The sequence below is a fragment of the Streptomyces sp. NPDC096132 genome, from assembly GCF_044763345.1.
GTDB lineage: Bacteria > Actinomycetota > Actinomycetes > Streptomycetales > Streptomycetaceae > Streptomyces.
Genome location: NZ_JBIWGA010000017.1, coordinates 57,672 through 112,178, shown reverse-complemented (window position 1 = coordinate 112,178; position 54,507 = coordinate 57,672). Strand labels below are relative to the sequence as shown.

The 54,507-nt window shown below is 71.2% G+C and carries 42 protein-coding genes and 2 pseudogenes (1 of these 44 cut by a window edge); 34 read left to right on the top strand and 10 right to left on the bottom strand.

Annotated features, from left to right (window positions below; translation table 11 throughout):
* Positions 1-204: 204 nt before the first annotated feature.
* Entirely contained in the window at positions 205-762 is a 558-nt protein-coding gene (locus ACIRF9_RS34160) for an NADAR family protein (RefSeq protein ID WP_403830193.1), read from the bottom strand.
* 211 nt (positions 763-973) lie between these two features.
* Between ACIRF9_RS34160 and ACIRF9_RS34155 the strand changes: the two genes are divergently transcribed.
* The 7 genes from ACIRF9_RS34155 to ACIRF9_RS34125 all read left to right on the top strand — a co-directional run bounded on the left by ACIRF9_RS34155 (position 974) and on the right by ACIRF9_RS34125 (position 8,745).
* Positions 974-2,518 carry a gamma-aminobutyraldehyde dehydrogenase gene (locus tag ACIRF9_RS34155; protein ID WP_403830191.1) on the top strand — a complete coding sequence of 515 codons (1,545 nt, stop codon included), beginning with the start codon at positions 974-976 and terminating at the stop codon, positions 2,516-2,518.
* A gap of 55 nt (positions 2,519-2,573) precedes the next feature.
* Complete coding sequence (locus ACIRF9_RS34150) at positions 2,574-3,821, top strand: spermidine/putrescine ABC transporter substrate-binding protein (protein ID WP_403830189.1); 1,248 nt, start codon at positions 2,574-2,576, stop codon at positions 3,819-3,821.
* Between the two features lie 5 nt (positions 3,822-3,826).
* Positions 3,827-4,978, top strand: a complete 1,152-nt coding sequence (locus ACIRF9_RS34145; protein ID WP_403830187.1) for an ABC transporter ATP-binding protein — start codon at positions 3,827-3,829, stop codon at positions 4,976-4,978.
* A 1-nt stretch (position 4,979) separates the two neighbouring features.
* Positions 4,980-5,909, top strand: coding sequence for an ABC transporter permease (locus ACIRF9_RS34140; RefSeq protein ID WP_403830185.1), 930 nt, complete (start codon positions 4,980-4,982; stop codon positions 5,907-5,909).
* Between the two features lies 1 nt (position 5,910).
* Positions 5,911-6,711, top strand: a complete 801-nt coding sequence (locus ACIRF9_RS34135; protein ID WP_403830182.1) for an ABC transporter permease — start codon at positions 5,911-5,913, stop codon at positions 6,709-6,711.
* Between the two features lie 34 nt (positions 6,712-6,745).
* The gene (locus tag ACIRF9_RS34130; RefSeq protein ID WP_403830179.1) at positions 6,746-8,182 is read left to right on the top strand and encodes an NAD(P)/FAD-dependent oxidoreductase; all 1,437 of its coding nucleotides are present in this window, start codon (positions 6,746-6,748) and stop codon (positions 8,180-8,182) included.
* Between the two features lie 122 nt (positions 8,183-8,304).
* On the top strand, positions 8,305-8,745 hold the full coding sequence (locus ACIRF9_RS34125; protein ID WP_403830177.1) for a hypothetical protein: 441 nt from the start codon (positions 8,305-8,307) through the stop codon (positions 8,743-8,745).
* A gap of 95 nt (positions 8,746-8,840) precedes the next feature.
* Here ACIRF9_RS34125 and ACIRF9_RS34120 read toward each other — a convergent pair whose 3' ends face one another.
* Entirely contained in the window at positions 8,841-10,448 is a 1,608-nt protein-coding gene (locus tag ACIRF9_RS34120; protein WP_403830174.1) for a PucR family transcriptional regulator, read from the bottom strand.
* Positions 10,449-10,541: 93 nt separating this feature from the next.
* Entirely contained in the window at positions 10,542-12,881 is a 2,340-nt protein-coding gene (locus ACIRF9_RS34115) for an ATP/GTP-binding protein (RefSeq protein ID WP_403830172.1), read from the bottom strand.
* Between the two features lie 241 nt (positions 12,882-13,122).
* On the opposite strand from ACIRF9_RS34115, the gene gabT reads away from it, so the two are divergent.
* The 5 genes and pseudogenes from gabT (at position 13,123) to ACIRF9_RS34090 (ending at position 19,176) form a co-directional block, all read left to right on the top strand.
* Positions 13,123-14,457, top strand: coding sequence for a 4-aminobutyrate--2-oxoglutarate transaminase (gene gabT / locus ACIRF9_RS34110; protein WP_403830170.1), 1,335 nt, complete (start codon positions 13,123-13,125; stop codon positions 14,455-14,457).
* 145 nt (positions 14,458-14,602) lie between these two features.
* A pseudogene (locus ACIRF9_RS34105) lies at positions 14,603-14,821 on the top strand (phosphoesterase); the annotation flags it as partial.
* Between the two features lie 224 nt (positions 14,822-15,045).
* The gene (locus ACIRF9_RS34100) at positions 15,046-16,698 is read left to right on the top strand and encodes a glycosyltransferase family 2 protein (RefSeq protein ID WP_403830168.1); all 1,653 of its coding nucleotides are present in this window, start codon (positions 15,046-15,048) and stop codon (positions 16,696-16,698) included.
* Between the two features lie 151 nt (positions 16,699-16,849).
* A complete protein-coding gene (locus ACIRF9_RS34095; RefSeq protein WP_403830165.1) occupies positions 16,850-17,608 on the top strand; it encodes a phosphatase PAP2 family protein in 759 nt (252 codons plus the stop codon).
* A gap of 122 nt (positions 17,609-17,730) precedes the next feature.
* Positions 17,731-19,176 carry an aldehyde dehydrogenase family protein gene (locus ACIRF9_RS34090; protein WP_403830162.1) on the top strand — a complete coding sequence of 482 codons (1,446 nt, stop codon included), beginning with the start codon at positions 17,731-17,733 and terminating at the stop codon, positions 19,174-19,176.
* A 97-nt stretch (positions 19,177-19,273) separates the two neighbouring features.
* Here the strand turns inward: ACIRF9_RS34090 and ACIRF9_RS34085 are convergent, their stop codons facing one another.
* The gene (locus ACIRF9_RS34085) at positions 19,274-22,111 is read right to left on the bottom strand and encodes a glycoside hydrolase family 3 C-terminal domain-containing protein (RefSeq protein ID WP_403830159.1); all 2,838 of its coding nucleotides are present in this window, start codon (positions 22,109-22,111) and stop codon (positions 19,274-19,276) included.
* Between the two features lie 327 nt (positions 22,112-22,438).
* On the opposite strand from ACIRF9_RS34085, the gene ACIRF9_RS34080 reads away from it, so the two are divergent.
* The 7 genes from ACIRF9_RS34080 to ACIRF9_RS34050 all read left to right on the top strand — a co-directional run bounded on the left by ACIRF9_RS34080 (position 22,439) and on the right by ACIRF9_RS34050 (position 33,531).
* Positions 22,439-24,139: an extracellular solute-binding protein gene (locus ACIRF9_RS34080; RefSeq protein ID WP_403830156.1), complete on the top strand. Its 1,701-nt coding sequence runs from the start codon at positions 22,439-22,441 to the stop codon at positions 24,137-24,139.
* Between the two features lie 27 nt (positions 24,140-24,166).
* The gene (locus ACIRF9_RS34075; RefSeq protein WP_403830153.1) at positions 24,167-25,204 is read left to right on the top strand and encodes an ABC transporter permease; all 1,038 of its coding nucleotides are present in this window, start codon (positions 24,167-24,169) and stop codon (positions 25,202-25,204) included.
* A complete protein-coding gene (locus ACIRF9_RS34070; RefSeq protein WP_403830150.1) occupies positions 25,201-26,124 on the top strand; it encodes a carbohydrate ABC transporter permease in 924 nt (307 codons plus the stop codon). Before ACIRF9_RS34075 ends, ACIRF9_RS34070 begins: the two co-directional genes overlap by 4 nt.
* A gap of 290 nt (positions 26,125-26,414) precedes the next feature.
* Entirely contained in the window at positions 26,415-28,613 is a 2,199-nt protein-coding gene (locus ACIRF9_RS34065; protein ID WP_403830147.1) for a 1,4-beta-glucanase, read from the top strand.
* Complete coding sequence (locus tag ACIRF9_RS34060; RefSeq protein ID WP_403830144.1) at positions 28,613-30,592, top strand: beta-galactosidase; 1,980 nt, start codon at positions 28,613-28,615, stop codon at positions 30,590-30,592. Before ACIRF9_RS34065 ends, ACIRF9_RS34060 begins: the two co-directional genes overlap by 1 nt.
* Positions 30,589-32,781: a glycosyl hydrolase family 95 catalytic domain-containing protein gene (locus ACIRF9_RS34055; RefSeq protein ID WP_403830141.1), complete on the top strand. Its 2,193-nt coding sequence runs from the start codon at positions 30,589-30,591 to the stop codon at positions 32,779-32,781. The genes ACIRF9_RS34060 and ACIRF9_RS34055 overlap by 4 nt, the downstream gene beginning before the upstream one ends.
* 36 nt (positions 32,782-32,817) lie before the next feature.
* On the top strand, positions 32,818-33,531 hold the full coding sequence (locus ACIRF9_RS34050; RefSeq protein WP_403830138.1) for a hypothetical protein: 714 nt from the start codon (positions 32,818-32,820) through the stop codon (positions 33,529-33,531).
* A 28-nt stretch (positions 33,532-33,559) separates the two neighbouring features.
* Here the strand turns inward: ACIRF9_RS34050 and ACIRF9_RS34045 are convergent, their stop codons facing one another.
* The 3 genes from ACIRF9_RS34045 to ACIRF9_RS34035 form a co-directional block, all read right to left on the bottom strand.
* Entirely contained in the window at positions 33,560-34,741 is a 1,182-nt protein-coding gene (locus ACIRF9_RS34045) for a sulfotransferase family protein (RefSeq protein ID WP_403830135.1), read from the bottom strand.
* 97 nt (positions 34,742-34,838) lie between these two features.
* Complete coding sequence (locus tag ACIRF9_RS34040) at positions 34,839-36,887, bottom strand: TIM-barrel domain-containing protein (protein WP_403830132.1); 2,049 nt, start codon at positions 36,885-36,887, stop codon at positions 34,839-34,841.
* Between the two features lie 91 nt (positions 36,888-36,978).
* Positions 36,979-37,992, bottom strand: coding sequence for a LacI family DNA-binding transcriptional regulator (locus ACIRF9_RS34035; protein ID WP_403830129.1), 1,014 nt, complete (start codon positions 37,990-37,992; stop codon positions 36,979-36,981).
* Positions 37,993-38,261: 269 nt separating this feature from the next.
* Here ACIRF9_RS34035 and ACIRF9_RS34030 point away from each other — a divergent pair, with 269 nt between their 5' ends.
* From ACIRF9_RS34030 to ACIRF9_RS33995, 8 genes are all read left to right on the top strand, one after another.
* On the top strand, positions 38,262-39,071 hold the full coding sequence (locus ACIRF9_RS34030) for an endo-1,4-beta-glucanase (protein ID WP_403830126.1): 810 nt from the start codon (positions 38,262-38,264) through the stop codon (positions 39,069-39,071).
* A gap of 122 nt (positions 39,072-39,193) precedes the next feature.
* A complete protein-coding gene (locus ACIRF9_RS34025) occupies positions 39,194-41,167 on the top strand; it encodes an acyl-CoA dehydrogenase family protein (protein WP_403830124.1) in 1,974 nt (657 codons plus the stop codon).
* Between the two features lie 83 nt (positions 41,168-41,250).
* Positions 41,251-42,507, top strand: coding sequence for a 1-deoxy-D-xylulose-5-phosphate reductoisomerase (gene dxr / locus ACIRF9_RS34020; protein ID WP_403830121.1), 1,257 nt, complete (start codon positions 41,251-41,253; stop codon positions 42,505-42,507).
* Positions 42,504-43,808, top strand: a complete 1,305-nt coding sequence (locus ACIRF9_RS34015) for a M50 family metallopeptidase (RefSeq protein ID WP_403830118.1) — start codon at positions 42,504-42,506, stop codon at positions 43,806-43,808. Before dxr ends, ACIRF9_RS34015 begins: the two co-directional genes overlap by 4 nt.
* A gap of 201 nt (positions 43,809-44,009) precedes the next feature.
* Positions 44,010-45,167 carry a flavodoxin-dependent (E)-4-hydroxy-3-methylbut-2-enyl-diphosphate synthase gene (gene ispG / locus ACIRF9_RS34010; protein WP_403830115.1) on the top strand — a complete coding sequence of 386 codons (1,158 nt, stop codon included), beginning with the start codon at positions 44,010-44,012 and terminating at the stop codon, positions 45,165-45,167.
* A gap of 211 nt (positions 45,168-45,378) precedes the next feature.
* Positions 45,379-46,227 carry a GNAT family N-acetyltransferase gene (locus tag ACIRF9_RS34005; protein WP_403830112.1) on the top strand — a complete coding sequence of 283 codons (849 nt, stop codon included), beginning with the start codon at positions 45,379-45,381 and terminating at the stop codon, positions 46,225-46,227.
* Positions 46,228-46,248: 21 nt separating this feature from the next.
* Entirely contained in the window at positions 46,249-46,782 is a 534-nt protein-coding gene (locus ACIRF9_RS34000) for a GNAT family N-acetyltransferase (RefSeq protein WP_403830109.1), read from the top strand.
* Positions 46,783-46,855: 73 nt separating this feature from the next.
* Positions 46,856-48,559, top strand: a complete 1,704-nt coding sequence (locus tag ACIRF9_RS33995) for a proline--tRNA ligase (protein ID WP_403830107.1) — start codon at positions 46,856-46,858, stop codon at positions 48,557-48,559.
* Positions 48,560-48,605: 46 nt separating this feature from the next.
* Here the strand turns inward: ACIRF9_RS33995 and ACIRF9_RS33990 are convergent, their stop codons facing one another.
* Positions 48,606-49,019 (bottom strand): hypothetical protein, encoded by a 414-nt coding sequence (locus ACIRF9_RS33990; RefSeq protein ID WP_403830104.1) that lies wholly within the window; start codon positions 49,017-49,019, stop codon positions 48,606-48,608.
* Positions 49,020-49,034: 15 nt separating this feature from the next.
* On the opposite strand from ACIRF9_RS33990, the pseudogene ACIRF9_RS33985 reads away from it, so the two are divergent.
* The 4 genes and pseudogenes from ACIRF9_RS33985 to ACIRF9_RS33970 form a co-directional block, all read left to right on the top strand.
* A pseudogene (locus tag ACIRF9_RS33985) lies at positions 49,035-49,859 on the top strand (FAD:protein FMN transferase); the annotation flags it as partial.
* Positions 49,860-50,052: 193 nt separating this feature from the next.
* Entirely contained in the window at positions 50,053-50,634 is a 582-nt protein-coding gene (locus ACIRF9_RS33980) for a ferric reductase-like transmembrane domain-containing protein (protein WP_403830435.1), read from the top strand.
* Positions 50,631-51,854, top strand: coding sequence for an NADH-ubiquinone oxidoreductase-F iron-sulfur binding region domain-containing protein (locus ACIRF9_RS33975; RefSeq protein ID WP_403830433.1), 1,224 nt, complete (start codon positions 50,631-50,633; stop codon positions 51,852-51,854). The genes ACIRF9_RS33980 and ACIRF9_RS33975 overlap by 4 nt, the downstream gene beginning before the upstream one ends.
* On the top strand, positions 51,851-52,066 hold the full coding sequence (locus ACIRF9_RS33970) for a ferredoxin (RefSeq protein WP_403830102.1): 216 nt from the start codon (positions 51,851-51,853) through the stop codon (positions 52,064-52,066). The genes ACIRF9_RS33975 and ACIRF9_RS33970 overlap by 4 nt, the downstream gene beginning before the upstream one ends.
* A gap of 7 nt (positions 52,067-52,073) precedes the next feature.
* Here ACIRF9_RS33970 and ACIRF9_RS33965 read toward each other — a convergent pair whose 3' ends face one another.
* The gene (locus ACIRF9_RS33965; RefSeq protein WP_403830099.1) at positions 52,074-52,301 is read right to left on the bottom strand and encodes a hypothetical protein; all 228 of its coding nucleotides are present in this window, start codon (positions 52,299-52,301) and stop codon (positions 52,074-52,076) included.
* A gap of 148 nt (positions 52,302-52,449) precedes the next feature.
* A complete protein-coding gene (locus tag ACIRF9_RS33960; protein WP_403830097.1) occupies positions 52,450-52,872 on the bottom strand; it encodes a helix-turn-helix domain-containing protein in 423 nt (140 codons plus the stop codon).
* Between the two features lie 285 nt (positions 52,873-53,157).
* Between ACIRF9_RS33960 and ACIRF9_RS33955 the strand changes: the two genes are divergently transcribed.
* The 3 genes in view from ACIRF9_RS33955 to ACIRF9_RS33945 are tightly spaced (at most 28 nt apart) and all read left to right on the top strand, a layout consistent with a single transcriptional unit that may run on beyond the window.
* Positions 53,158-53,748, top strand: a complete 591-nt coding sequence (locus tag ACIRF9_RS33955; RefSeq protein ID WP_403830095.1) for an RNA polymerase sigma factor — start codon at positions 53,158-53,160, stop codon at positions 53,746-53,748.
* The gene (locus tag ACIRF9_RS33950; protein ID WP_403830092.1) at positions 53,745-54,461 is read left to right on the top strand and encodes a BN159_2729 family protein; all 717 of its coding nucleotides are present in this window, start codon (positions 53,745-53,747) and stop codon (positions 54,459-54,461) included. Before ACIRF9_RS33955 ends, ACIRF9_RS33950 begins: the two co-directional genes overlap by 4 nt.
* Positions 54,462-54,489: 28 nt before the next feature.
* Positions 54,490-54,507: the beginning of a hypothetical protein gene (locus ACIRF9_RS33945; RefSeq protein WP_403830089.1), read on the top strand. It continues 576 nt past the right edge of the window; 18 of the gene's 594 nt are visible here — the first part of the coding sequence; the start codon lies at positions 54,490-54,492; its stop codon lies off the right edge, out of view.

The following is a 54,507-nucleotide window of genomic DNA, read 5'->3' as shown; positions in this document are numbered from 1 at the left end:
GGCCTCGCTCGCCGGGTCGACGGTCCAGCGAGGCGATGTACCGGGCGTGGCCGGCTTCCGCGGCCCTCCGTCCGGCCGCTGCTGCCCCCGTCCGGCCGCCGCGGTCCGATTCCCGGACTCAGCCCCCCGCAGCGACCCCCGCGCCTTCATCAGCCCGAACCCCAGCAGTTTCGGCCCCCACCCCCGGCCCGGTCCCCGGAGGACTCAGTCCCCCCGCAGCCGCCCCCGCGCCTCCATCAGGGCGAAGCCCAGTAGGTTCGGGCCCCGCCAGCGCTCCGGGTCCATGGCGGCCTCGTCGTCTGCCGCGAGGCCGATGCCCCAGACGCGGTCGACGGGGCTTGCCTCGACGAGGACGCGGTTGCCCGTGCCGAGAAGGAAGGCGGTCAGTTCCGGGGTCGCGGCGAACTTGTGGACGCTGCCCTCGACGACGATCCGGAACCGCTCCCGCTGCCACACGGTCTCGTCGAAGCCGCGCACCAGTCGCCCGGCCTTCTTGGCCTGGGAGGGATGAGCGGCGGCCAGCGCCCGCCGCTCCGCCTCCGTGTCGCCGAACAGCCGTGCCTTCTCCGCCATCATCCAGTGCTCGGCCGTCGCATAGGTGACGCCGTCCACCACGAACGGTGACGGCCACCACTGACTCAGACAGCTCGCGCCCAAACGGCCGTCCGGCCTCGGCCGGTGTCCCCAGAAGTGCAGATACCTGATCCTCGCCCCCGCCCGGACCTCTCTGACCAGGGCCTCCCGACCATCGATCTTCTCCATGCACGCCAGCATGGCAGCCACCACTGACACTGCGTCCCGCCTTTTCCGCCCCGACTCGACACCTGGTCGACAGATTCCGTCGCGTAACCAAAAGGCAACAACGGAATCACTTGTTGGAGTGCCGTTGCTCTGTCAGGATCGGCACTCAAATCAAGCTGGAGCTACGCCACCCGCCCCCGCACCACGCGGGGCGAAGGCGGAGGAGAGCGACATGCAGAACCCGGGCACCGCCACCCCGGACACCGCCGACAGGTTCCCCGCACACGAACGCTTCGCGGCCGGCGCCCAGTACATCGCGGGCCGTCTCACCCACGGCACCTCGGGCCGCACCCACGCCGTGGTCGACCCGGCCACCGGCGAGGAGGTCCTCACCTACGAGCTGGCCTCCACGAGCGACGTCGACGCGGCCGTCGCCGCCGCCCGCGCCGCCTACCCGGGCTGGTCCGGGTCCACCCCCGCCGAGCGCTCCGACGCCCTGCACCGCTTCGCCGCCGTCCTCGCCGACCGCGCGGAGGACTTCGCCCGCGCGGAGTCCCTCCAGTGCGGCAAACCGCTGAAGCTGACCCGTGAGTTCGACGTCCCGGGGACGATCGACAACACCGCCTTCTTCGCCGGCGCCGCCCGCCATCTCCAGGGGCAGTCGGCCGGTGAGTACTCCGGCGACCACACCTCGTACGTCCGCCGCGAGCCCATCGGCGTCGTCGGCTCCATCGCTCCCTGGAACTACCCCCTCCAGATGGCCGCCTGGAAGATCCTCCCGGCGATCGCCGCGGGCAACACCATCGTCCTGAAGCCCGCCGAGCTCACCCCGCTCACCTCCCTCCTCTTCGCCCAGGCGGCGACGGAGGCCGGCATCCCCGACGGTGTGATCAACATCGTCACGGGGACGGGCCGGGAGGCCGGTGAGCATCTCGTGGGCCACCCCGATGTCGCCATGACCTCGTTCACCGGCTCCACCGCCGTGGGCAGGAGGGTCGCCGAGATCGCCACCGCGACCGTCAAGCGCCTCCACCTGGAGCTCGGCGGCAAGGCGCCCTTCGTGGTCTTCGAGGACGCCGACCTGGAGGCCGCCGTGAACGGCGCCGTGGCGGGCGCGCTCATCAACACCGGCCAGGACTGCACGGCCGCCACCCGCGCGTACGTGCAGCGGTCCCTGTACGAGGCGTTCGTCGAGCGGACCGCCGCCCTCATGGAGACCGTCCGGGTCGGGGATCCGTTCGCCCCGGGCACCGACCTCGGCCCGCTCATCTCGCACGTCCAGCGCGACCGCGTCGCCGGCTTCGTCGACCGGGCGCGTGCCCACGCGCGCGTGGTGACCGGCGGCGAGGCGCCCCAGGGCGAGCTCAAGGACGGCGCGTACTACCTCCCCACCCTGATCGCGGACGTGACGCAGGACAGCGAGGTCGTCCAGTCCGAGATCTTCGGACCGGTCCTGGTCGTGCTGCCCTTCGACGGCGACGACGAGGGCATCCGGCTCGCCAACGACACCCCGTACGGGCTCGCGGCCTCCGCGTGGACCCGGGACGTCTTCCGGGCGAACCGGGCGACCCGCGAGATCAAGGCGGGATGCGTGTGGATCAACGACCACATCCCGATCATCAGCGAGATGCCGCACGGCGGTTACAAGGCCTCCGGCTTCGGCAAGGACATGTCAGCGTACTCGTTCGAGGAGTACACCCAGATCAAACACGTTATGTTCGATAACACCGCGGTTGTCCGGAAGCCCTGGCACCGCACCATCTTCGGGGACTCATAAGCGACGACGATCGGCCGCCGACCACGGCCGGACCTCCCGAAAGGGCACCACGCGCATGGAGCAGTACGAGCCCGACCGCCTGAGCCCGGCCCAAGTGGCCGCCATACGGCGCAGTTTCCGGAGCGGCAGGGCGGCCATGACCCGCCGGTCGCTGCTGCGCGCCTCCGCCGGCGGCGCGCTCACCCTCGGCGGCCTCGGAGCGCTGAGCGCCTGCGGGATCCCCGCGGCCGGTCAGGCCAAGGGCGGCACGTCCGCCGAGGACCACTCGGCCAAGGAGAAGACCGTCAACTTCTCCAACTGGACCGAGTACATGGACGTCGACGAGAGCGGTAAGCGCCACCCCACCCTCGACGCCTTCGCCGAGCGCACCGGCATCAAGGTGAAGTACACCGAGGACATCAACGACAACAACGAGTTCTTCGCCAAGATCAAGCCGCAGCTCGCGGCGGGCCAGGACACCGGCCGCGACCTCATCGTCCTCACCGACTGGATGGCCGCCCGTCTGATCCGCCTCGGGTGGGTCCAGAAACTGGACGCCTCCAACCTGCCGCACGCCTACGCCAACCTGTCGGAGCAGTTCCGCAGCCCCGACTGGGACCCCGGGCGGGCCTACTCGTACCCCTGGCAGGGCATCTCCACCGTCATCGCCTACAACAAGAAGGCGCTCGACGGCGTCGAGGTGAAGTCGGTCTCCGACCTGCTCGACAACCCCAAGCTCAAGGGCCGGGTCGGCTTCCTCACCGAGATGCGCGACAGCATCGGCATGACCCTGCTGGACATGGGCAAGGACCCGGCGAACTTCACCGACGACGACTACGACGCGGCCATCGCCCGCCTCCAGAAGGGCGTCGACAGCGGCCAGATCCGCCGCTTCACCGGCAACGACTACACCTCCGACATCACCAGCGGCGACTTCGCGGCCTGTATCGCCTGGGCCGGTGACGTCGTCCAGCTGAAGGCGGACAGCCCCGACGTCGACTTCGTCATCCCGGACAGCGGCTACATGACGTCCAGCGACAACATGCTGATCCCCAACAAGGCACGTCACAAGACGAACGCCGAACGGCTCATGGACTACTACTACGAGCCGGGGCCGGCCGCCGAGCTCGCCGCGTACATCAACTACGTCTGTCCCGTCGACGGGGTGCAGGCCGAGCTTGCGAAGATCGACAAGGATGCGGCGACGAACCCGCTGATCATCCCCGACAAGGCCATGCAGGCGAAGTCCCACGCCTTCCGCTCGCTGAGCACGAAGGAAGAGACGGCCTACGAGGCGAAGTTCGCGAAGCTCACTGGGGCGTGACATCGATGAAGACCACCGACAACGGCAGCGGCGACGTCCGCCTCTCCGGCATCAGCAAGACCTACGGCTCCTTCACCGCCGTGCACCCGCTCGACCTGACCGTCCCGCAGGGCTCGTTCTTCGCCCTGCTCGGCGCCTCCGGCTGCGGCAAGACCACCACCCTGCGCATGATCGCCGGACTGGAGGAACCTTCCTCCGGAACCGTCCACCTCGGCGACCAGGACGTCACGGTCCTCCCGCCGTACCGGCGTCCGGTGAACACCGTCTTCCAGTCCTACGCCCTGTTCCCGCACCTCGACATCTTCGAGAACGTCGCCTTCGGTCTGCGCCGACGGGGCGTCAAGAGCGTGAAGAAGCAGGTCGAGGACATGCTGGAGCTCGTCCAGCTCGGTGAGCAGGCCCGCAAGAAACCGCACCAGCTCTCCGGCGGACAGCAGCAGCGCGTCGCCGTCGCCCGCGCCCTCATCAACCACCCCAAGGTGCTCCTCCTCGACGAGCCCCTCGGCGCCCTCGACCTCAAGCTGCGCCGCCAGATGCAGCTGGAGCTCAAGCGCATCCAGACCGAGGTCGGCATCACCTTCGTACACGTCACGCACGACCAGGAGGAGGCCATGACCATGGCCGACACGGTCGCCGTGATGAACGCGGGCCGCGTCGAGCAGCTCGGCTCCCCGACCGACCTGTACGAGAACCCGCAGACCACGTTCGTCGCGAACTTCCTCGGCACCTCCAACCTGATCGAGGCCGAGGTCGACACCAAGAGCGGCGACGACATCGTGCTGAAGGCGGGCGACGGCAAGCTGGTCCTCCCCGAGGCCCGCTGCTCCGCGCCGACCACGGCCGGCGGCAGGGTGCTGGTCGGCGTCCGCCCGGAGAAGATCTCCCTCACCCACGCCGACGACGCGGGCGAGATCCCCGAGGGCCGCAACCGCATCACCGGGAAGATCGCCAACTCCTCGTTCATCGGCGTCTCCACCCAGTACGTGATCGACAGTCAGGTCTGCCCCGAGTTCGAGGTCTACGCCCAGAACATCGACCGCGACTCCCGGCTGGTCCCCGGCGCCGACGTCGTCCTGCACTGGGCCCCCGCCCACACCTTCGGACTCGACGCGGCCCAGGACATCGACGCCGGCATCGACGAACAGGCGGCGGTCTGACATGGCGACGCTCACCGAGGCGCCCCCGCCGCTCTCCCCGGAGGCTCCCGCGAAGAAGCCGCCGCGCAAGCGGGGCCGCTGGACGCCGTACTGGCTGCTGCTGCCCGGCATTCTCTGGCTGCTCGTGTTCTTCGCGCTGCCGATGATCTACCAGGCCTCCACGTCCGTGCAGACGGGCTCACTGGAGGAGGGCTACAAGGTCACCTGGCACCTCGCCACCTACTGGGACGCGCTGAGCGAGTACTGGCCGCAGTTCCTGCGCTCGGTCCTCTACGCGGCCTCCGCGACGATCCTCTGCCTGATCCTGGGCTACCCGCTGGCCTACCTGATCGCCTTCCGCGCGGGACGCTGGCGGAACCTGATCATGATCCTGGTGATCGCGCCGTTCTTCACCAGCTTCCTGATCCGCACCCTCGCCTGGAAGACGATCCTCTCGGACAGCGGCCCGGTCGTCGGGGTCCTCAACACCCTGCACGTCCTGGACGTCACCACCTGGCTCGGCTGGACCTCCGGCGACCGGGTCCTCGCCACCCCGCTCGCGGTCGTGTGCGGTCTGACGTACAACTTCCTGCCGTTCATGATCCTGCCGCTCTACACCTCGCTGGAGCGCATCGACGTACGGCTCCACGAGGCGGCCGGCGACCTGTACGCCAAGCCGATCACCACCTTCCGCAAAGTCACCTTCCCGCTGTCGATGCCCGGTGTCGTCTCCGGCACCCTGCTGACCTTCATCCCGGCGGCCGGCGACTACGTCAACGCGGAACTGCTCGGCTCGACCGACACCCGCATGATCGGAAACGTGATCCAGACGCAGTTCCTGCGCGTCCTGGACTATCCGACGGCGGCGGCCCTGTCGTTCATCCTCATGGCGGCGATTCTCCTCATGGTCACCTTCTACATCCGCCGGGCGGGGACGGAGGAGCTGGTCTGACATGTCAGTCGTCAATTGGTTCAAGCGCAATCTCGTCGTCATCGCGGGCCTGCTGACCCTCGGTTATCTGCTGCTGCCCAACGTCGTCGTCACGGTGTTCTCCTTCAACAAACCGAAGGGCCGCTTCAACTACGAGTGGCAGCAGTTCTCCACGGACGCCTGGAAGGACCCCTGCGGGGTCGCCGGCATGTGCGACTCGCTGTCGCTCAGCCTCCAGATCGCGATCTGGGCGACGATCGGCGCGACCCTGCTCGGCACGGCGATCGCCTTCGCGCTGGTCCGCTACCGCTTCCGCGCTCGGGGCGCCGTCAACTCGCTGATCTTCCTGCCGATGGCGATGCCCGAGGTCGTCATGGCCGCCTCGCTGCTCACCCTCTTCCTCAACCTGGGTGCACAGCTCGGCTTCTGGACGATCCTGATCGCCCACATCATGTTCTGCCTCAGCTTCGTCGTGGTCGCCGTCAAGGCGCGCGTCCTGTCCATGGACCCCCGCCTGGAACAGGCCGCCCAGGACCTCTACGCCGGACCGGCGCAGACGTTCCTGCGCGTCACCCTGCCCATCGCGGCCCCCGGAATCGCCGCGGGCGCGCTGCTCGCCTTCGCGCTCTCCTTCGACGATTTCATCATCACCAATTTCAACGCGGGCTCGACCGTCACCTTCCCCATGTTCGTCTGGGGTTCGGCACAGCGCGGAACGCCCGTCCAGATCAACGTCATCGGTACGGCCATGTTCCTCGTCGCCGTACTGCTCGTCCTGGCCTCGATGGTCATCGGAAACCGCCGTCGCAAGCAAAAGGCGTAAGCCTTTCGGAAACCCTCCGTGGGGAGTTGAAATCATGGCCCCAAGCGCCATGAGCCGTGGCACAGAAGACAACAACTGGACAAAGGCACTGTCCGAAGCCCAGCCGGTCCCGTACTGGCTGGAAGACCCCGGCAAGCCCCACCCCGAGCCCGCCCTCACCGGCGCCGAGACCTGCGACCTGCTGGTCGTCGGCGGCGGGTACAGCGGACTGTGGACCGCGCTCGTCGCCAAGGAGCGCGACCCGCGGCGGGACGTGGTGCTGCTGGAGGGCCGCGAGGTGGGCTGGGCCGCCTCGGGCCGCAACGGAGGCTTCTGCGCGGCCTCCCTCACCCACGGGCTGCCCAACGGGCTGGCCCGCTGGCCGGACGAGATCCACACACTGCAGGAGCTGGGCGCGCGCAACCTCGACGAGATCGAGGCGGCGATCGCCCGGCACGGCATCGACTGCGACTTCGAACGCACCGGCGAGATCGACGTCGCGACCGAGACGTACCAGGCGTGGGAACTGCGCGACTGGTACGAGGAACTCGACCGCAAGGGCCTCGCCGAGGGCATCGACTTCCTCGACGCCGACGCGGTCCGCGAACAGGTCGCCTCGCCCACCTTCGAGGCGGGCCTGTACGACCGGCGGGGCGTGGCCATGCTCCACCCCGCCAAGCTCGCCTGGGGCCTCAAGAAGGCGTGCGTCCGGCTCGGCGTCCGCGTCTACGAGCACACGCCCGCGCTGGACCTGAAGGCCTACGGCGCCGGGATGACCGTACGCACCCCGTACGGGAGGGTCCGGGCCCGGCAGGTCGCCCTCGGCACGAACATCTTCCCGAACCTGGTCAAGCGGGTACGGGCGTACACCGTCCCGGTCTACGACTACGCGCTGATGACCGAACCGCTCACCGCCGAGCAGCTCGGTTCGATCGGCTGGAAGAACCGGCAGGGCCTCGGGGACTCCGCCAACCAGTTCCACTACTTCCGGCTGTCCGCCGACAACCGGATCCTGTGGGGCGGGTACGACGCGATCTACCCGTACGGCGGCCGCGTCCGCGCCGAGTACGACGACCGGCCGCAGACGTACGCCAAGCTCGCCGGGCACTTCTTCACCTGCTTCCCGCAGCTGGAGGGGGTCCGCTTCACCCACGCCTGGGGCGGGGCGATCGACACCTGCTCGCGCTTCTCGGCGTTCTTCGGCACCGCCCACCAGGGGAAGGTCGCCTACGCGGCCGGATACACGGGCCTGGGCGTCGGGGCCACCCGGTTCGGCGCCGAGGTGATGCTGGACCTCCTGGCGGGGGAGCGGACCGAGCGCACCGCGCTGGAGATGGTCCGCAGGAAGCCGCTGCCCTTCCCGCCCGAGCCGTTCGCCTGGACCGGGATCGCGCTCACCAAGTGGTCGCTGGCACGGGCGGACGCGCACGGCGGCCGGCGCAACCTGTGGCTGCGGGCCATGGACCGGCTGGGGCTGGGCTTCGACAGCTGACCGCTGTCGGCGGCCTGTGACCCGGTTCACTCCAACGGGTGGGCACAACCCGCGTAATGGCAGGCCAGGGCCTCCCTCTCCCTCGTGACGCGACCGCGTCGACGAGAGAGGGAGGTCTTCTCATGGCTGGGGCGAAGACGGCGGCCGAGTGGCTGGCATCCGTCGCACCGGATCCCGAGGCCTGCCGCTGGGAGTGGGAACGTGGCCCCCTGGGGGTCGCGCTGCTGCCGGCGGGCAGGGCCTGGGACGTACTCATCCTGCCGGGCCGGCTCGGCTATCCCACGCTCGACGTGCTCACCCGCATCCTCGACCAGCCGGGGCCCGTGCTGGTCGACTTCGGTGACGACCGCATGGGCTTCTTCGTGCCACCGGGCACGGCGGCCCGCTGGATCGGCACCGGCATCCGCACGGCCGGCGCCGGCACCTGGATCGTCGTCCCCCACCCGGGCCGCTCCACCGGTGCCGTCCGCTGGCTGGTCCCACCGGACGGCACCGGCACCCTGACCGACCCGTCCCTCCTGGAACTGGCGATGCATGAGGCTGCCGCCGGTTTGGCCGACTAGGCGCAGTGCCGGGACCCGTCGTCAGTCGGCTGCGGCGCCATCGTGGCTGGTCGCGCAGTTCCCCGCGCCCCTTACCGGTGCTGCACAGCCGCTTCTCATTCCGGCGCCGTCGCCTTCAGCGCCAGCCACAGCTCCATCCGCACGTCGGGATCATCAAGAGAGCGACCGAGGATTTCCTCGACCCTCCGCATCCGATAGCGCAGCGTATGGCGGTGGACTCCGAGGTCGGCCGCGGCCGCGTCCCACTGGCCGTGGCGGGAGAGCCAGGCGCGCAGCGAGGCGACCAGGTCGCCGCGGCCCGTCGCGTCGTGCTCGTGCAGCGCCCGCAGCAGACCGTCCGCGAACGCCTTCACCGCGTCGTCCGCGAGCAGGGGGAGGACCGAGCCGGCCGCGACCTGCTCGTGCTCGACGAAGACCCTGCCCCTGCGCCGGGCCACCGACAGCGCCTGCTCGGCCTGCCGGTACGCCGCTGCCGCCGCGATCGGACCGGCCGGTGCCGACAGGCCGACGACCAGCTCCTCGTCCTCGCGCCCCTCACCGTTCGCGCGCGCCCCCTCCAGCGCCGCCGTGTACCGGGTGACCGCCGCGACCGCGGCGCCCCCGTCCGCCGCCAGCACCACGAGCCGCTCGCCCTCGGGCACCACGAGGACCGCCTCGCCGGAGCGGGCGGCGGCGGACTCCACCACTTCGGTGAGGCCGCCGAGGGGGTCGCCGTCCGGCTCGGTGCCGGCCGACGGCCGTTCCGCGACGATCACCCGGAACGGGGCGTCCAGCAGCTCGCCGTACAGGTCGCCGGCGACGGCGCGGGCGTGGTCCGGTTCGCCCGCCAGGAGCATCCGCAGGACGGCCGTGCCGATGCGCTGCTCCGCCGCGTGCAGGGAGCGGGAGCGTTCCGTCGTGAGGGTGAGCAGGGCGATCGCCGAGTGGACCGCGTACCGCTCCGCCGTGCCCAGGGCGGCCGCCGTGCCGACGGCGAGCGCGGCGCGCGGGCGGCGGCCGGTGCCCAGGGTGTGCAGCTCGATCCGGTCGGCGTTCTCGGCCGCCTCGCCGTTCTCGGCCGGACCCGCCCCGCCGACCACCGCCGACGCGGGCGCCGGCCGCTCGCGCAGCCGCTCCACGTCCGCCGTGAGCCGCGCCGCCCGCCGGCCCGCCCACTCCGGCGCGGTCGCGACCACGGCGCCCGAGGCGTCGTACAGCGCCGCCCAGCCGTCGACCTGCGAGGCGAGCGAGGCCAGCAGCCCCTCCGGGCCGTCCGAGAGCGCCTGCTTCGTCAGCTCCCGCTGGGCCGCGAACCCGGCCGTCACCGCCCGGTACTGCTCGGCCGCGATCGCCGCCGACACCGCCTTGCTGATCGCGAGGAACGGCGTACGGCGCGGTACCTCGAGCAGCGGCAGGCCCTCCTGCTCCGCCGCGTCGACCAGCGCCTTCGGGACGTCGTCGTAGTTGACCCCGACCGCGAAGCCGAGCCCGACCACCCCGGCCCCGACCAGGCGCTTCACATAGCGCCGCATGGCCTCGGGGTCCTCCGCGTCCAGCTTCAGCGCGGTGATCAGCAGCAGTTCCCCGCCCTCCATGTACGGCACGGGGTCCGCGAGCTCGCTGACGTGCGCCCAGCGCACCGGCACGTCCAGGCGGTCCTCGCCCGCCCGCACGGTCAGCTTGAGCGCGGAGTGGTGGACGAGCGAGGCGAGCGTGGGAGGCATGGGGCCTTCAGTCGGGGAGAATGATCCTTTGGCCGCCGCGTATGAACGGCCTGTGCCGATTCTGCCTCACTGGCGAGGTGCCCGTACGCCCCTTCAGCCCCTCAGGTCGACCAGGAGCGGCGGCGCGTGCTCGCCCCCGACGCTCGTCAGGGACAGGACCGCGTGACCCGGCGGCACCTCGTGCGCCAGCTGTGACGCCGACCACCGTTCCCGCTCCACCTGCTTCACGGTCACCGCGTCGGTGGTCACCGCCTTGCCGGTGACCAGCTTGCGCAGCGCGTGGATGGCGCGGGTCATCGGCTGGTCGGCGAACACGGTGTGCTGGGCGACCTCCGTGGTCTCCACCCACTCGGTGCCCCAGGCCTGCGCGAACCGGCTGCCGTCCCAGGTGGTGATCCCGGAGAACGCCATCCGGCAGCCCACCGCCCCGTACAGCGGCCCGTGCAGCGCCTCCGGCACGTCGCCGACGGTCCGCAGGGCGAGGACCACGCCCGCGTTCTGCGAGCGCAGCCGCTGGATCCGGCGCACGGACCCGGCGGTCACCGCCCCCGTCGCGTCGTCCAGGACCAGGCAGACGAAGTGCCCGCGCCGGCCCTCCCGTACGACCGCGTGGAACTGGGCGAGGACCAGCCGGGTGATCAGCCGTCCCGCCTCCTCGTGGCCCCGCTCGGGAAGGTCGACGCGGACCCGCAGCGGATGGTGGGCGACGGCGCGGAGCGAGAACCCGCGGTGCGCCTCCCCGCCGCCGCCGAAGAACTCGGCGAACACCGGCCGGTTCAGCAGGGCGAGCCGGTCGGCGAGGGCGCGGCCCGGGTCGCCGGGCGTACCGGTCTGCCGGATCCGCGCCTCCAGCTCACGGCGCATCACCTCGTCCCCGGCCACCGCCTCCCGCAGCGCGGCCAGCGCACCCGGCTCGCCCTCGAGCAGCTCGCGCAGCTCGGCGAGCCCCGGGAAGCGGCCGTGCGCGGCCCGGTAGGGGCCGAGCAGCTGGGCGAGCGCGGTCGCCGCGCTCTGGCCGTTCACCGTGTCCAGGTCGCCGACCAGTGCCTCGGCGAGGATCGCGGCCGCCTCGTCGGGGTCGTCGGACTCGGCGTACGGGTCCAGATCGTGCACCGAGGACGGGTCGCCGATCCTGACGATCACGTCGAAGGAGGAGTCGGCGCCGAGCGGGGCGCCGCCGGGGGAGGACACCGCCACGACCGCGCAGCCGCCGGTCAGCGCCTGCAGGGCCAGCGCCTCCGTCAGCGGCTCGACCAGCGTGCGGGTCTTGCCCGAGCCGGACGGGCCGACCGCGAGCAGCGAGGTACCCAGCACGTCCGGGCCGAGCGCGGCGCCCGCGTCGTGGTACGTCACCGGGGTGCGCTCGGCGGCCACCCAGCGGCCGATGCGCACCTGTCCGGCGAGCAGGTCGTGGCGCGCGGCACGCCGGGGCAGGTCGCGGGCGCCGGAGGGGTGGGTCCAGGCCGCCCCGCCCTGCCGCAGCACGGTCTCCCGGAAGTCGGGCAGCCCCAGCGACCAGGCCCGGCGCACCCGCGCGCAGTCCACGTCGTTCATCCGCCCGGCGGCCACCTCGCCGGTGAGCAGCTCGGCGGCCTCGCCCTGCCCGGCGTCCCGCAGCTCGGGCCACTGGGCGGGGGGCCGCGCGACGGCGGGGGCGGGCGCCTTCCCGTCCCCCCGGGCGGCGAGTCGTTCCTTCAGATACGGCCACCAGCCGCCGGCCAGGGCGAACGGCCACACCACGAGCAGCGTGACGACCGCGTACAGGGTGTCCGTGAACAGGACGGAGGCGAACAGCTCGTAACTCCCGCTGATCAGGACGATCAGGGAGAACAGCGGGTCGACGACCGGCAGCGCGTCCCAGCCGACCCCGAAGGCGCCGGGGAACACGAAGCTGAGGGCGGCCAGCGCGCACAGCAGGGCGAGCAGGGCACGGACGGGCTGCGGACGGCGGCCCACGAAGTGCCGCAGCGCCTGCGGCCAGCCGCCCAGCCGGCCCATGGAGAACAGGAGAACCGCGAAGAAGACACCGTCGTAGACCACCCGGGCCTCGGCGCCCTCATTGGTCTTCGGCGAGGCGATCGTGCCGCCCCACCACCAGTCGCCCGGGGTGAACAGCCGCAGCAGCGTGAACTGGTACGGCAGGCTGCCCCGCCGCCACAGCGACCACAGCACCAGCGCCACCACCAGCGGCACGAGCATGCCGATCACCGTCACCGGCGCCAGCCGCTCCGTCGGCCGGGCGGCCTTGGGCAGCCGGTACCCGAAGCGCCAGATGCCGGGCTTCGCCGCCGGCCGGGGCTCGTCGAGCCAGCTCCCCACGGCCGACGCGGGCGGCGGGGCCGCGGGTCGCGGCGGCACCGCCGGCGGCCCCGCCGGGCGCGGCACAGGATTCGCATGCGTGCCCCGCGCGTCCCGCGTCCCGTCGCTGTCCATCGCCCTTGCCCCCTGACCAGCCGTTCCGTCCACCGTCAGCGGCCAATCTAACGCCCCCGCAAGGGGAGTTCACCGCTTACGCGGCCGGGCCTGCGCGGATCACCGGCCGGCCGTCACTGTCCACGGCGGACAACCGGCCCCGCCGACAACGCCCACATGGAGCATGCCGACCCCCCGTTCCCCGTCCTAGCCTGCGAGAAAGGAAACAAAGGAAACAGAAGAAAACCCCCAGGAGCCCGTCATGACCGCCCTTCCGCAGGAGCGCCGGATCGTCACCGCCATCCCCGGCCCGAAGTCGCAGGAGCTGCAGGCCCGCCGCGTCGCCGCGGTCGCGCAGGGCGTGGGCTCCGTGCTGCCGGTGTTCACCGCGCGCGCGGGCGGCGGCATCATCGAGGACGTCGACGGCAACCGTCTGATCGACTTCGGCTCCGGCATCGCCGTGACCAGCGTCGGCGCCTCCGCCGAGGCCGTCGTACGCCGCGCCTCCGCCCAGCTCGCCGACTTCACCCACACCTGTTTCATGGTCACCCCGTACGAGGGCTACGTGGAGGTCGCCGAGGCCCTCGCCGAGCTCACCCCGGGGGACCACGCCAAGAAGTCCGCGCTGTTCAACTCCGGCGCCGAGGCCGTCGAGAACGCCGTCAAGATCGCCCGCGCCTACACCAAGCGCCAGGCGGTCGTCGTCTTCGACCACGGCTATCACGGCCGTACGAACCTGACGATGGCGCTGACCGCGAAGAACATGCCGTACAAGCACGGCTTCGGCCCCTTCGCGCCCGAGGTCTACCGCGTGCCCGTCGCGTACGGCTACCGCTGGCCGACCGGCCCGGAGAACGCCGGCCCCGAGGCCGCCGCGCAGGCCATCGACCAGATCACCAAGCAGGTCGGCCCGGACAACGTGGCCGCGATCATCATCGAGCCGGTGCTCGGCGAGGGCGGCTTCATCGAGCCGGCCAAGGGCTTCCTGCCGGCGATCAGCAAGTTCGCCGCCGACAACGGCATCGTCTTCGTCGCCGACGAGATCCAGTCGGGCTTCTGCCGCACCGGCCAGTGGTTCGCCTGCGAGGACGAGGGCATCGTCCCGGACCTGATCACCACCGCCAAGGGCATCGCGGGCGGTCTGCCGCTGGCCGCCGTCACCGGCCGCGCCGAGATCATGGACGCCGCGCACGCGGGCGGCCTGGGCGGCACCTACGGCGGCAACCCGGTCGCCTGCGCGGGCGCGCTCGGCTCGATCGAGACGATGAAGGAGCTCGACCTCAACGCCAGGGCGAAGAACATCGAGGCGATCATGAAGGCCCGCCTCACCGCCATGGCCGACAAGTTCGACATCATCGGTGACGTGCGCGGACGCGGCGCGATGATCGCCATCGAGCTGGTCAAGGACCGTACGACCAAGGAGCCCAACCCGGAGGCGACCGCCGCGCTCGCCAAGGCCTGCAACCAGGAGGGCCTGCTGGTCCTGACCTGTGGTACCTACGGCAACGTGCTGCGCTTCCTGCCGCCGCTGGTCATCGGCGAGGACCTGCTGAACGAGGGCCTCGACATCATCGAGCAGGCCTTCGCGCGCATCTGACGGCCGACGTCACGCGCATCTGAGCCCAGGCCCCGCACAGCTGATTCCCACGGACGGCAGACGGTGTGAAGAAGGTGTGCGGGGTGGATGGCGGGACGGGATTCCGCCTGTTGCACCGGGTGCCACTGCCGTACGTTCTACCCAGATGAGAGATACACCCGCTCACAGGGGACTGTGGGCGAACCCCAGGCCGGGGCCTCCCCAGCTTCGACCTGGTCGTGCCCTCGCGCACACAACCGGAGCCTCCGGCTCCGGATCTCCTCACCGATCGGACAGTCGCCCGCCCCAAACCCCCCGGGGCGGCCGGCGTTCCGATCCGGACGGCCACCCCGGAACCTCCCCCCCTGTTCCGGGGTGGCCGACCTCCTTCTCTTCCTCGTCGTAGGTGTAGACCACGGCACGGGACCCCGGACTGCGTCCGGGGTCTTCGTTCTTTCAAGGAGCGCGGCCCCGCCGACGCGCCCCGCACACAACATGACGGGAAATCAACTGTTAACGCGTAGAGGACAGTTGAACCCTTTGCGAAACCAGTAAACGAAGGGTAAAACTAGGGCCTACTTGTCATGAACGGTTCCCGGGGGGGAATTGGTGTCGGAACCTGTCATCACCGTTGTCATAGGCGCTTACAACGCCATGCCCTATCTGACCCGCTGCCTGCAGTCGGTGGTCGAGCAGTCACTGGGGGAATACACACTCGAGTGCCTGGCCGTCGACGACGGGTCGACCGACGGCACCGGCAAGGAGCTGGACCGTTTCGCCGCCGCGTATCCCGACCTCGTACGCGTCGTCCACCAGCCGAACTCCGGCGGCCCGAGCGGCCCGCGCAACGTCGCGATCGGACTGGCCCGGGGGCGTTACGTCTTCTTCCTGGACGCCGACGACTACCTCGGCCCGCACGCCCTGCGCCGCATGGTCGAGATGGCCGAGCGCAACGGCTCCGACGTGGTGCTGGGCAAGTACGTCGGCGTGGACTGCGACGTGCCCCGCTCCATGTTCGAGGCCAACCAGGAGGTCGTCGACCTCGGGACCTCCCGCGTCTGGTACGCCCTGACCCCGCACAAGCTGTTCCGGCGCTCGTTCCTCGACGAGCGCGGGCTGCGCTTCGACGAGGACATCCGCATCGGCGAGGACCGTCTCTTCGTCACCAAGGCGTATCTTCAGGCCTCCGTGGTCTCGGTGGTCGCCGACGAGGACTGCTACTTCAAGGTCAAGCGCGACGACAACGGCAACATCACCAGCAGCTACAGCGACCTCGCGAAACGCTTCGAGACCGCCCGGCGGATCATGGCCGCGATCAGCGCGTACAGCGAACCCGGCCCGGTGCGCGACGCCGCGCTGCTGCGGACCTTCCGGGGCGGCCTGCTGGACTCCTTCTCCTGGCGGTTCCCGCTGCTGGAGGAGAGCGAGCAGCTCAAGGCCATGGGGATCGTCAAGGAACACGTGGACGCGTTATACACCCCGGAACTCGACGCCCTGATGACCGTCCCGCACCGCCTCTTCGCCCACTGCGCACGGCACGGCCTGCGGCGGGAGCTGATCGAGATCATCGAGTTCCTGAAGGAGGAGCGGGCCGGGCACGCCTCGCACGACATCGTCGTGGACGACGGGCGCGCCCACGCGGCCTACCCGTACTTCCGTGACGAGCGGGCCGGCATTCCCGACTCCTGCTACGACGTCACCGGCGACCTGCGCCAGGACGACCGGCTGGACGCCGTGCAGTGGCAGCGCAAGGGGCGCCGTGGCGTCCTCCGGCTGCGCGGCCACGGTTTCATCGAGAAGGTGCCCACCCGTGAGCCGGCCACCGAACTGGTGCTGCGGGCACGTGGTGACGGCCGTGAGGTGCGCATCCCCGTACGGCCCGCACCGGCCCCCGCGCTCGACGCCGCCCACGGCACGGCGGGCTTCACCGTCGACGTCGACATCACCAGGGCCCTGGACGGCGGCCCGCTGACCAAGGGGGTGTGGGACGTCTACCTCACCGTCCGCACCCAGGGCCTGAGCACCCGCCGCCGCTACGGCGCCCGCAAGGCCGACGACCTCGCCCCGGCCGTCGGCGGCAGCAGCGCCGGCCTGGCGGTCAAGCCGTACTACACCGCGTACGGCAACCTCAGCCTGGACATCACCTCGGCGAAGGCCAAACGCAAGCCGAAGAACCTCAAGCGACGCATACGCAGAAAACTCAGCGGCCTGACCCGCCGCCACCTGAGAAGCATGGCGCGCCTTCGCCGGGCACGCCCCTGATCGCCGCAGGCGATCAAGGGGCGCGGGGCCGTGCCGATGTGCGGCTCCGCCGCGTGGGCGCGACCAGCCACAACACACCCGCACCCGTACGACGTACCCCGCTCCCGCAGCGTGCCGCACGCCATGCCCCGTGCCTGAGAGGCTGTAGGGCATGTCGACCAGCCCCGACCAGCAGACCGAGGGCGTGCCCACCGCGACGCCCCCAGCGGCCCCGGCGGGCGCGGGGACCGGGGCGGAGCCCCGCGCCCCCCGCCCCGGCCTGCCGGCGATCCTCCTCGGCCTCCCCGCCCTCCTCTTCGCACTGATCACCTGGCAGGTCGCCGTCGACGGCCCCCTGCTGGGCCCGGACGACCGTCTCAGCCGGGCCCTGATCCACCCCGACCGCTTCTCGGAGCTGCTCTCCGACCTGGGAGACGTGCAGATCGCGGTGCCGGTGCTGGTGCTGGTGACGGTGTACGTGGCCCTGCAGGGGCAGGCCTCGGGGCAGCGGCGCTGGTGGCTGCCGCCCGTGGCGTCCGTCGTCCTGATGACACTGGTGCCGCTGATCGTCGTACCCCTGAAAGAGTGGACCGCCCGGCCCGGCACCCCCGCCGTGCCGCCCGCCACCGGCTACTACCCCTCCGGGCACACGGCGACGGCGGCCGTCGCCTACGGCTCGGCGGCGATGATCCTGCTGCCGTGGCTGCTGACGGCCCTCGCCCGGCGGCTGGCCGTCGCCACGGCCGGTCTGCTCGTCCTCGCCGTGTCCTACGGGCTGGTCCGGCGCGGCTACCACTGGCCGCTGGACGTGGGGGCCAGCTGGTGTCTGTGCACGGTGCTGCTCGGCGCGCTGTGGCTGTTCCTGCGCGCGTCGACCCGCCCTCCCGCCGACCGCGCCACCACACGGGACGCCCACCGCGCCAAACCGTAGTACGCCGACCGTCCACCAGTACGACTCGGACAAGCGCTCCCGCGCCCCACCACCCCTACCGTGGACCACGAAAAGCCACAGCACAGCACACCCCCCAACGCGGAAGGGCCGGGAACGCCACTATGACTTCCACCCACGCCTTCTGGCTCGCCGGCCGCCAGGCCACCGGCGAGGACAGCTTCGACGTCACCTCCCCGTGGGACGGGCGACTCGTCGGCAAGGTCAGCGTGCCGACGGACGCGCAGGTCGAGGAGGCCGTGGCCGCCGCGTACGCCGTGCGTGAGGAGTTCGCCGCCACCCCGGCCCACGTCCGTGCCGCCGCCCTCGACCACGTCAGCAAGCGGCTCGTCGAGCGCACCGAGGAGATCGCCCAGCTGATCTCCGCCGAGAACGGCAAGCCGATCAAGTGGGCCCGGGGCGAGGTCGGCCGGGCCGTCTCGGTGTTCCGGTTCGCGGCCGAGGAGGCCCGGCGCTTCAACGGCGGCGAGGCCCAGCGGCTCGACACCGACCTCGGCGGCCAGGGCCGGCTGGCGCTCACCCGCCGCTTCCCGAAGGGCGTCGTGCTGGGCATCGCGCCGTTCAACTTCCCGCTGAACCTGTGCGCCCACAAGGTCGCCCCGGCGATCGCGGCCGGCGCGCCGATCATCCTCAAGCCGGCGCCCGCGACCCCGCTGTCCGGGCTGATCATCGGCGACCTGCTCGCCGAGACGGACCTGCCGGCCGGCTCCTGGTCGATCCTGCCGGTCTCCAACGACCGCATGCCCGCCCTCGTCCAGGACGAGCGGCTGCCGGTCATCTCCTTCACCGGCTCCGAGAAGGTCGGCTACGCGATCATGGACTCGGTGCCGCGCAAGCACTGCACCCTGGAGCTGGGCGGCAACGGCGCGGCCGTCGTCCTCGGCGACTTCGCGAGCGACGCCGACCTGGACTGGGCCGCCACCCGTATCGCCACCTTCTCCAACTACCAGGGCGGCCAGTCCTGCATCTCGGTGCAGCGGGTCATCGCCGACGCCTCCGTGTACGACCGGCTGCTGCCGCGTATCGTCGCCGCCGTCGAGGCCCAGGTCACCGGCGACCCGTCCCACGACACCACCGACGTCGGCCCGCTGGTCAGCGAGGACGCGGCCAAGCGCGTCGAGACCTGGGTGGACGAGGCCGTCGCCGCGGGCGCCTCGCTGCTCGCCGGTGGCAAGCGCGACGGTGCCTCCTACGCGCCGACCGTCCTCACCGACGTACCGTCCGACACCAAGATCGCCTGCGAGGAGGTCTTCGGACCGGTCCTCACCGTGCGGAAGGTCGACGGCGAGGCCGAGGCCTTCGCGGCCGTCAACTCCTCCAAGTACGGCCTCCAGGCGGGTGTGTTCACCCATGACCTCCAGGTCGCCTTCCGCGCCCACCGCGCGCTGGAGGTCGGCGGTGTCGTCATCGGTGACGTGCCCTCCTACCGCGCCGACCAGATGCCGTACGGCGGCGCCAAGCAGTCGGGGGTGGGCCGCGAGGGCGTGAAGTTCGCGATGGACGACTACACCTACGAGCGGGTGCTGGTCCTCACGGGCCTCGCACTGTAGTAAACGGGAACCATTTTCATATAGGCTTCCCGAAGGGGTCCGGCACCGATGCCTTCCGGTGCCGGACCCCTTCTTCGTGCCGACTGTCCCCGGACCCTCAACCGGAGAAGCCGACGTGCGCCAGCCGCAGCGGGCCGCGCAGTCTGAGGTGCAGGTCCTGTACGCCGTCGGCGGCGAAGGGAGCCTCGACGGTGACGTAGTCGTACGGCCCCGGCGTGGGCGTCCCCACGGTCAGCGCGGCATGGGCCGCACCGCCGCCCAGCGACACCTCGACCGTGCCCGAACCGGCCACCGTCACCCGTACGCCCGTCGTGCCGGCGCCGAAGTCGCAGGCCCGGTAGACCAGCTCGCCGGAGCCTTTGGCGACGGGTGTCACCGCGTCGCCCGACACCTTGGTGCGGTCGACGATCTCCGTACCGCTCTGCTCGTCGAAGTCGGCGGCGGCCAGCCCGCGGGCGCGGACCGGGCGGGCCATGGCCGGCTCGCCGTCCAGCACGACGGTCCCGCGCAGCCGGATGTCCTCGCTCGACCCGCCGACCAGCAGCTCGTACGGCCCCGGCTCCAGCCGCCAGTCGCCCCGCGCCACGTCCCAGAACGCGAAGGCGGACAGCGGCACCTCGAAGACGAGCTCCGTCCGCGCACCGGGGGCGAGACTCACCCGGCGGTGCTCCAGCAGCTCGCGGCGCGGCCGGGTGACCGACGGGTCCACGGCGCGCGTGTACAGCTGGGCGACCTCGTCGGCCGTCATGTCGCCGGTGTTGGTGACCGTGAACGCGATCCGCGCCCGGCCGTCCTCGACCTCCACCGCCAGGTCGGCGTAGGAGAAGGACGCGTACGACAGGCCGTGGCCGAAGGGGAAGAGGGGGCGGCCCTCGAAGTACAGGTACGTCTGGCGGGCGCCGATCACGTCGTAGTCGAGCAGATCGGGCAGGTCGGCGTCGTCGGCGTACCAGGTCTGGGGGAGACGGCCGGCCGGGGAGACGTCACCGGCCAGCACCCGGGCCAGGGCGGTGCCGGCGGCCTGGCCGCCGTGGGCCGTCCACAGCACCGCGCCCAGCCGGCCGGGTTCGAACGCGTACGGGTACGCCGACACGACCGCCAGCACCGTGCGCCGGCCCGAGGCCCTGGCCGCCTCCAGGATCCGCTCCTGGTGGGCCGGGAGGCGCAGTGTCGTACGGTCCTCGGTCTCGCGCCCGTTGATGTGCGGGTCGTTGCCCGCCACGACCACGACCACGTCGGCCCCGGCGGCGACGCGGGCCACCGCGTCCTCGCCACGCTCGACGACGACGACCTCGAAGACCTCGGCGTCCTCCTCGGCAACCCGGACGCCGTCGGCGGCGACACAGACGTGGCGACCCGTTCCCAGGTGCCGTAGGAGGTGACCGTTGCCGTGGGGTTCCAGGCGGAACGTCTCCTGGACGACCCAGCCGCCCGGCTGGTCGGCGGAGGCGCGCAGGTGTCCGTCCTCGGCGACCGAGAGATAGCGGCCGTCGGGAGCGCGCAGGGTCAGGACACCCTCGCCCCAGTCCACCAGCGCCAGTTCCGTGCCGGCGGTGTCCGCGGTCAGCGGCGGGAGGTCGGTGCGGCCCGCGAGCAGCGCCGGGTCCAGCGCTCCCTCGGCGCCGCGGACCTCGTCGGACGCCTCGGGGGCCGCCGGGACCCTCAGGAACGTCCCCGCCGAGGTCTTCAGGAGGATCCGGTCGACGCCCTCGGCGAACTCCACGCGCTCGGCGCCGAACCGCTCGTACAGACCCTCCAGGGGAGTGGAGCGGTGGATCAGGGTGCCGCTGTACCAGTCGAGCTTGCACTCGTCGGCGAGCAGGCCGACGACCGCGATCCTGGTGTCCGCGGCCAGCGGCAGCACACCGTCGTTGCGCAGCAGCACGATCGCCTGCTCGGCGGCCTCCCCGGCCAGGGCGCGGTGGGCCGGGGTGTCGAACTCGCCGGTGCCCGCGTACGGGTCGTAGTGCGGGTCGAACTCGCCCAGGCGGAAGCGGACCGAGAGCTGCCGGCGGACGGCGGCATCGATGTCGGCCTCGGTCAGCAGACCCTGTTCGAGGGCACCGCGCACCCGCGCGGTGATCTTCGAACCGTCCGTGCCGTGGTCGGTGAAGCTGTCGACGCCGGCCTGGAGCGCGGCGGCCGTCGCCTCCTCGTGGGTGTCGAAGTAGTGCTCGGAGTCGACCAGGTTCGAGGGCGCGCCCGCGTCCGAGCAGACCAGCAGCTCCTCGTCGGTCCAGGCGCGCAACTGCTCGCGCAGATACGGCGAGACATGGTTGGGGCGGCCGTTGACCAGGTTGTACGCCGGCATCACCCCGGCCACCGCGCCCGCCTCGACCGTCTCCCTGAAGGCCCGCAGGTCGTACTCGTGCAGTACACGCGGGCGCACCGACGAGGACGTGACGTCCCGGCCGGTCTCGTTGTTGTGGGCCAGCCAGTGCTTGAGGACCGGGGCCGTGCGCCAGTACGTGGGATGTTCACCGCGCAGGCCGTGCGTGTACGCGGTCGCGATGGCCGAGGTCAGCTTCGGGTCCTCGGAGTAGCCCTCCTCGTTGCGGCCCCACAGGGGGTGGCGCAGCAGGTTGACCGTGGGCGACCAGACGTTGAGGCCCACGCGCTCGTCGCGGGCGCGCATCGCCCGGACCTCCTTGGACACGGCCTCGCCGACCCGCCGTACGAGATCCGTGTTCCAGGTCGCGCCCAGCCCCACGGCCTGCGGGAACACCGTCGCCGGACCCATCCACGCCACACCGTGCAGGGCCTCCTGGCCGGTGCGGAACGCGGCGATGCCGAGCCGTTCGACGGCCGGGGCGAACTGGTGCAGGAAGGAGACCTTCTCGTCCGGGGTGAGCCGCGCCAGCAGATCGTCGATGCGCTTCGCGAACGGCAGATGCGGATCACGGAAAGGCGGCGTGGGCGGCGTGAGTGCGGTCACGTGGGGATCCCTTTGCGATGGAGCGGCGAGGCGCTTTCGAAGCGCTTCGATGCTCATTCGACGCAGGGCTGGGTGTCAAGGGGAGCTCACGCTTATTTCAAGCGGGGCATACGAACAGGTCACCCCGGATACCTCGGAGGAATCTTGGGAGCGACCCTTGTGCACCCCCGGGTGTTCACTTAACCTCGCAGCAACATCGAAGCGCTTCGACTGAAAATCTCCGTGACAGGGGTCGGAGGATCCGCTTCAGCTCAGCCAGTTCCACTCGAGACACCGCAGCCGACGGCCCCCGCCGGGTGTCCTGGTGCGCCATGAAGGGTTGACGCAATGACGCCGAACGCCGCTTCCGCTTCCGGTTCCTCCGGCCCGAGCCGGAGAAGCTTCCTCTCCTCCACGGCGGTCGCCACCGCAGCGGTGGCGGGAGGGATGCCGCTGCTGTCCGCCTGCGGCGGCACGGACAGCGGCTCGCGCGACGGCACCACCTCGGGCAAGGACGCCAAGAAGATCCTCCCGGCGTACGTCGCCTCCAACGTGGTGACGCCCGACATCCCGGCCAAGAACGGCTCCGCGGTCGGCTTCACCAGCAAGCTCGACCTGGCCGGCCTGAAGACCTCGGTGCCGAAGAAGCTCGGCAAGGGCGGCGAGGTGACCATCATGTCGCCGTTCTGGGGCTCCCCGCCCAAGGCCGACAACGCCTACTACAAGGGGATGAACGACGTCATCGGCGTCGACGTCGTCTGGCAGAACCAGGACGGCAACACCTACGAGCAGAAGCTCGGCGCGGTCCTCGCCTCCAGCGACGTACCGGACGTGGTCGTCGTCCCCGGCTGGAACATGAACGGCCGGATACCCAGCGCGATCATCAGCAAGTTCGCCGACCTGGGCCCCTACCTCTCCGGTGACGCGGTCAAGGAGTTCCCGAACCTCGCCGCGATCCCCACCGACGCCTGGCAGCGCTCCATCTTCGGCGGCAAGCTGCGCGGCCTGCCGATGCCCGCGCCGTACGTCACCAGCATCGTGCCCCTCTACCGCAAGGACATCTTCGACAAGGAGGGGTACGAAGTCCCCACCACCGCCGACGAGTTCCACGCCCTGGCCAAGGAGATCACCAACGCCAAGGCCAAGCGGTGGGCCTGCCTCGACATGAAGTGGACGGCCTGGAACCTCTTCGGGGTGTTCTCCGGTGAGGAGAAGTCGCTCGGCTGGAACGTCGTCGACGGCAAGCTGATCAACCGCATCGAGACCCAGGAGTACCTCGAGGCGATCGAGTGGACGCGCAAGCTGTTCGCCGACGAACTCGTCCACCCCGACGCCAAGCTGGGCAAGAGCAGCGCCACCGACCCGGGACCGAAGTTCGCGGCCGGCGAGTTCCTCATCTACAACCAGGACATCTCGCAGTGGTACAGCCGCACCGCCGAACAGGCCACCCAGAACCCGGACTTCAAGATCTGGGGCATGGACCTCTTCGCCCACGACGGCGGCACCCCCACCTTCTGGGCCAAGAACCCGGCCGGCATCTTCGCCTTCATCAACAAGAAGGCGTCCGAGTCGGTCGTCCGTGACGTCCTGGCCGTCGCCAACGTCACCGCCGCGCCGTACGGCACCAAGGAATTCATGATGACCAACTACGGCGTGGAGGGCACCCACTACACCCTCAAGGACGGCGTCCCGGTCAAGACCGACCAGGGCAATATCGACGTCCTGAACGCCTATGTGATGATCGCCAGCCCCGCCGCGACCCTCGCCCACCCCGACTTCCCCGAGGTCACCAAGGGACAGGTCGAATGGCAGCAGAAGGTCGGCGCCCACACCAAGAAGTCCTCCTTCTACGGCATGCAGATCACCGAGCCCACCCGCTGGGCCAACCTCTACAGCGACTTCGAGCAGCTCGAGGACGACATCATCCGCGGCCGCAAGAAGATCGGCGACATGCAGCAGGCCGTCTCCGACTGGAAGAGCAAGGGCGGCGACAAGCTGCGCGACTGGTACCAGAAGATTCTCGACGAGAACGGTTCGGCGGCGAGCTGACCCGGCACCGAGGCAAGGAGAACGGCCGTGTCCCACAGCACGGTGCCTCGGAGCGGGACCGAGGCAGACGAGACGGCGAAGACCCCGGTGGCGTCCGGCGACGCCACCGGCTCCGGAGCCGGACAGCGCTCCTCCGGGAAGCTGAGCCTGCGTCTGAGGTTCAGACGTGACCGGATCCTGCTGCTGATGACCCTGCCGGCCGTCGCGCTGGTCCTGCTCTTCAACTACGTGCCGATCCTGGGCAACATCGTCGCGTTCCAGGACTACGACCCGTACATCAGCGACAACGGCATCGTCTCCATGCTGCACAGCCCCTGGGTGGGTCTGGAGAACTTCCAGCGCATCTTCGAGGACTCGGCCTTCTGGGACGCGGTCACGAACACGCTGGTGCTGTTCTTCCTGCAGCTGGTGCTGTACTTCCCGATCCCCATCCTGCTCGCCCTGCTGATCAACAGCGTGGTCAGGCCCAGGGTGCGGGCGGTCTCGCAGGCGATCCTGTACCTGCCGCACTTCTTCTCCTGGGTGCTGGTCATCGCGGTCTTCCAGCAGCTGTTCGGCGGAGCGGGCATCCTCTCCCAGCTTCTGCGCCAGCACGGCTACGACGGCCTCGACATCATGACCGACCCGGAGACCTTCAAGTACCTGATCACCGCGCAGAGCGTCTGGAAGGACGCGGGCTGGGGCATCATCGTCTTCCTCGCCGCCCTGTCCTCGGTCCCCACGGACCTGTACGAGGCCGCCGCGATGGACGGCGCCGGGCGCTGGCGCCGCATGTGGCACGTGACGCTCCCCGCGCTGCGTCCGGTGATCGCGCTGCTGCTGGTGCTGCGGGTCGGCGACGCACTGACCGTCGGCTTCGAACAGATCCTTCTCCAACGGGACTCCGTCGGCCCCGGGGCCTCGGAGGTCCTCGACACCTTCGTCTGGTGGAACGGCGTGCGCAACCAGGACTTCGGGTACGCGGCCGCCGCCGGGCTGGTCAAGGGCGTCGTCAGCCTCGGGCTGGTCCTCGCCGCGAACAAGGTGGCCCATCTCATGGGCGAGCAGGGGGTGTACAAGAAGTGAGCGCGGTGATCGAAAAGTCTCGTCCATGGTCCGCCCCGCCCCGGCCGGCCTGGGAGGAGGAGCCCAGCAGGGCCGGGCTGGCGGGCAAGGGGCTGGTCCTCGCACTGGCCTGCTTCGGCATCCTCTTCCCGATCTGGATCGTGGTCGTCACCAGCCTCTCCTCCCGCCGGACGATCGACGAGGCGGGCGGACTGGTGATGATCCCCAAGGGCATCACCTTCGTCGCCTACAAGGAGCTGCTCAGCGGCGGCCAGGTGACCCGGGCCGCGGTGATCAGCGTCCTGATCACGCTGGTGGGCACGCTGTTCTCGATGGCGGTGTCGGTGCTGTGCGCCTACGGTCTCTCCCGCATGGGCTCACTGGGCCACCGCTGGCTGCTGATGCTTCTGCTGGCCACGATGTTCTTCAGCGCCGGCCTGATCCCGACGTACCTGCTGGTGCAGTCCCTGGGCCTGACGGACACCTACCTCGCGCTGATCCTGCCCAGCGCGGTGAGCGTCTTCAACATCCTGGTGCTGCGCGGCTTCTTCATGGGCATCTCCCAGGAACTGATCGACAGCGCGCGGATCGACGGGGCGGGGGACTTCCGGATCCTGTGGCAGATCGTCATGCCGCTGTCCCGGGCGGTGCTGGCCGTCATCACCTTGTTCTACGCCGTCGGGTACTGGAGCGCCTGGTTCAACGCGTCGCTCTACCTCAACGACCAGGACATGATGCCGCTGCAGAACGTCATGATCCAGCTGGTCCAGAAGCAGGAGGCGCCAGTGGGACTGGGCCAGGCCATCAAGACCGGTGAGCTGTCCGGGCTGGCCGTGCAGATGGCGGTGATGGTGATGGCGTTGCTGCCGGTGGCCGTCCTGTCCCCGTTCGTCCAGAAGCATTTCAAGAAGGGGATGCTGACGGGGGCGGTCAAGGGGTAGCCGGCGCTCACTGTCCCGGGGGGCTTGGGTTGTACGGCGGCTGCGGGCTCGTCGTGGCCGGTCGCGCAGTTCCCCGCGCCCCTGGGGAGTTGCAGTCACGTCTCACCTACACAGCTGCGGGCAGTCGTGCCTCCCCCAGTGCCTTAAAGGCCTGGGGGGACCCCCAGGCGGCACGGGTGGGCGCAGCGGCACCCCGCAAGCGCGGGCGAGCGCACCCCACCCCCGCCCGGCAGCAGCCCACGGCACCCGGCAAACCCAGGTCCACGTATCCAACCCCTGCGAGGTACCCCGTGCACGCCTCCCCCCTCACCCGCCGCACCGTCCTGGCCGGCACCGCAGCCGCCGCCGCGCTCACCACGCTCCCGGCAGTCCAGGGCCAGGCCCAAGCGGCCGACAACGCCACCCCCACCTACCGCTGGCGCACCGCCGTCATCGGCGGCACCGGCTTCGTCACCGGCGTCCTCTTCCACCCCACCGTCAGAGGCCTCGCCTACGCCCGTACCGACATCGGCGGCGCGTACAGATGGGACGACAGAGCGGCGAGCTGGACCCCCCTCACCGACCACCTCGGCTGGGACGACTGGAACCTCCTCGGCGTCGAGGCCCTGGCCGTCGACCCCGCCCACCCCGACCGCCTCTACCTCGCCCTCGGCACCTACACCCAGTCCTGGGCCGGCAACGGCGCGATCCTGCGCTCCGAGGACCGCGGCACCACCTGGACCCGCACCGACCTCACCGTGAAGCTCGGCGCCAACGAGGACGGCCGGGGCGCGGGGGAGCGGCTGCTCGTCGACCCGCGCGACAGCGACACCCTCTGGCTGGGCACCCGGCACGACGGCCTCCTCAAGTCCACCGACCGGGGCGCCACCTGGGCGCCGGCCACCGGCTTCCCGGCCACCCCGAGTGCGAGCGGCCAGGGCGTCACCCTCGTCGTCGCCGCCGGTCGCACCGTGTACGCAGGCTGGGGCGACTCCGACGGCACGGCCGGCTCGCCGAACCTGTACCGGACCTCCGACGGCCGCACCTGGGAGACCGTCCCCGGGCAGCCCACCGGCACCTCCGCCAAGGTCCCGATCCGCGCCGCCCACGACCGCCACACCCGTCAGCTGTACGTGACGTACGCCGACGCACCCGGCCCCAACGGCCAGTCGGCCGGAAGCGTGCACAAGCTCGCCACGGCCACCGGCACCTGGACCGAGGTCACCCCGGCCGCGCCCGCCCCGGGCGACACCTTCGGCTACGGAGGCGTCGCCGTGGACGCCCGCCGCCCCGGCACCCTCGTCGTCTCCACCAACAACCGCTGGTCCGCGGTCGACACCGTCTACCGGACCACCGACGGCGGCCGCACCTGGACGTCCCTGAAGGACTCCGCCGTCTTCGACGTCTCCGAGACCCCCTACCTCAAGTGGGGCGACGACCAGCCCAAGTTCGGCTGGTGGATCCAGGCCGTCGCCGTCGACCCGTACGACTCGAAGCACGTCCTCCACGGCACCGGCGCCACCCTCTACGGCACCCGGGACCTGAAGCACTGGGCCCCGCAGATCCGCGGCCTGGAGGAGACGGCCGTGCGTCAGCTGATCTCGCCCCCGGCCGGGGAGGCGCACCTGATCAGCGGGCTCGGGGACATCGGCGTGATGTACCACGAGCGGCTCACGGCGTCTCCGTCGCGCGGCATGGCCACGAACCCGGTGTTCGGGTCGGCGACGGGACTCGCCCAGGCCGCGGCCAGGCCGGCGTACGTCGTGCGCAGCGGCTGGGGCGACCACGGCAACGGCGCCCACTCGAACGACGGCGGACGGACCTGGGCGCCCTTCGAGGCCCAGCCCGCCATCGCCAAGGTCGCTCCGGGGCCGATCGCCGCCAACGCCGACGGCAGCGTGCTGCTGTGGTCCTTCGTGCACTGGGACGGCACGAAGTACGCCGCCCACCGCTCCACGGACAACGGCCGGATCTGGTCGGAGATCTCCTCCTTCCCGAAGGGCGCCACGCCCGTCGCCGACCCGGTCGACCCGGCACTCCTCTACGCGTACGACACCGACACGGGCACGCTGTACGCCAGCACCGACAGCGGCCGTACGTTCGGTGCGCGTGCGGGTGGTCTGCCTTCCGGGGACAGCCAGTTCAAGCTGGTCGCCGCCCCGGGCCGGTCCGGTGACCTGTGGCTGAGCACCAAGTGGAACGGGCTCTACAGGTCCACCGACGGCGGGGCGAGCTTCTCGAAGATCGACAGCTGCTGGGCCTCGTACACCCTCGGCTTCGGCAGGGCCGCCGACGGCGCCGACTACCCGGCGATCTACCAGGTCGGCTCGACGGAGGCGATCACCGCCCTGTACCGCTCCGACGACGGCGCGAAGACCTGGGTGCGGATCAACGACGACCGGCACCAGTGGGGGTGGATCGGCGAGGTCGTCGTGGGTGATCCACGGGTGTACGGGCGCGTCTACCTCGCCACCAACGGGCGCGGCATCCAGTACGGGGAGCCCGTCTGATGGCCGCCGGCCGGCGGCCCACCCTCGCGGACGCCACCCGTGGCCGCATCCTCTTCGGCGGCGACTACAACCCCGAGCAGTGGCCCGAGGAGACCTGGCTGGAGGACGTCCGGCTGATGCGCGAGGCCGGCGTCAACTCCGTGACCGTCGGTGTCTTCTCCTGGGCGAAGCTCGAACCCGAGCCGGGAGCACGGGAGTTCGGCTGGCTGGACCGGCTCATGGACCTGATGCACGACCACGGCATCGGGGTCGTCCTCGCCACCCCCACCTCCTCCCCGCCCCCGTGGCTCGGCCGGCTCCACCCGGACAGCCTGCCCGTCACCGAGGACGGCCGGATCGAGTGGTGGGGCGGCCGGCAGCACTTCTCCCACTCCAGCGCCGCCTACCGCAGTCACGCCGCCGCCATCACCGAGGCCCTGGCCGCCCGTTACGCCGGCCATCCCGCCCTCACCATGTGGCACATCAACAACGAGTACTGCACGGCCGACCACGGCGACGAGGCGGCCGCCCGCTTCCGGCGCTGGCTGCGCGCGAGGTACGGCACCCTCGACGCCCTCAACACCGCCTGGGGCACGGCCTTCTGGAGCCAGGGCTACCACCGCTGGGACGAGATCCTGCCCCCGCGCACCCCGCACTACCTGAGGAACCCCGCCCAGGTGCTGGACTTCCGGCGCTTCACCTCCGACATGCTCCTGGAGTGTTACGCCGCCGAGCGGGACATCGTCGCCCGGCACACCCCGCACCTCCCGGTCACCACCAACTTCATGCCGCTGTTCTTCGGCCAGGACGCCTGGCGCTGGGCCGAGGAGGAGGACGTCGTCTCCGTCGACCTCTACCCCGATCCGAGGGATCCGCTCGGCCCGCAGCACGGTGCCCTCGTCCAGGACCTCACCCGCTCGCAGGCGCGCGGCCCCTGGATGCTGATGGAACAGGCGGCCGGCCCGGTCAACTGGCGCGGTGTGAACCACCCCAAGCCACGTGGCCTGGGCCGCCTCTGGTCGCTCCAGGCCGTGGCCCGGGGCGCGGACGCCGTCTGCTACTTCCAGTGGCGCCAGTCCCGTCAGGGCGCCGAGAAGTTCCACTCCGGCATGGTCGGCCACGCGGGGGAGCGGGGCCGTACCTTCCAGGAGGTCAAGTGGATCGGGGCGGAACTCGCGGCGATCGGCCCCGCCGTCACCGGCGCCCGGATCGAGGCGGACATCGCGATCCTGCACGACTGGCACGCATGGTGGGCCGGCGCCCAGGACGGCCGCCCCTCCACCCACGTCGACCACGCGGCCGTACTCCACGCCTGGCACCGCGCCCTGTGGGAGGCCGGGTACGCCACCGACTTCGCCCACCCCGCACACGACCTCACCCGCTACCGGCTGGTGGTCGTGCCCCAGCTCTACGCGCTGACGGACGCGGCGGTCGACAACCTCCTCGCCTTCGTCCGCGCCGGGGGCACCCTGGTCTGCGGCTTCCTCACCGGTGTCGCCGACGAGGACGACCGCGTCCGCCCCGGCGGCATGGACCCCCGGCTGCGCGAGCTGTTCGGCATCCGCGTCCTGCACGAGTGGTGGCCGCTGGAGCCGGGGGAGACGGTCGCCTGCGACGGCTTCCGGGGGACCCTGTGGTCGGAGGAGCTGGAGACCGAGGCGGAGGTCGTGGAGACCGTCTACGAAGGCGGCGAACTCGACGGGCTGCCCGCCGTGCTCCACCGCGACCGCGCCTGGTACGTCTCCACCCTCCCCGAGCCCGAGGCCCTGCGCGCCCTGCTGGCCCGGGTCGCCGCCGGTGCGGGCGTCCGGCCCGTCCTCGACGGCCTCCCCACGGGCGTCGAGGCCGTACGCCGCGGTGAGCTGCTGTTCCTCCTCAACCACGGCCGCGAGCCGATCACCGTCGACGTCCCGGGCACCCACACCGACCTGCTCACCGGAGACAAGATCACCGATCGGGTCGTCCTGGACCGGTACGGCGTGGTGGTGTTGCGGTCATGACCCTCACGCACGGCTCCTGGGAGCCGACCCCCGCCGCCCGCTGGGAGGACGCCTTCCTCAGCGGCAACGGCCACCACGGCACCCTCACGTTCGGTGACCCGAACGACGACCGTGTCATCGTCACCCATCACACCCTGGTCCGCCCCAACGGCGCGGAACACGCCCGCCCGCCCGAGCTGGCCGCCGAACTCCCCGCCCTCCAGGACCGGTTGCTCGCGGGCGACCCGACGGCCGCCGAGGCCTTCACCGACCACCGCCCCCTCCAGTGGGTCCAGCCCTTCCACCCCGCCTTCCGGATACGACTGCGCAGAACCGCGCCGGCCGAACCGCACCGCTACCGCCGTACCGTCGACTTCACGACCGGCGAGACCACCGCCACCTGCGGGGACTGGACCAGCAAGGTCTTCGTCTCCCGCGCCGACGACGTGATCGTCCAGCACATCACCACCCCCGACCTGGACATCTCCCTCGACCACCGGCTTCCCGGCGCCCCCGCCGACCTCGCCGTCGGCCACGGCGCCGTCCTCACCCCGGACGGCGCCCTGCTCACCCTGCGCGCCCGCTACCCCGGCGGCGACCGCGCGTACACCGGCGTGACCCTCGTCGTGGCCACCGGCGGCACCACGGCCCTCACGCTCCCCGGCGTACGGATCGCCGGCGCACGGTCCGTCCTCCTCCTCACCCGGGTGCGCCGTCACACCGGCGAACTGGACGTCACCGGGGAACAGCGCGCCCTCGCCGGGCTGCCGCTCTCCTACGACGCACTCCTCGACCGCCATCTCGCCCTCCACCGCACCGCCTACGACCGGGTCGCCCTCGACCTCCACGCCGAACCGGCCGAACGCGCCCTCCCCGGCTCCGAGCTGCTGAAACGCCCCCACAGTAGAGCCCTCCTGGAACGCCTCTTCGCCGCCGGCCGCTACCACCTGCTCTCCTCCTCCGGCCTCAACCCGCCCCGGCTGCCCGGCCTGTGGACCGGCGACTGGGACACCGCCTGGGCCGGCGCCTTCACCAACGACGCCAACGTCAACCTCCAGACCGCCTCCGCCACGGCAGCCGCACTGCCCGAGGTCACCGAAGCGCTCGCCTCCCTGATCCACCGCCAGCTCGACGACTGGCGCGAGAACGCCCGCGCGGTCTTCGGCGCCCGGGGCGTGGTCGCGCCCGCGCACACCGACGGCGAGTCCGGGCTGACGTACCACTTCAGCCGCGAGTACCCGCTGCACCTGTGGACCGCCGGAGCCGACTGGCTGCTCAAGCCCCTCGTCGACCACGACGAGACCCGCGGCGCACAGGACCCGCGCACCGCCGCCGCCCTCGCCGAGGTCGCCCGCTTCTACGAGGACTTCCTCACCCGGACGGACCCCGACGACCCCGGGGGCCACCTTGTCGTCGTCCCCTCCTACTCACCCGAGAACCGGCCCGCCAACGCCAGTTGGGGCGCGATCAACGCGGCCATGGACCTCTCGGCCGCCCGCCACGCCCTGCGCACGGCGGCCGGCTACCACCCCGGCCCCGACGCCGACCGCTGGCGCGCCCTCGCCGACCGCCTCCCGCCGCACCGCACCAACGCCGACGGCGCCCTCGCCGAATGGGCCCGCCCCGGTCTCGACGACACCTACGACCACCGCCACCTCAGCCACCTCTACGGCGTCTGGCCGCTCGACGAGATCAACCCCTACGACACCCCGCGCCTGGCGGCCGCCGCCCACCGCGCACTCGAACTGCGCGGCGCCGAGAACGACTCCGCGCACGGCCACCTCCACCACGCCCTGATCGCGGCCCGGCTGCGCGACGGCCATCGGGTCGCCCACGCCCTCGCCCAGGTCCTCGACGGCGACTTCTTCCACGCGTCCCTGATGAGCGCCCACTACCCCCACCGGGACGTCTACAACGCGGACGCCGCCCACACCCTGCCCGCCGTGCTGATCGAGACCCTCGTCCACTCGACCCCCGACCGGCTGGTCCTGCTCCCCGCACTCACCCCGGCGCTCCCCTCGGGCGAACTCCGGGGCGTCCGCACCCGGTTCGGCGCCGAACTCGACCTCGCCTGGGCCCCGGACGGCGCACGGGCCGTCCTCAGACCGCACCGCACCCTCCGCGTCGAACTCCGGACTTCCTCCGGCGACCCGCGGCCGCTCGACCTGGTCGCCGGAGAAGACCACGTCCTCACCCTGGGGACGTGGTAACTCCCCGCACCTCCCCCCACCCATGGAAGGGACACCATGGCAACACGCACGTCGATCAGGATCTGCAAGGCCCTGCTGGCCCCGGCGCTCGCGCTCGGCGCGACCGTCGGACTGGCCTCCGCCCCCGCCTCGGCCGCCGTCTGGAGCTCCTGCGACCAGTGGGGCAACACCACCCTGAACGGCTACACCCTCTACAACAACATCTGGGGCTCCGGCGCCGGCAGCCAGTGCGTCTGGGCCAACTCCGGCACCAACTGGGGCGTCTGGGCCAACCACCCCAACACCGGCGGCATCAAGTCCTACCCGAACTCCAAGAAAGTGATCAACAAGTCGATCACCTCCCTGGGCTCGCTCTCCAGCAGCTACAACGTCACGGTCCCGTCGTCCGGCGCGTACAACACGTCGTACGACATCTGGGACACGGACTACGACTACGAGATCATGCTCTGGGTCAACTACAACGGCGCCGTCGGCCCCCTCGGCACCTCCCAGGGCAACGTCACCCTCGGCGGGCACACCTGGACCGTCTACAAGGGGAACAACGGATCGAACGAGGTGTTCTCGTTCCTGCGCACGTCCGACTCGTCGTCCGGCACCGTCAACATCCTGCCGATCCTGAAGTGGATCAAGGACACGAAGGGCTGGTTCGGCAACGAGACCATCGGTGACGTGCAGTTCGGTTACGAGATCACCTCGTCCTCCGGCGGACTGGACTTCGTGACGAACAACCTCACCGTCAGCAGCAGCTGACACCGCGGCCGGGGCCGGCCGGTCGCGCCTACGGCCGGTCGACCTCGGCCCGCAGCGCGTTGTAGTCCGCGAAGGCCTCCTCGACCTGGTCGCGGGTGAGGCCGTAACGCGCCAGGTCGTAGCGGTGCGGCCGGGTGCCCCTGGGGCGGTCGGCCACCTCGGGCAGTCGGGCCGCGTCGGCGTCGGTCCAGCGGGCGCCGACCGCCTCGTAGAGCTTCGGGGCGCCCGCGGCCGGGTCGGAGCCGAGCCAGGAGTACGGGACGTCGATCAGCGCCGCACGGGGGATCACGGCGCGGGCGGCGAGGCCGCGGGCCATGGAGCGGCTCAGCAGTTCCAGCCAGGTGGCGCCCAGTTCGCGCAGGTCCAGCGGGTCCAGGGTGAGGGCCATGCCGTGCTCGATCAGGCTGCAGAACGACGGGACGACGGCGGCCGGATCGCGGTGGGTCCACACGATCGTCGCGTCCGGGAAGACGGAGAGCAGCGCGTCGAGGTTCTCGGTGTGCAGCGGGGACTTCAGCACCCAGCGGCGGCGCGGACGGCCGTACTGCAGGACCTGGTAGATCTGCTTCAGATACGCGTAGTCGGCGGTGAAGTCCCGCGCGTGGTGCCGGGCCCGGTACTCGGGGATGCGGGCCTGGGACAGCGGCATGATCGTGTGCGGGAGGGCGAAGGTGCACTCGTCGGGGCCCTCCGCGGTCATCGGGTGGATGTCGCGGTAGCGCGGGGAGAAGAGGTTGATCGCGCCGACCATCATGCGCGCGGCACCGATAGCCCGCTTCCGCCGCGCGGGCGTCCCCTGAAGGTCCGGGGTCAGCAGTTCCCACAAGCGGGGACATCGGTGCTGCTCGGAGAGCGACAGCACACCATGGGTGAGGGTCGTGGCGGTGCGCGGCAGCCCGACGACGAACACCGGCCGCTCGATGGGCTCCTCGGCGATCGCCGGGTGCTCGGCGATCAGCCGCCGGACGCGGGCGCGGTTTTCGAGATGCCGGCGCACATGCCCCTGCGCCGACCACCAGCCGACCGGGGTGAGGTGCTCGTCCCGGGCCCAGTGACGCAACAGGAACCGGAACTCGGCGGAGAACACCGGGTCCACCGGTCCGGCCGAGGCGGCCAGCCGGTCGAAGGCGCGGTCGGGGCTGCGGCGGGAGGCGAATCCCGGCCGCAGCAGCAGGTTGGCGAGGTTCAGGGCGAGCGGGGGAGCGGACACGGGCGAACACCCTTTCGTGGCGCGACGGGGAGCTGAATGCCAGCCCTCTATCCCATCAACTTCCTTTTGCCACAAGGGTGTTCGCGCGTTACGGCGACTATTCGGCCACCGGCAGCCGCGCCCCGTCCCGCAGGAACAGCGGGATCCGGTCCAGCGGCGCGTCGACCGTCACGGCCGCACCGCCCTCGTACGTCTCACCCGTCCACGCGTCCGTCCAGCGCGCCCCCGCCGGAAGGTACGCCGTACGGTCCCGGGCCCCCGCCTCCAGTACCGGTACGACGAGCAGGTCGCGGCCGAAGAGGTAGGAGTCGTCGACCGACCAGGCCGCCGGGTCGTCGGGGAACTCCAGGAACAGGGGCCGCATCGGCGGCAGCCCCTCCTCGTGGGCCTCCCGCATCACGTCCAGGACGTACGGCTTCAGCCGCTCGCGCAGCCGCAGATACTTCTCCAGGACCGCCCCGGCCTCCTCGCCGTACGACCACACCTCGTTGGGGCCGCCGGTCATGTCCGGGCCCAGCGGCATGCCCGGGTCGCGGAAGCCGTGCAGGCGCATCAGCGGTGACAGCGTGCCGAACTGGAACCAGCGCACCATCACCTCGCGGTAGGCCGGATCGTCCGGGTCGCCGCCGTGGAAGCCGCCGATGTCCGTGTTCCACCACGGGATGCCGGACAGGGCCGTGTTGAGGCCGGCCGCGATCTGGCGGCGCAGGGTCGGGAAGTCGGTGCCGATGTCCCCCGACCACAGGGCGGCGCCGTAGCGCTGACTGCCCGCCCACGCCGAGCGGTTGAGGGTGACGACCTCCTCGCCCTCGGCGCGCAGTCCCTCGTAGAAGGTGCGGGCGTTGTCGGCCGGGTAGAGGTTGCCGACCTCGAGGCCCGGGCCCGCCCAGTAGCGCAGGTTCTCCTGGAAACCGGGCTTCAGCTCGGGCTCGCAGGCGTCCAGCCAGAAGGCCGTGATCCCGTACGGGGTGAGGTAGTTGTCCCGGACGCGCGACCACACGAACTCCCGGGCCTCGGGGTTCGTCGCGTCGTAGAAGGCCACCTGGACCGTCGACGCGACCTCCTTGTCGGGCCAGTCGGCGTGCGCCAGCGGGCCGTACTGGGTGCCGATGAAATGGCCGCGCTGCTCCATCACCGGGTGGTTCTCGCTCAGCGGCGACACCGACGGCCACACGCTCACCACCAGCTTGATGCCGAGCTCCTCCAACTCCCGGACCATCGCGGCAGGGTCGGGCCATTCCCTCAGGTCGAACTTCCAGTCGCCCAGGTGCGTCCAGTGGAAGAAGTCGCACACGATCGCGGAGATCGGCAGCCCCCGGCGCTTGTACTCCCGGGCCACGGCGAGGAGTTCGTCCTGGGTGCGGTAGCGCAGCTTGCACTGCCAGAAGCCCGCCGCCCACTCCGGCAGCATCGGCGTCCGGCCCGTCACCGCGCTGTAGCGGCGCTGGCCGTCGGCCGGGGTGCCCGCCGTGATCCAGTAGTCGATCTGCCGGGCCGAGTCGGCCACCCAGCGCGTGCCGTTCCCGGCCAGCTCCACCCGGCCGATCGCCGGGTTGTTCCACAGCAGGGTGTAGCCGCGGCTGGAGGACAGCACCGGGATGCCGACCTCGGCATTGCGCTGGACCAGGTCCAGGACCAGGCCCTTCTGGTCGAACCGCCCGTGCTGGTGCTGGCCGAGGCCGTACAGCCGCTCGTCCTCGTAGGCGGCGAACCGCTGCTCCAGCCGGTGGTACCCGTTGCCGACGGCCGTGTAGAGCCGCGAGCCGGGCCACCAGAAGTGGGCGCGCTCCTCGGCCAGTACCTCGGTGCCGTCGTCCGTCCGCAGGAAGCGGATCAGGCCCTCGGCGTCGACCTCGACGGTGAGGGCGCCGACCGTCAACCGCCCTTCCCCGTCACCGATCTTGACGCTGCTGTCGGTGGCCGGCGCCTCGGCGAGGAGGGCGCCCGGCAGTCCGTCGAGGACCGGGCCGCCGAGCCGGGCCCGTACCCGGACCGCGTCCGGTCCCCACGGTTCGATGCGAAGGGTCTCCTGGCGGCCGCTCCACTCCAGCGCGCCGTCCCGCTCCCGGAAGGTGCCGACGGTGGGAGACGACTGCGCGAGGCTGACCGTGCCCTGACTGGTCTGGTTTTCGGCAGGCTGATTCACGTGGGGGCTCCTGTGCTCCTGGAGGAGTGCGGACATGGGGGTGCCCTGGCGCGGCACGACAGCGAGAGAAGAAGCAGGGGTGCGAGGTGGGTCAGGAGGCGGCCGGCGCCGGGCCCGTGCTCGCGCGGACCGTCAACTCGGGTTCGAGCAGGACGACTTCGTCCGTCCCGCGGCCGTCGAGCTTGGCGACGAGACGCTCCACGGCGTGCCGGCCCATCTCCTGGGCGGGGATGGCGACCGAGGTCAGCCGCACCGAGGCCTGGACGGCGACCTGGTCGGGGCAGATCGCGACCACCGACACGTCCTCGGGGACGGCCCGGCCCTGCTGGCGCAGCAGCGCGAGCAGTGGCTCCACCGCCGACTCGTTCTGGACGACGAACCCGGTCGTGCCCGGGCGTTCGTCGAGGATGCGGGCGAGGGTCACGGCCATCGCGTCGTACCCGCCCTCGCAGGGGCGGTGCAGCAGCCGTACGTCCAGCTCCCGCGCGCGCCCGCGCAGTCCGTACAGGGTCCGTTCGGCGAAGCCGGTGTGCCGCTCGTAGACCGCGGGCGCCTCGCCGATGACAGCGATGTCGTAGTGGCCGAGCGCCGCCAGGTGCTCCACGCACAGCGCGCCGGTCGCCGCGAAGTCCAGGTCGACACAGGTGAGGCCGCTGGTGTCGGCGGGCAGCCCGATCAGCACGGACGGCCGGTCGGTCTGGCGCAGCAACGGCAGCCGCTCGTCGTCGAGCTGGACGTCCATCAGGATCATCGCGTCGGCGAGCCCGCTGCGGGTGACCCGGCGGACCGCGTCGGGACCCTCCTCGCCGGTGAGCAGCAGGACGTCGTAGCCGTGGGTGCGGGCGGTGGTGGCCACCGCGATGGCGATCTCCATCATCACCGGCACGTACATGTCGGTGCGCAGCGGGATCATCAGCGCGATGATGTTCGACCTGCTGCTGGCGAGCGCCCGCGCCCCCGCGTTCGGGTGGTAGCCCAGCTCGCGGATGCTCTGCTCGACCCGCTGCCGGGTGCTCGTGGAGATGGACCGCTTGCCACTGAGGACATAGCTCACCGTGCTCGCCGAGACTCCGGCGTGCTGGGCGACCTCGGCGAGGGTGACCATCCAGCTCTCCAAGATTTGTGAAGCGCTTCGACAGTGCGCAGTGTGAACAGGTGCGGGTGAGGGTGGTTCGACAGTAGCCCCAGCAGGGGTGGGTGTCCATAGGTTGTCGAAGCGCTTCGACAACGAGTTGTGGCGGAATCATGGAGAAGATGCGCTCTGCCTACCACGTGCAAGCGCTCACCAGGGAGTCAAGGGAAGAACGGCAACCTTTTCGGGTTTCTGCGGCCACTGGGGTGACGTAAGCACCGTCCGCCCCCGGAAGGACCCCCATGCAGCACCGCCGTCCCCGTCTGTCGAAGAAGGCGAAGGCCCTGACCGCCGCCGCCGTCGCCCTCGCGGCCGCCGCCGGCGTCACCGTCGCCCAGGCGGGGGAATCGAGCAAGAAGTGCACGGACTTCGACACGATCACACTCGGCAAGTACTACGTGAACAACAACGTCTGGAACCGGGAGAAGGCCACCGGCACGCAGTGCGTCTGGGACAACTCCCAGTCCGGCTCGACCATCTCGTGGGGCACCAGCTACAGCCTGGCCAACAGCGGCACGGGCAAGGACTACGACGTGAAGTCGTACGCCTCCTCCGTCCTCGGCTGGCACTGGGGCTGGAAGGTCGACAAGGCGAAGACCGGGCTGCCCATCAAGGTCGGCGACCGCAAGAAGGTCACCGCGAGCTGGGAGTTCTCCCTCCCCTCCAACCCCGGCACCATGAACGTCGCCTACGACCTGTGGCTGCACACCAAGAACACCGCGGACTGGCAGGACCAGCCCACCGACGAGATCATGATCTGGCTCAACCGCCAGGGCGGCGCGGGCCCGCTGGGCACCAAGTACGGCAGCGTCAGCCTGAACGGCGCGATGTGGGACATCTACCAGGGCGACATCGGCTGGAAGGTCTACTCCTTCGTCCGCCGCGCCAACACCACCAAGGCCACGCTCAACCTGGACGACTTCACCCAGGCACTCGTTCGGCGCAAGCTGCTCTCCAACGACAAGTACGTCTCCGGCATCGAGTCCGGCACCGAGGTCTTCAAGGGAACCGGCCGCCTCGACACCAAGTCGTACTCGGTCACCATCGGCTGAGACGGGCCCGGACGGGCACGCGAAGGGTGGCGGGGTCGTCCCGGATCGGGTACCAACGATCGAGTAGCACCCATCGGTAACCGATGTGGTCCATGATCCCGATTCGCGGCGAGGTGAGCCTCATGTCCGCACCACCCCTCAAGAAATCCACCGTCACCGAGCGTGAGGCACGCCAGGTGGCGGAGGCCGCCCGGGAGCAGGACTGGCGCAAGCCCAGCTTCGCCAAGGAACTGTTCCTGGGCCGCTTCCGCCTCGACCTCATCCACCCCCACCCGCTCCCCACCGACGAGGCCGTCCGGCGCGGCGAGCAGTTCCTGGCCAAGCTCCGAACGTTCTGCGAGACGAAGATCGACGGGGCGCTGATCGAGCGCGAGGCCCGGATCCCCGACGAGGTCGTCGACGGGCTCAGGCAGCTCGGCGCCCTCGGCATGAAGATCGACCCCAAGTACGGCGGTCTCGGCCTCACCCAGGTGTACTACAACAAGGCGCTGGCCCTGGTCGGCTCGGCCAGCCCGGCCGTCGGCGTGCTGCTGTCGGCCCACCAGTCGATCGGCGTACCGCAGCCCCTGAAGATGTTCGGCACCCCCGAACAGAAGCAGGCCTTCCTGCCGCGCTGCGCCACCACCGCCATCAGCGCCTTCCTGCTCACCGAGCCCGACGTCGGCTCCGACCCGGCCCGGCTCGCCACGACCGCGGTGCCCGACGATGGGGGCCCCTCCCGCTCGAGCGATTTCGAGAGTGGGGGAGACTACGTCCTCGACGGCGTGAAGCTGTGGACGACGAACGGCGTGGTCGCCGACCTGCTGGTCGTGATGGCCCGGGTGCCGCAGAGCGAGGGCCACAAGGGTGGCATCACGGCCTTCGTCGTGGAGGCCGACTCGCCCGGCATCACCGTCGAGAACCGCAACGCCTTCATGGGCCTGCGCGGCATCGAGAACGGCGTCACCCGCTTCCACCAGGTCCGGGTCCCCGCCGCGAACCGCATCGGCCCCGAGGGCGCGGGCCTGAAGATCGCCCTCACCACCCTCAACACCGGCCGGCTCTCCCTGCCCGCGTCCTGCGTCGCCGCCGGCAAGTGGTGTCTGAAGGTCGCCCGCGAGTGGTCGACGGCCCGTGAGCAGTGGGGCAAGCCGATCGCGCACCACGAGGCGGTCGGCGCGAAGATCAGCTTCATCGCGGCCACCACCTTCGCCCTGGAGGCCGTCCTCGACCTCTCCTCGCAGATGGCCGACGAGGACCGCAACGACATCCGCATCGAGGGCGCGCTGGCCAAGCTCTTCGCCTCCGAGATGGGCTGGCGGATGGCCGACGAACTGGTCCAGATCCGCGGCGGCCGCGGCTTCGAGACGGCCGACTCCCTCGCGGCCCGCGGCGAGCGGGCGGTGCCCGCCGAACAGGTCCTGCGCGACCTGCGCATCAACCGCATCTTCGAGGGCTCCACGGAGATCATGCACCTCCTCATCGCCCGCGAGGCCGTCGACGCCCACCTCTCCGTCGCCGGCGACCTCATCGACCCCGACAAGTCCCTCCAGGACAAGGCCAGGGCGGGCGCCAACGCGGGCGTCTTCTACGCCAAGTGGCTCCCGAGACTGGTCGCGGGACCGGGCCAGCTGCCGTCGTCGTACACGGAGTTCAAGCACGGCGGGGCGGACCTCTCCGCGCATCTGCGCTTCGTCGAACGGCACGCCCGCAAGCTCGCCCGCTCCACCTTCTACGCCATGTCCCGCTGGCAGGGCCGGATGGAGACCAAACAGGGCTTCCTCGGCCGGATCGTCGACATCGGCGCGGAACTGTTCGCGATGAGCGCGGCCTGCGTCCGTGCCGAGCTGCTGCGCTCGCGCGGCGAGAACGGCCGCGAGGCCTACCGCCTCGCCGACGCGTTCTGCCGCCAGTCCCGGCTGCGCGTCGACGAACTCTTCACCCGCCTGTGGAGCAACACGGACGACCTGGACCGCAAGGTCGTCAAGGACGTCCTCGCCGGCACCTACGAGTGGCTGGAACAGGGCATCGTCGACCCCTCGGGCGAGGGCCCGTGGATCGCCGACACGACCCCCGGCCCGAGCGAACGGGAGAACGTCCACCGCCCGATCGGGTGAGACGCCCCACACACGGTGACAGGGTGCCCTCCTTGGGGGGACACCCTGTCCTGGCGTGCACGCCGTGCGGCCACAATGGGGGGATGAGCGACAGTCCAGCTGCCCCACTCGCCGACCCGCATCTCGTCTACGACCCCGTGGGCGACGGCCCCAAGGACGTGGTGGTCCTCGGCTCCACCGGATCGATCGGCACCCAGGCCGTCGACCTCGTGCTGCGCAACCCCGACCGGTTCCGCGTCACCGGCCTGTCCGCCCACGGCGGCCGGGTCGCCCTGCTCGCCGAGCAGGCCCGCCGGCTGCGGGTGCGGACCGTCGCGGTCGCCCGCGAGGACGTCGTACCGGCCCTGCGCGAGGCGCTGCGCGCGGAGTACGGCGACGCCGAGCCGCTCCCCGAGATCCTCGCCGGCCCGGACGCGGCCACCCACCTCGCCGCCTCCGACTGCCACACCGTCCTGAACGGCATCACGGGCTCCATCGGCCTCGCGCCCACCCTCGCCGCCCTGGAGGCGGGCCGCACCCTCGCGCTCGCCAACAAGGAGTCGCTCATCGTCGGCGGCCCGCTGGTCAAGGCGCTCGCCAAGCCCGGCCAGATCATCCCCGTGGACTCCGAGCACGCGGCCCTGTTCCAGTCCCTCGCCGCCGGCACCCGCGCCGACGTCCGCAAGCTGGTCGTCACCGCCTCCGGCGGCCCCTTCCGCGGCCGCACCAAGGCGCAGCTGGCGAACGTCACGGTCGAGGACGCCCTCGCCCACCCCACCTGGTCCATGGGCCCGGTGATCACGATCAACTCCGCGACCCTCGTCAACAAGGGGCTGGAAGTCATCGAGGCACACCTCCTCTACGACATTCCCTTCTCGCGGATTGAGGTGGTCGTGCACCCGCAGTCGTATGTCCACTCGATGGTTGAGTTCACGGACGGATCGACACTGGCCCAGGCGACGCCCCCCGACATGCGCGGGCCCATCGCCATCGGCCTCGGCTGGCCCCAGCGCGTCCCCGACGCGGCGCCCGCCTTCGACTGGAGCACGGCGTCGACCTGGGAGTTCTTCCCGCTCGACAACGAGGCCTTCCCCTCGGTGAACCTCGCCCGGCACGTGGGCGAGCTCGCGGGCACGGCCCCGGCGGTGTTCAATGCCGCCAACGAGGAGTGCGTGGAGGCGTTCCGTACGGGCGCGCTGCCCTTCAACGGGATCATGGAGACCGTGACGAGGGTCGTCGAGGAGCACGGCACCCCGGTCACGGGAACTTCACTCACCGTGCCGGACGTCCTCGAAGCGGAGACCTGGGCGCGTGCTCGCGCCCGGGAACTGACGGCACAGACGGCGGAGGCCCGCGCATGACGACCCTGATGTTCATCCTCGGGATAGTGGTCTTCGCGGTGGGCCTGCTCTTCTCGATCGCCTGGCACGAGCTGGGCCACCTCTCCACGGCGAAGATGTTCGGCATCCGTGTGCCCCAGTACATGGTCGGCTTCGGCCCGACCATCTGGTCACGCAGGAAGGGCGACACCGAGTACGGCATCAAGGCCATCCCCCTCGGCGGCTACATCCGCATGATCGGCATGTTCCCGCCGGGCGAGGACGGCCGGGTCACGGCCCGCTCCACCTCCCCCTGGCGCGGCATGATCGAGGACGCCCGCTCGGCCGCCTTCGAGGAACTCCAGCCCGGGGACGAGACCCGCATGTTCTACACGCGCAAGCCGTGGAAACGCGTCATCGTCATGTTCGCGGGCCCGTTCATGAACCTGGTCCTCGCGATCGGCCTGTTCCTCACCGTGCTCATGGGCTTCGGCATCCAGCAGGAGACGACCACCGTCGGCTCGGTCTCGCCGTGCGTCATCGCGCAGAGCGAGAACCGCGACACCTGCAAGTCGACCGACAAGGCATCCCCGGCCAAGGCCGCCGGCCTGGAGAAGGGCGACAAGATCGTCTCCTTCGCCGGCGTCAGCACCGACCAGTGGGACACCCTCTCCGACCTCATCCGCGACAGCGCAGGCAAGGACGTGGCGATCGTCGTCGAGCGCGACGGCAAGGACGTCACCCTGCACGCCACCATCGCCACCAACCAGGTCGCCAAGAAGGACAGCTCCGGCGCCTACGTCCAGGGCGAGTACGTCAAGGCCGGCTTCCTCGGCTTCAGCGCGGCCACCGGCGTGGTCAAGCAGGACCTCGGCCAGTCCGTGACCTGGATGACCGACCACGTCGGTGACGCGGTCGACTCCCTCGTCGCCCTGCCCGGCAAGATCCCCGCCCTGTGGAACGCGACCTTCGGCGACGCCCCCCGCGAACCCGACTCCCCGATGGGCATCGTCGGCGCGGCCCGGGTCACCGGCGAGATCGCCACCCTGGACATCCCCGCCTCGCAGCAGCTGGCCATGGCCGTGTTCGTGGTCGCCGGCTTCAACCTCTCCCTGTTCCTGTTCAACATGCTCCCGCTGCTCCCGCTGGACGGCGGGCACATCGCGGGCGCCCTGTGGGAGTCGCTGCGGCGCAACGTCGCCAGGGTCCTGCGCCGCCCGGACCCGGGCCCGTTCGACGTGGCGAAGCTGATGCCGGTGGCGTACGTCGTGGCCGGGATCTTCGTCTGCTTCACGATCCTGGTGCTGATCGCGGACGTCGTTAACCCGGTGAGAATCTCGTAGCCACGCTCTGTTCGCGGCGGCCCGGGACACTCTGTCCCGGGCCGCCTTCCATTGAGTGGGTTTGAGGATGATGGGGTCCCCCCGCCGAGTGGTTCGAGGTGGGGGAGTGCTGGCGCCCAGGCCCGTGCCGTAATCTCGAAGCCTGGAACCCGCCATTGACGGGACCTGGACCTTGATCCACGACTTGGGGTTGCACAGCAGATGACTGCGATTTCTCTCGGCATGCCGTCCGTTCCGACCAGGGTTGCCGAGCGCCGGAAGAGCCGGCAGATCCAGGTCGGCTCGGTGGCGGTGGGCGGTGACGCACCGGTCTCGGTCCAGTCGATGACGACGACCCGTACGTCCGACATCGGCGCGACCCTCCAGCAGATCGCCGAGCTGACCGCGTCCGGCTGCCAGATCGTCCGCGTCGCCTGCCCCACGCAGGACGACGCCGACGCCCTCGCGACGATCGCGCGCAAGTCGCAGATCCCGGTCATCGCGGACATCCACTTCCAGTCGAAGTACGTGTTCGCCGCGATCGAGGCGGGCTGCGCGGCGGTCCGCGTGAACCCGGGCAACATCAAGCAGTTCGACGACAAGGTCAAGGAGATCGCGAAGGCGGCGAAGGAGCACGGCACCCCGATCCGGATCGGTGTCAACGCCGGCTCGCTGGACCGCCGCCTGCTCCAGAAGTACGGCAAGGCGACCCCCGAGGCGCTCGTCGAGTCCGCCCTTTGGGAGGCGTCCCTCTTCGAGGAGCACGACTTCCGCGACATCAAGATCTCGGTCAAGCACAACGACCCGGTCGTGATGATCGAGGCGTACCGCCAGCTCGCCGCCCAGTGCGACTACCCCCTCCACCTCGGCGTCACGGAGGCGGGCCCGGCCTTCCAGGGCACGATCAAGTCGGCGGTCGCCTTCGGGGCCCTCCTCTCCCAGGGCATCGGCGACACGATCCGCGTCTCCCTCTCGGCCCCGCCGGTCGAGGAGGTCAAGGTCGGCAACCAGATCCTGGAGTCCCTGAACCTCAAGCAGCGCGGCCTGGAGATCGTCTCCTGCCCGTCCTGCGGCCGCGCCCAGGTCGACGTCTACAAGCTGGCCGAGGAAGTCACCGCCGGCCTCACCGGCATGGAGGTCCCCCTCCGGGTCGCCGTCATGGGCTGCGTCGTGAACGGCCCCGGCGAGGCCCGCGAGGCCGACCTCGGCGTCGCCTCCGGCAACGGCAAGGGCCAGATCTTCGTCAAGGGCGAGGTCATCAAGACCGTCCCCGAGTCCAAGATCGTCGAGACCCTCATCGAGGAGGCCATGAAGCTGGCCGAACAGATGGAGGCAGCGGGCGTCCCGTCGGGCGAGCCGTCGGTGGCGGTGGCGGGCTGAGGGGCCATCGGTCTTCAGCGCCGGTCAGGACAATCAGCCCGTCCGGCGTTTGAGGACGAGGCCCCTTCAGGGCCGAAGCGGGGGTCTGGGGGCGGCAGCCCCCAGGGCCGGGACCACAGCCGACGGTCACCTCAAAACACCGGGGGCGGCGCGGCTCAGCTTCCGCAGGTACAGTGCGGGGATCAGCAGCCCTGAGTGTGAGGCCCCGCAGTTGTTGACCCAGACCACCTCCCGGGTCCTCGAACCGAGCGACCTGGACGCCGCGCTCGCCGTCCTCGACAGCGAGCCGGTGGCCAACGCTTTCGTCACCTCCCGCGTCCAGGTCGCGGGCCTCGACCCCTGGCGGCTCGGCGGCGAGATGTGGGGCTGGTACGAGGACGGCATGCTGACGTCCCTCTGCTACGCGGGCGCCAACCTCGTCCCGATCTGCGCCACCCCCCGCGCGATCCGCGCCTTCGCGGACCGGGCCCGCAGGGCAGGCCGCCGCTGCTCCTCCATCGTCGGCCCCGCCGAATCCACCGCCCAGCTGTGGCGTCTCCTCGAACCCCACTGGGGCCCCGCCCGCGAGGTCCGCGCGCACCAGCCCCTGATGGTCACCGACCGCATGCCCGCCGACATCGCCCCCGACCCCTACGTCCGTCGCATCCGCAAGGACGAGATGGAGACGATCATGCCGGCGTGCGTGGCGATGTTCACCGAGGAGGTCGGCGTCTCCCCGATGGCCGGCGACGGAGGGCTGCTCTACCAGGCCCGCGTCGCCGAACTCGTCGGCTCCGGCCGCTCCTTCGCCCGCCTCGACGACCAGGGCAGGGTCGCCTTCAAGGCGGAGATCGGTGCGGCGACCCCGCAGGCCTGCCAGATCCAGGGCGTGTGGGTGGCCCCCGAGTACCGGGGGATGGGCCTCGCGGCCCCGGGCATGGCGGCCGTCCTGCGCTACGCCCTCGCGGACGTGGCCCCGGTCGTGAGCCTGTACGTCAACGACTTCAACACCGCGGCGAGAAGGACGTACACCAGGGTCGGCTTCCAGGAGGTCGGGGCATTCATGAGCGTGCTGTTCTGACCCACCTGTAGGCTCCCCGCCATGGATCTCGTCATCGGCCCCCTGGACCTCCCCGCCCACGTGGACGAGGCCCTCGCGGTCCAGGCAGTCGCCTTCGGACTGGGCCCGGACGAGGTGGCCGTCCGCCGACAGATCGTCCTGCGCCACATGACGTACCCGGGCGCGAGAGCCCTCGGGGCCGGCACGCCGGAGGGCCGGCTGGTCGGATTCGTCTACGGCATGCCCAACGACCGCACCCACTGGTGGTCCACCGTCGTCGAGCCCTACCTCCGTGCCCAGGGCAACGACCTCTGGCTCGACGACTCCTTCGTCATCACCGAGCTCCACGTCCATCCCGCCTACCAGAACCGCGGGGCCGGCCGGGCCCTGATCACCGCGATCACCGACAGCGCGACCGAGCCCCGCTCGATCCTCTCCGCGATCGACTTCGAGAGCCCCGCCCGCGCCCTCTACCGCTCCCTCGGCTACGAGGACCTGGCCCGCCGCGTCCTCTTCCCCAGCGCCCCCCGCCCGTACGCGGTGATGGGCGCCCGTCTCCCGCTGCTGCGGAAGTAACGGATTTCCGGCGACACCGCGCTCCCGGCTAACCTCCTTGCCATCACCCTTACCCGGCAGGAGTACGAGAACCATGGCGAACGCACCGGTCCAGCGCATGTCCCAGTTGATGGCGAAGACCTTGCGCGACGACCCGGCCGACGCCGAGGTCCTCAGCCACAAGCTCCTCGTCCGCGCCGGCTACGTCCGCCGCACGGCGGCCGGCATCTGGTCCTGGCTCCCGCTCGGCAAGAAGGTGCTGGCCAACGTCGAGCGGATCGTCCGTGAGGAGATGGACGCGATCGGCGCCCAGGAGGTGCTGCTCCCGGCCCTCCTGCCCCGCGAGCCGTACGACGCGACGGGCCGCTGGGACGAGTACGGCGCCGAGCTGTTCCGTCTGAAGGACCGCAAGGGCGGCGACTACCTCCTCGGCCCGACCCACGAGGAGATCTTCACCCTGCTGGTCAAGGACCAGGCGTCCTCGTACAAGGACCTGCCGGTCATCCTGTACCAGATCCAGCACAAGTACCGCGACGAGGCCCGCCCGCGGGCCGGCATCCTGCGTGGCCGCGAGTTCCTGATGAAGGACTCGTACTCCTTCGACACGGAGGACGAGGGCCTCGCCCAGTCGTACGCCCTGCACCGCGAGGCCTACCAGCGCGTCTTCGCGCGCCTCGGCCTCGACTACCGCATCTGTGCCGCGACCGCGGGCGCGATGGGCGGCTCCAAGTCGGAGGAGTTCCTCGCCCCGGCCAACGCCGGCGAGGACACCTTCGCGGACTGCCCGAACTGCGACTTCGCGGCCAACACCGAGGCGATCTCGTACGAGCTGAAGCCGGTGGACGCCGAGGGCGTGCCCGCGCTGGAGGAGATCCCCACCCCGGACACCCCCACCATCGAGACCCTCGCCGCGCACCTCGGCGTCCAGGCCTCCGACACCCTGAAGAACCTCCTCGTGAAGGTCGACGGCGAGATCGTGGCCGTCGGCGTCCCGGGCGACCGTGAGGTCGACATGGGCAAGGTCGAGGCGCACTTCGCCCCGGCGACGGTCGAGCTGGTCACCGCCGAGGACTTCGTGGGCCGTCCCGACCTGGTGCGCGGTTACGTCGGCCCGCAGGGCCTGGGCGAGAAGGTCACCTACATCGCCGACCCGCGCGTGGCCCCCGGCACTTCCTGGATCACCGGTGCCAACAAGGACGGCATGCACGCGAAGAACGTCGTCGCGGGCCGTGACTTCGAGGTCGACACGTACGTCGACGTCGTGGTCGTCCAGGAAGGCGACCCCTGCCCGAACTGCGGCACCGGCCTCAAGCTGGACCGCGCCATCGAGATCGGCCACATCTTCCAGCTCGGCCGCAAGTACGCCGACGCCCTCAAGCTCGACGTCCTCGGCCAGAACGGCAAGCCGGTCCGCGTCACCATGGGCTCCTACGGCATCGGCGTCTCCCGCGCGGTCGCGGCGCTCGCCGAGCAGACCGCCGACGACAAGGGCCTGTGCTGGCCGGCCGAGGTCGCGCCGGCCGACGTCCACGTGGTCGCCGCGGGCAAAGCCCTGCAGACCGAGCTGGCCCTGGAGGTCTCCGAGAAGCTGCGGGCGGCCGGTCTGCGCGTCCTGGTGGACGACCGGGCCGGGGTCTCCCCGGGTGTGAAGTTCACCGACTCCGAGCTGATCGGCGTACCGAAGATCCTGGTGGCGGGCCGTCGCTCGGCCGAGGGCGTGGTGGAGCTGAAGGACCGCAGGACCGGCGAGCGCGAGGAGCTCACGGTGGACGAGGCGATCGCCCGACTGACCGCCTGAATTTAAAGGATCGTCTCAGAGACTTCTGTCGAGGCGTATGGGAGCCTCACAGACTTCTCTCAGGCCGTTCCCCGAACGTAGTGCGTGACAGAACGTCACTGCGGAGGGGAACGGTCATGGCGACCAGGGAAGAGGAGCGGGGGGCCGCGGCAGCGGTCCGCAGAGGCGCACGGCGGACGGCGGCCTTCGCCGCCGCCGTGACGCTGGCCGGGGCGGCCGGAGTGTTCGCCCTGATCGGCACCATGCAGGCGGACGCGAGCACGACGGCGAGCAGCAGCGGCACGAGCTCCAGCACGAGCTCCAGCACGAGCAGCAGCTCGGACAGCTCCACCGGCACGGACTCCTCGTCGAGCGGCTCCTCGTCGGACAGCTCGAGCAGCTCGTCGAGCTCGGAGAGTTCCTCCAGCTCCGACAGCTCCAGTGGCCTCACCTCCTCCTCCGGCGGCTCCGCCGACTCCACCTCGGGAGCGTCGTGATGACCAGGTCGCTCGAGCCCCGCACCACGGCCGCCACCGAGTGGCGCGCCCTCGGCACCACCGTCCGCCTGGTCGTCACCGACCCGGCCCTGCTGGAGTCCTGCAACCTGCTCCTCGCCCGGCAGCTCGCCGAGGTCGACGCGGCCTGCAGCCGCTTCCGTCCCGACTCCGAACTGGCCGCCCTCGACACCACCGCGGGCCGCCCGGTCCGGGTGAGCCCCCTGCTGGCCGAGGCCCTCGACGTGGCCCTGCGCGCGGCCGCGGCGACCGACGGGACGGTGGACCCGACCGTCGGTTCCGCGATGGACGCGATCGGCTACGACCGCGACTTCACCCTCGTCCGCGAGGACGACCGCCCGGTCCGGCTCACCCTGCGCCGCACCCCCGGCTGGCGCACCGTCACCCTGGACCGCGCCACCGGCACGGTCACCGTCCCCCGGGGCGTCCGCCTCGACCTCGGTGCCACCGCCAAGGCGTGGGCCGCCGACCGGGCCGCGCGGATGCTGGCCGACACGGCCGGCTGCGGGGTCCTGGTCAGCCTGGGCGGTGACACGGCCGTCGCGGGCGAGGCCCCGGCGGACGGCTGGCAGATCCGCGTGCAGGACGTCACCGGGCCGGTCGACGAGATCCCTGCGGAGGGCGCGTACGCCACCGTCGGCATGCGCGGCGGCGGCCTGGCCACCTCCGGCACCACGGCCCGGCGCTGGCAGCGCGGCGGCCACGACCTGCACCACATCGTCGACCCGCGCACCGGCCTGCCGGTCCGTTCCCCCTGGCGCACCGTCTCCGTCGCCGCCTCCACCTGCGCCGACGCCAACGCGGCGAGCACGGCGGCCCTGGTGAAGGGCGAGGGCGCGGAGGCCTGGCTGACGCGGCAAGGCCTCCCGGCCCGTTTGGTGACCCAAAAAGGCGTGGTCGTCACGACACCGGGCTGGCCGACCAACCTCAGGGGTGCGGGGCTGTGCCGATCAGCGGCTCCGCCGCGGAGCGCGCCCAGCCCCCGCCGGGGGCAGCCGCGTGACGAGCGAAACCCTCTGGTACGCCAACCGAGCCACCGGCGCAGTCTGCCTCGTCCTCTTCACCGTCGTCGTCCTCCTGGGCATCGCGGTCCGACTGAGAACCCGGCTCCCCGGCCTCCCCCGCTTCGGCACGATGACCCTCCACCGCACCCTCTCCCTCTCCGCCACCGCCTTCCTCGCCCTGCACATCACCACCGCGATCGTCGACGGCTACGTGAACATCACGCTCCTCGACGCACTGATCCCCTTCGTCTCCGACTACCAGCCCCTCTGGCTCGGCCTCGGCACGGTCGCCTTCGACCTGATGCTCGCCGTCCTCGTCACCAGCCTCCTGCGCGAACGCATCGGCCACCGCGCCTGGCGCACCCTGCACTGGCTGGCCTACGCCTCCTGGCCGGTCGCCCTGATCCACGGCATCGGCATCGGCACGGACACCGGCGCCGACTGGATGACCTGGCTCACCGTCGCCTGCGTGGCCACGGTCGTCACCGCCGGAGTCGCCCGCCTCACCCACGCGGCCCGCGCCGCCCGCCGCACCCCCGCCGCCCTCCTGCGCACCGCCGAAGGAGCCCGACCGTGACCGCCACCTTCCCGGACCTGTACATGTCCCCCCGCCTCCTCGCCCCCGGCGCCGCCCCGGCCGACCTCCCCACCCACCACCGGCGCTACGGCCCCCTGCCCTACGGCGACCCCGAGGGCGTCCTGCGCGCGGTGGCCGAATCCGGTCTCACCGGCCGTGGCGGAGCCGCCTTCCCGACGTACCGCAAGCTCGTCTCGGTCGCCGAGGCGGGCCGCCGTACCGGCCAGGCCCCCGTGGTCGTCGCCAACGGCGCGGAGGGCGAACCCGCCAGCCGCAAGGACAGGACCCTGCTGCACCTGTCCCCCCACCTCGTCCTGGACGGCCTCCAGATCGCGGCCCACGCGGTCGGCGCGGGGAAGGCGTACCTCGGCGTGGAGGACGGCGCGACCTGGCTGGAATCAGCCGTCGCCCAGCGCACCGCCGACCCGCTGCCCGTCGAGGTCGTCAGGCTGCCCAAGTCCTTCCTCTCCGGCCAGGCCTCCGCCCTCGCCCGGTTCGTCTCCGGCGGCGCGGCCGTGCCCACCCACCAGCGCCCGCCGGTCCGCGAGCGGGGCGTGCACAAGGCCCCGACGCTCGTCCAGAACGTCGAGACCCTCGCCCACCTCGCGCTCGTCGCCCGCTACGGCGGCGACTGGTACCGCAGCGCCGGCACCCCGTCCCAGCCGGGCAGCGCCCTGTGCACGGTCCACGTCGCGGGACACGAACCCCGGGTGATCGAGGCGCCGTACGGCCTGCCGCTCACCCGTCTGCTGCCGCTGGAGGGCGCCTCGGCGGTGCTCGTCGGCGGCTACCACGGCACCTGGATCCCGGCCCGGGAGGCCGCCGAACTCACCGTCGACGCGACCTGGTTGGGGGCCGGCGTGCTGGCCGCCCTTCCCGCCGCCCGCTGCGGTCTCGCCGAGACGGCCCGTGTCCTGCGGTATCTCGCCCTGCAGTCGGCCGGCCAGTGCGGGCCCTGCCTCAACGGCCTGCCCCGTATCGCCACCGCGTTCCGCACCCTCGCCACACCCGGCCCCCAGGGCACCGTGCGCACCGACCTCGCCCGCTGGTCCGGCCTCGTCGAGGGCCGGGGCGCCTGCCACCATCCCGACGGCACGGTCCGTCTGGTCCGCAGTGCCCTGACCACCTTCGCCGCCGAGGCCGACGCCCATGCCCACGGCCGCTGCACGGCCACCGACCGCACGCCCCTGCTGCCCGTTCCCGAGGAGAGCCGACCATGAGCACGGACCAGCGCATCGACATCGACTGGACCGCCTGCCAGGGGCACGGCCTGTGCGCGGAACTCCTCCCGGACCACATCACCCTGGACGAGTGGGGCTATCCGATCGTCGACGGCACCCCGGTCCCGTCCCGCACGGTGAAGCGGGCCCGCCGGGCCGCCGCCGACTGTCCGGTGCTCGCCCTCAAACTCGCGCCGGCGCCGGTCGGCTGACGGGGGATCAGCCGACCGGCGCGGCGGCGCCGCAGGGGGCGAGTTCGCGCGGGAACTCCACGCGCATGCCGCAGAAGCAGATGAGCAGCTCGCCGCGCGACGCGGGGGCGCCCAGATCGATCATCAGGATGTCGCGCACTTCCCGGAGCACGTCGCGTACCTGGAAGCCTCTGGCCACCCGGATGCTGACCTCGTCAGGATCCCAGACCGCGATTTCCGGCAGATCGTCTGCCATGCAAATGTGGATGCACACAACTGTCTCCCCAGGGCTGCACAACGAACACGCAGATCCGCTCCGGGAGGCCAGCGGCTGACTGATGGTACCGACGGCCGCCGGGCCCGTGGGGGATTTCGTCATATTCATCCGTAACGCGGAGGCGTTCTCAGGTGATGCGGCTGACCTGAAGCATCGCCTCGGCGTCCCTGATCAGGGCGCGTTGGCGTGACTCGGGCAATTGCCGGTACAGCTTGAGGAGTCGAGCCTCGCGCTCGTCCCCGCTGGGGCCGGGTACGGGGCGTCCGACCGCCTCGAAGAACTCCCTCGGTGTCGTGCGCACACCCCAGCGCCGGAACGCCTCGACCATGGCCCGCAGCTTCTCCGGGTCGACGCGGGAGGTACCGCGGGTCCGGTTCATCCAGGCGTTCAGCGTCGGGTACGAGATGCCGGCCTCCGACGCCAGATCCTTCTGGGTCCTTCCCGGGGCCTGCGTCAGAAGGCGTTCGAGCAGAGCGGCCAGGTCCTCGTCCCGGCGTGCGGGATCGTGACCGGGGTCGGTGTCTCCTGAGGTGCTCTGCTGGTTCGTCACGCTTCCGAGGATCGGCCATCAATATCTACAAGCGCAAGTAGATCGCAGATCGGCGGGGGTGCTTCCGAAGCACACCCGAGCGCCGGTGCGGTGACGGTGCATCCGTGCGCCCCCGTGCTCCCCACGGGGAGGGTCATCCATCCGATTTCTCACGTTCCGTGAGTGTCTTGACACTATATGCATCCACGTGAAGACTGTAGATAACTCCGGACGTGCACGCGTGCCGGGGTGATGTCTGTCCAGGAAATCTACATCTACATGCATACTGGAGATTGGGGGGTCATCGTGCCCGTACCGAACCACGCCACGACCGCTCCGGACCGCCCGGAACCCGAGCTGGTCGCCCGGGCCCGCACCGGCGACCGGGAGGCGTTCGCCGCGCTGTACGACGAGCACTACCGGGTCGTGTACGGCTTCCTGCTCATCCGCACCCGCAACAGACACCTGGCCGAGGACCTGACCCAGGAGGCGTTCACCCGGGCCCTGTGCCGCATCGACGGCTACACCTGGCAGGGCACGGCGTTCGCCGCCTGGCTGATCACCATCGCCAAGAACCTCTACCTCGACGAACTGGGCCGCGGCCGCACCCGGCTGGAGACCCCCGTCGCCGAGTTCCACGACCCCCAGGAACCGGGCCGGTGCGTGGAGTCGCTCGCCCTGCGCGAACTGGAGGCGGTCGAGGCCCACGAGACGGTCCGCACCGCACTGCACTCGCTCAACGCCCACCAACGGCACTGCGTGGAACTGCGCTTCCTCGACGAGCTGACGCCGGCCGAGACGGCCCGGGCGATGGGCCGCAGCGTCGGCGCCGTCAAGACGCTGACCTACCGCGCGCTGCGCAAACTGCGCTGGACGACCGGGGCGGTGTCCGTGTGAACGGCGACCTTCGCCAGGCCACCCACGTGATCCGCGCGGCACTGGAGTCCACCCCGCCGGACCAGGCGGCAGCGGCCGTCGCGCACGCCCTGGACTCGGCCCGCCTTCTCGTCCGCCCCGAGCGCTGCCTCGGTGTCGTCCTGCACCGGACGCCGGACGGCGGCTGGGCCCGCACCCCACGGCCGGTCACCGACCTGGAACGGCAGGCGCTGGCCTGGGACACCTCCTGCGCCCGGGCCCGGCAGGTCGCGCGCGCCGTCGAGCGGCACCTGGACGGGCACCTCGGCCCGCACGGCATCCGCGTGGACGGCGACCGGGTGCGGGTCGTGCTGCGCGTCGACGACGCCGCCCAATGGGCCCGCTGGCGCTCGTACTTCGGTGTCACCGCCGTCGCAGAGCCGACCCGCCCCCACACCCTGACCGCCGAGGGCGAACGCGACGGCGTCCCGGTGACGGTCGTGGCCCGCGGCAGCGGCACCGAACCGCCGAAGGGCCCGGCCGGTGCCGAACTGCGCCCCTTCCGGCTCGGCGCGACCACGTACGACCTGGCGCTGCCGCAGCGCGACACGCACGGGGACGTCTGGTACTTCCAGGGCTGCCGCACCGCCGACGGCATGCCCCTGCTGTCCGTCGACGGCCGCCCCGAGCGCTGCTCCCTCGCCCAACTGGAAGCCCAGCTGGGGCCGTTGTCGCCGGTGCGGGACACGAACTGATCCCCGTTCACCGCCACCGGAGTACTCGATGCCCCCATCCTCGACC

Bases quoted from the DNA above. Each gene is read 5' to 3' on its own strand.
- ACIRF9_RS34055 (WP_403830141.1), top strand. From the start codon at position 30,589: ATGACCCTCACGCACGGCTCCTGGGAGCCGACCCCCGCCGCCCGCTGG.
- dxr (WP_403830121.1), top strand. From the start codon at position 41,251: ATGAGCGACAGTCCAGCTGCCCCACTCGCCGACCCGCATCTCGTCTAC.
- ACIRF9_RS34015 (WP_403830118.1), top strand. From the start codon at position 42,504: ATGACGACCCTGATGTTCATCCTCGGGATAGTGGTCTTCGCGGTGGGC.
- ACIRF9_RS34120 (WP_403830174.1), bottom strand. From the start codon at position 10,448: ATGCCTCCCACGCTCGCCTCGCTCGTCCACCACTCCGCGCTCAAGCTG.
- ACIRF9_RS34125 (WP_403830177.1), top strand. From the start codon at position 8,305: ATGGCTGGGGCGAAGACGGCGGCCGAGTGGCTGGCATCCGTCGCACCG.
- ACIRF9_RS34060 (WP_403830144.1), top strand. From the start codon at position 28,613: ATGGCCGCCGGCCGGCGGCCCACCCTCGCGGACGCCACCCGTGGCCGC.
- ACIRF9_RS33970 (WP_403830102.1), top strand. From the start codon at position 51,851: ATGAGCACGGACCAGCGCATCGACATCGACTGGACCGCCTGCCAGGGG.
- ispG (WP_403830115.1), top strand. From the start codon at position 44,010: ATGACTGCGATTTCTCTCGGCATGCCGTCCGTTCCGACCAGGGTTGCC.
- ACIRF9_RS34130 (WP_403830179.1), top strand. From the start codon at position 6,746: ATGGCCCCAAGCGCCATGAGCCGTGGCACAGAAGACAACAACTGGACA.
- ACIRF9_RS34000 (WP_403830109.1), top strand. From the start codon at position 46,249: ATGGATCTCGTCATCGGCCCCCTGGACCTCCCCGCCCACGTGGACGAG.
- ACIRF9_RS34080 (WP_403830156.1), top strand. From the start codon at position 22,439: ATGACGCCGAACGCCGCTTCCGCTTCCGGTTCCTCCGGCCCGAGCCGG.
- ACIRF9_RS34050 (WP_403830138.1), top strand. From the start codon at position 32,818: ATGGCAACACGCACGTCGATCAGGATCTGCAAGGCCCTGCTGGCCCCG.
- ACIRF9_RS34140 (WP_403830185.1), top strand. From the start codon at position 4,980: ATGGCGACGCTCACCGAGGCGCCCCCGCCGCTCTCCCCGGAGGCTCCC.
- ACIRF9_RS34115 (WP_403830172.1), bottom strand. From the start codon at position 12,881: ATGGACAGCGACGGGACGCGGGACGCGCGGGGCACGCATGCGAATCCT.
- ACIRF9_RS34160 (WP_403830193.1), bottom strand. From the start codon at position 762: ATGGAGAAGATCGATGGTCGGGAGGCCCTGGTCAGAGAGGTCCGGGCG.
- ACIRF9_RS34145 (WP_403830187.1), top strand. From the start codon at position 3,827: ATGAAGACCACCGACAACGGCAGCGGCGACGTCCGCCTCTCCGGCATC.
- ACIRF9_RS33965 (WP_403830099.1), bottom strand. From the start codon at position 52,301: ATGGCAGACGATCTGCCGGAAATCGCGGTCTGGGATCCTGACGAGGTC.
- gabT (WP_403830170.1), top strand. From the start codon at position 13,123: ATGACCGCCCTTCCGCAGGAGCGCCGGATCGTCACCGCCATCCCCGGC.
- ACIRF9_RS34095 (WP_403830165.1), top strand. From the start codon at position 16,850: ATGTCGACCAGCCCCGACCAGCAGACCGAGGGCGTGCCCACCGCGACG.
- ACIRF9_RS34090 (WP_403830162.1), top strand. From the start codon at position 17,731: ATGACTTCCACCCACGCCTTCTGGCTCGCCGGCCGCCAGGCCACCGGC.
- ACIRF9_RS34030 (WP_403830126.1), top strand. From the start codon at position 38,262: ATGCAGCACCGCCGTCCCCGTCTGTCGAAGAAGGCGAAGGCCCTGACC.
- ACIRF9_RS34135 (WP_403830182.1), top strand. From the start codon at position 5,911: ATGTCAGTCGTCAATTGGTTCAAGCGCAATCTCGTCGTCATCGCGGGC.
- ACIRF9_RS34025 (WP_403830124.1), top strand. From the start codon at position 39,194: ATGTCCGCACCACCCCTCAAGAAATCCACCGTCACCGAGCGTGAGGCA.
- ACIRF9_RS34150 (WP_403830189.1), top strand. From the start codon at position 2,574: ATGGAGCAGTACGAGCCCGACCGCCTGAGCCCGGCCCAAGTGGCCGCC.
- ACIRF9_RS33995 (WP_403830107.1), top strand. From the start codon at position 46,856: ATGGCGAACGCACCGGTCCAGCGCATGTCCCAGTTGATGGCGAAGACC.
- ACIRF9_RS34035 (WP_403830129.1), bottom strand. From the start codon at position 37,992: ATGGTCACCCTCGCCGAGGTCGCCCAGCACGCCGGAGTCTCGGCGAGC.
- ACIRF9_RS34155 (WP_403830191.1), top strand. From the start codon at position 974: ATGCAGAACCCGGGCACCGCCACCCCGGACACCGCCGACAGGTTCCCC.